The organism is Oceanisphaera sediminis, assembly GCF_039539745.1.
Taxonomy (GTDB): domain Bacteria; phylum Pseudomonadota; class Gammaproteobacteria; order Enterobacterales; family Aeromonadaceae; genus Oceanimonas; species Oceanimonas sediminis.
In genome coordinates, this window is the sequence record NZ_BAABDS010000033.1 from 1 (window position 1) to 54763 (window position 54763).

Annotated in this window: 53 protein-coding genes; 10 read left to right on the plus strand and 43 right to left on the minus strand. The window is 57.9% G+C overall.

The annotated features are described in order from the left end of the window. Window positions 1-177: 177 nt before the first annotated feature. From nqrM to ABD827_RS10740, 10 genes are all read right to left on the minus strand, one after another. Complete coding sequence (gene nqrM, locus ABD827_RS10695) at window positions 178-402, minus strand: (Na+)-NQR maturation NqrM (RefSeq protein WP_204794983.1); 225 nt, start codon at window positions 400-402, stop codon at window positions 178-180. Window position 403: 1 nt separating this feature from the next. Further along, a complete protein-coding gene (locus ABD827_RS10700; protein WP_344964785.1) occupies window positions 404-1438 on the minus strand; it encodes an FAD:protein FMN transferase in 1035 nt (344 codons plus the stop codon). Between the two features lie 6 nt (window positions 1439-1444). Beyond that, on the minus strand, window positions 1445-2668 hold the full coding sequence (gene nqrF / locus ABD827_RS10705; protein ID WP_298719017.1) for an NADH:ubiquinone reductase (Na(+)-transporting) subunit F: 1224 nt from the start codon (window positions 2666-2668) through the stop codon (window positions 1445-1447). 25 nt (window positions 2669-2693) lie between these two features. Then, entirely contained in the window at window positions 2694-3290 is a 597-nt protein-coding gene (nqrE, locus tag ABD827_RS10710; RefSeq protein WP_204794986.1) for an NADH:ubiquinone reductase (Na(+)-transporting) subunit E, read from the minus strand. 3 nt (window positions 3291-3293) lie between these two features. Beyond that, window positions 3294-3926, minus strand: coding sequence for an NADH:ubiquinone reductase (Na(+)-transporting) subunit D (locus ABD827_RS10715; protein WP_344964786.1), 633 nt, complete (start codon window positions 3924-3926; stop codon window positions 3294-3296). Continuing rightward, entirely contained in the window at window positions 3919-4689 is a 771-nt protein-coding gene (locus ABD827_RS10720) for a Na(+)-translocating NADH-quinone reductase subunit C (protein ID WP_344964787.1), read from the minus strand. Before ABD827_RS10720 ends, ABD827_RS10715 begins: the two co-directional genes overlap by 8 nt. Next, window positions 4682-5920 carry an NADH:ubiquinone reductase (Na(+)-transporting) subunit B gene (locus ABD827_RS10725; protein ID WP_344964788.1) on the minus strand — a complete coding sequence of 413 codons (1239 nt, stop codon included), beginning with the start codon at window positions 5918-5920 and terminating at the stop codon, window positions 4682-4684. The genes ABD827_RS10720 and ABD827_RS10725 overlap by 8 nt, the downstream gene beginning before the upstream one ends. A gap of 3 nt (window positions 5921-5923) precedes the next feature. After that, window positions 5924-7267 carry a Na(+)-translocating NADH-quinone reductase subunit A gene (locus ABD827_RS10730; RefSeq protein ID WP_298719008.1) on the minus strand — a complete coding sequence of 448 codons (1344 nt, stop codon included), beginning with the start codon at window positions 7265-7267 and terminating at the stop codon, window positions 5924-5926. Window positions 7268-7630: 363 nt separating this feature from the next. Then, complete coding sequence (locus ABD827_RS10735) at window positions 7631-7948, minus strand: BolA family protein (protein ID WP_298719007.1); 318 nt, start codon at window positions 7946-7948, stop codon at window positions 7631-7633. 100 nt (window positions 7949-8048) lie between these two features. Next, window positions 8049-8633 carry an alpha-ketoglutarate-dependent dioxygenase AlkB family protein gene (locus ABD827_RS10740; protein WP_344964789.1) on the minus strand — a complete coding sequence of 195 codons (585 nt, stop codon included), beginning with the start codon at window positions 8631-8633 and terminating at the stop codon, window positions 8049-8051. A gap of 57 nt (window positions 8634-8690) precedes the next feature. Between ABD827_RS10740 and ABD827_RS10745 the strand changes: the two genes are divergently transcribed. The 4 genes from ABD827_RS10745 to ABD827_RS10760 are packed head-to-tail and all read left to right on the plus strand — an operon-like array spanning window position 8691 to window position 12368. Continuing rightward, complete coding sequence (locus tag ABD827_RS10745) at window positions 8691-9839, plus strand: methyltransferase (protein ID WP_344964790.1); 1149 nt, start codon at window positions 8691-8693, stop codon at window positions 9837-9839. A 10-nt stretch (window positions 9840-9849) separates the two neighbouring features. Next, the gene (locus ABD827_RS10750; RefSeq protein WP_344964791.1) at window positions 9850-10428 is read left to right on the plus strand and encodes a YajG family lipoprotein; all 579 of its coding nucleotides are present in this window, start codon (window positions 9850-9852) and stop codon (window positions 10426-10428) included. Window position 10429: 1 nt separating this feature from the next. After that, entirely contained in the window at window positions 10430-10999 is a 570-nt protein-coding gene (locus ABD827_RS10755; protein ID WP_298718999.1) for a peptidylprolyl isomerase, read from the plus strand. Then, entirely contained in the window at window positions 10995-12368 is a 1374-nt protein-coding gene (locus ABD827_RS10760) for an AmpG family muropeptide MFS transporter (RefSeq protein ID WP_425567989.1), read from the plus strand. The genes ABD827_RS10755 and ABD827_RS10760 overlap by 5 nt, the downstream gene beginning before the upstream one ends. A 197-nt stretch (window positions 12369-12565) precedes the next feature. Here the strand turns inward: ABD827_RS10760 and ABD827_RS10765 are convergent, their stop codons facing one another. Continuing rightward, window positions 12566-13048, minus strand: coding sequence for a YajQ family cyclic di-GMP-binding protein (locus ABD827_RS10765; RefSeq protein WP_298718995.1), 483 nt, complete (start codon window positions 13046-13048; stop codon window positions 12566-12568). Between the two features lie 127 nt (window positions 13049-13175). Here ABD827_RS10765 and ABD827_RS10770 point away from each other — a divergent pair, with 127 nt between their 5' ends. After that, complete coding sequence (locus ABD827_RS10770; protein WP_344964793.1) at window positions 13176-14066, plus strand: ketopantoate reductase family protein; 891 nt, start codon at window positions 13176-13178, stop codon at window positions 14064-14066. 189 nt (window positions 14067-14255) lie between these two features. On the opposite strand, the gene thiI is transcribed toward ABD827_RS10770, so the two are convergent. The 3 genes from thiI to pomA all read right to left on the minus strand — a co-directional run bounded on the left by thiI (window position 14256) and on the right by pomA (window position 17471). Continuing rightward, window positions 14256-15704, minus strand: coding sequence for a tRNA uracil 4-sulfurtransferase ThiI (gene thiI, locus ABD827_RS10775; protein ID WP_344964794.1), 1449 nt, complete (start codon window positions 15702-15704; stop codon window positions 14256-14258). Between the two features lie 118 nt (window positions 15705-15822). After that, complete coding sequence (locus ABD827_RS10780) at window positions 15823-16716, minus strand: flagellar motor protein MotB (RefSeq protein ID WP_344964795.1); 894 nt, start codon at window positions 16714-16716, stop codon at window positions 15823-15825. Then, complete coding sequence (gene pomA / locus ABD827_RS10785) at window positions 16716-17471, minus strand: flagellar motor protein PomA (protein ID WP_298718988.1); 756 nt, start codon at window positions 17469-17471, stop codon at window positions 16716-16718. Before pomA ends, ABD827_RS10780 begins: the two co-directional genes overlap by 1 nt. Before the next feature lie 235 nt (window positions 17472-17706). On the opposite strand from pomA, the gene xseB reads away from it, so the two are divergent. From xseB to dxs, 3 genes are read left to right on the plus strand one after another with little or no spacing between them, the layout of a single operon-like run. Then, the gene (gene xseB, locus ABD827_RS10790; RefSeq protein WP_425567988.1) at window positions 17707-17952 is read left to right on the plus strand and encodes an exodeoxyribonuclease VII small subunit; all 246 of its coding nucleotides are present in this window, start codon (window positions 17707-17709) and stop codon (window positions 17950-17952) included. A gap of 16 nt (window positions 17953-17968) precedes the next feature. Continuing rightward, on the plus strand, window positions 17969-18844 hold the full coding sequence (gene ispA, locus ABD827_RS10795) for a (2E,6E)-farnesyl diphosphate synthase (RefSeq protein ID WP_425567990.1): 876 nt from the start codon (window positions 17969-17971) through the stop codon (window positions 18842-18844). Window positions 18845-18865: 21 nt separating this feature from the next. After that, window positions 18866-20731, plus strand: coding sequence for a 1-deoxy-D-xylulose-5-phosphate synthase (dxs, locus tag ABD827_RS10800; protein WP_344964798.1), 1866 nt, complete (start codon window positions 18866-18868; stop codon window positions 20729-20731). A 49-nt stretch (window positions 20732-20780) separates the two neighbouring features. Here dxs and ABD827_RS10805 read toward each other — a convergent pair whose 3' ends face one another. The 6 genes from ABD827_RS10805 to ABD827_RS10830 form a co-directional block, all read right to left on the minus strand. After that, window positions 20781-22442 (minus strand): electron transfer flavoprotein-ubiquinone oxidoreductase, encoded by a 1662-nt coding sequence (locus ABD827_RS10805; RefSeq protein ID WP_344964799.1) that lies wholly within the window; start codon window positions 22440-22442, stop codon window positions 20781-20783. 68 nt (window positions 22443-22510) lie between these two features. After that, window positions 22511-23857, minus strand: a complete 1347-nt coding sequence (locus tag ABD827_RS10810) for a YjiH family protein (protein ID WP_344964800.1) — start codon at window positions 23855-23857, stop codon at window positions 22511-22513. Window positions 23858-24022: 165 nt separating this feature from the next. Continuing rightward, a complete protein-coding gene (locus tag ABD827_RS10815) occupies window positions 24023-24970 on the minus strand; it encodes an electron transfer flavoprotein subunit alpha/FixB family protein (protein ID WP_344964801.1) in 948 nt (315 codons plus the stop codon). After that, window positions 24970-25719, minus strand: a complete 750-nt coding sequence (locus ABD827_RS10820) for an electron transfer flavoprotein subunit beta/FixA family protein (protein ID WP_344964802.1) — start codon at window positions 25717-25719, stop codon at window positions 24970-24972. The genes ABD827_RS10815 and ABD827_RS10820 overlap by 1 nt, the downstream gene beginning before the upstream one ends. Window positions 25720-25777: 58 nt before the next feature. Beyond that, the gene (locus tag ABD827_RS10825) at window positions 25778-26917 is read right to left on the minus strand and encodes an acyl-CoA dehydrogenase family protein (RefSeq protein WP_344964803.1); all 1140 of its coding nucleotides are present in this window, start codon (window positions 26915-26917) and stop codon (window positions 25778-25780) included. A gap of 156 nt (window positions 26918-27073) precedes the next feature. Continuing rightward, complete coding sequence (locus ABD827_RS10830; protein ID WP_344964804.1) at window positions 27074-28231, minus strand: CaiB/BaiF CoA transferase family protein; 1158 nt, start codon at window positions 28229-28231, stop codon at window positions 27074-27076. A gap of 107 nt (window positions 28232-28338) precedes the next feature. On the opposite strand from ABD827_RS10830, the gene ABD827_RS10835 reads away from it, so the two are divergent. After that, entirely contained in the window at window positions 28339-29256 is a 918-nt protein-coding gene (locus tag ABD827_RS10835; RefSeq protein ID WP_344964805.1) for a LysR family transcriptional regulator, read from the plus strand. A gap of 83 nt (window positions 29257-29339) precedes the next feature. Here ABD827_RS10835 and cobU read toward each other — a convergent pair whose 3' ends face one another. The 11 genes from cobU to ribH form a co-directional block, all read right to left on the minus strand. Continuing rightward, window positions 29340-29855: a bifunctional adenosylcobinamide kinase/adenosylcobinamide-phosphate guanylyltransferase gene (gene cobU, locus ABD827_RS10840; RefSeq protein ID WP_344964806.1), complete on the minus strand. Its 516-nt coding sequence runs from the start codon at window positions 29853-29855 to the stop codon at window positions 29340-29342. A 332-nt stretch (window positions 29856-30187) separates the two neighbouring features. After that, window positions 30188-32281: an elongation factor G gene (gene fusA, locus ABD827_RS10845; RefSeq protein WP_298718976.1), complete on the minus strand. Its 2094-nt coding sequence runs from the start codon at window positions 32279-32281 to the stop codon at window positions 30188-30190. 415 nt (window positions 32282-32696) lie between these two features. Continuing rightward, complete coding sequence (locus ABD827_RS10850) at window positions 32697-34049, minus strand: hypothetical protein (RefSeq protein WP_344964807.1); 1353 nt, start codon at window positions 34047-34049, stop codon at window positions 32697-32699. A 654-nt stretch (window positions 34050-34703) separates the two neighbouring features. Then, complete coding sequence (locus tag ABD827_RS10855) at window positions 34704-35639, minus strand: ABC transporter permease (RefSeq protein ID WP_344964827.1); 936 nt, start codon at window positions 35637-35639, stop codon at window positions 34704-34706. A gap of 5 nt (window positions 35640-35644) precedes the next feature. Further along, on the minus strand, window positions 35645-36619 hold the full coding sequence (locus ABD827_RS10860; protein ID WP_344964808.1) for an ABC transporter permease: 975 nt from the start codon (window positions 36617-36619) through the stop codon (window positions 35645-35647). 165 nt (window positions 36620-36784) lie between these two features. Next, window positions 36785-38338: an ABC transporter substrate-binding protein gene (locus ABD827_RS10865; protein ID WP_344964809.1), complete on the minus strand. Its 1554-nt coding sequence runs from the start codon at window positions 38336-38338 to the stop codon at window positions 36785-36787. A gap of 20 nt (window positions 38339-38358) precedes the next feature. Then, window positions 38359-40098 carry a dipeptide ABC transporter ATP-binding protein gene (locus ABD827_RS10870; protein ID WP_344964811.1) on the minus strand — a complete coding sequence of 580 codons (1740 nt, stop codon included), beginning with the start codon at window positions 40096-40098 and terminating at the stop codon, window positions 38359-38361. A gap of 410 nt (window positions 40099-40508) precedes the next feature. Next, the gene (locus ABD827_RS10875) at window positions 40509-40988 is read right to left on the minus strand and encodes a phosphatidylglycerophosphatase A family protein (RefSeq protein WP_344964813.1); all 480 of its coding nucleotides are present in this window, start codon (window positions 40986-40988) and stop codon (window positions 40509-40511) included. Next, window positions 40985-41956, minus strand: coding sequence for a thiamine-phosphate kinase (gene thiL / locus ABD827_RS10880; protein ID WP_298718968.1), 972 nt, complete (start codon window positions 41954-41956; stop codon window positions 40985-40987). Before thiL ends, ABD827_RS10875 begins: the two co-directional genes overlap by 4 nt. Before the next feature lie 46 nt (window positions 41957-42002). Next, a complete protein-coding gene (gene nusB, locus ABD827_RS10885; RefSeq protein WP_344964814.1) occupies window positions 42003-42413 on the minus strand; it encodes a transcription antitermination factor NusB in 411 nt (136 codons plus the stop codon). 13 nt (window positions 42414-42426) lie between these two features. Further along, the gene (gene ribH / locus ABD827_RS10890; RefSeq protein WP_071471517.1) at window positions 42427-42894 is read right to left on the minus strand and encodes a 6,7-dimethyl-8-ribityllumazine synthase; all 468 of its coding nucleotides are present in this window, start codon (window positions 42892-42894) and stop codon (window positions 42427-42429) included. Between the two features lie 302 nt (window positions 42895-43196). Between ribH and ABD827_RS10895 the strand changes: the two genes are divergently transcribed. Beyond that, the gene (locus ABD827_RS10895) at window positions 43197-44099 is read left to right on the plus strand and encodes a DMT family transporter (RefSeq protein ID WP_344964815.1); all 903 of its coding nucleotides are present in this window, start codon (window positions 43197-43199) and stop codon (window positions 44097-44099) included. Between the two features lie 347 nt (window positions 44100-44446). On the opposite strand, the gene ABD827_RS10900 is transcribed toward ABD827_RS10895, so the two are convergent. From ABD827_RS10900 to nrdR, 12 genes are all read right to left on the minus strand, one after another. Continuing rightward, window positions 44447-45352, minus strand: a complete 906-nt coding sequence (locus tag ABD827_RS10900) for a DUF808 domain-containing protein (RefSeq protein WP_344964816.1) — start codon at window positions 45350-45352, stop codon at window positions 44447-44449. A 15-nt stretch (window positions 45353-45367) separates the two neighbouring features. Beyond that, window positions 45368-45715, minus strand: a complete 348-nt coding sequence (locus ABD827_RS10905; RefSeq protein WP_344964817.1) for a HopJ type III effector protein — start codon at window positions 45713-45715, stop codon at window positions 45368-45370. A 127-nt stretch (window positions 45716-45842) separates the two neighbouring features. Then, window positions 45843-46505, minus strand: a complete 663-nt coding sequence (locus ABD827_RS10910) for an alpha/beta hydrolase (protein ID WP_344964818.1) — start codon at window positions 46503-46505, stop codon at window positions 45843-45845. 1 nt (window position 46506) lies between these two features. Further along, window positions 46507-47064, minus strand: coding sequence for a HutD/Ves family protein (locus ABD827_RS10915; protein WP_344964819.1), 558 nt, complete (start codon window positions 47062-47064; stop codon window positions 46507-46509). Between the two features lie 45 nt (window positions 47065-47109). Continuing rightward, window positions 47110-47892 carry a biofilm regulation diguanylate cyclase SiaD gene (gene siaD, locus ABD827_RS10920; protein WP_344964820.1) on the minus strand — a complete coding sequence of 261 codons (783 nt, stop codon included), beginning with the start codon at window positions 47890-47892 and terminating at the stop codon, window positions 47110-47112. A gap of 8 nt (window positions 47893-47900) precedes the next feature. Then, window positions 47901-48281, minus strand: a complete 381-nt coding sequence (gene siaC, locus ABD827_RS10925) for a biofilm regulation phosphoprotein SiaC (protein ID WP_298718954.1) — start codon at window positions 48279-48281, stop codon at window positions 47901-47903. A gap of 20 nt (window positions 48282-48301) precedes the next feature. Then, window positions 48302-48844, minus strand: a complete 543-nt coding sequence (gene siaB / locus ABD827_RS10930; protein ID WP_344964821.1) for a biofilm regulation protein kinase SiaB — start codon at window positions 48842-48844, stop codon at window positions 48302-48304. Beyond that, window positions 48845-50866: a biofilm regulation protein phosphatase SiaA gene (siaA, locus tag ABD827_RS10935; protein WP_344964822.1), complete on the minus strand. Its 2022-nt coding sequence runs from the start codon at window positions 50864-50866 to the stop codon at window positions 48845-48847. Window positions 50867-51289: 423 nt separating this feature from the next. After that, window positions 51290-52399 (minus strand): bifunctional 3,4-dihydroxy-2-butanone-4-phosphate synthase/GTP cyclohydrolase II, encoded by a 1110-nt coding sequence (ribBA, locus tag ABD827_RS10940; protein WP_344964823.1) that lies wholly within the window; start codon window positions 52397-52399, stop codon window positions 51290-51292. A gap of 14 nt (window positions 52400-52413) precedes the next feature. After that, window positions 52414-53067 (minus strand): riboflavin synthase, encoded by a 654-nt coding sequence (locus ABD827_RS10945; RefSeq protein WP_344964824.1) that lies wholly within the window; start codon window positions 53065-53067, stop codon window positions 52414-52416. Further along, window positions 53067-54182 carry a bifunctional diaminohydroxyphosphoribosylaminopyrimidine deaminase/5-amino-6-(5-phosphoribosylamino)uracil reductase RibD gene (gene ribD / locus ABD827_RS10950; RefSeq protein ID WP_344964826.1) on the minus strand — a complete coding sequence of 372 codons (1116 nt, stop codon included), beginning with the start codon at window positions 54180-54182 and terminating at the stop codon, window positions 53067-53069. The genes ABD827_RS10945 and ribD overlap by 1 nt, the downstream gene beginning before the upstream one ends. Beyond that, a complete protein-coding gene (gene nrdR, locus ABD827_RS10955) occupies window positions 54183-54632 on the minus strand; it encodes a transcriptional regulator NrdR (protein WP_298718942.1) in 450 nt (149 codons plus the stop codon). Window positions 54633-54763: the final 131 nt, after the last annotated feature.

The window sequence follows — 54763 nt, forward strand, 5'->3', positions numbered from 1 at the left end:
ATTCCATAATCTGGCCCACCATATTTCTGTATATAAATACAGTGTAGACACAGTTAACTCATACATAGCCAATCCGATTGGTATAACGAGTTATCACCGCGCGCCAGGATCGAAAAAGCCACAAACCGCAGCTTTCTATCTCTCGATCAGCTGATGGTTTGCGGCTTAAGGCTTTCGTCAGATAATGCGGTTTTCTCCCAGCATCTGCCGGCGAGCTTCTTCCTTGGCCATTTTTTTCTTGCGGCTGGCGCAGGGATCCGGACAGTCACAGGCTTTTTCTATGCCTACACCACCCAGACCGCCACAAGAGCCGGCAATGGTCTTGCGCTGCACGATATAGCCGATGGCCATGGCGAAAATCACCAGGGCAAAGACTGCAAAGGTAATCAAAAAATACAGCATATCAACCTCTTGAATACTTCTTGAAGGCGCTGGTCATGTCCACTCTGAAGCCATCGTCCGTCTTGGTCAGCAGGTACACCGCCAGCCGGTGTTGCTCGGCAAACGCCAGTGCCCGCTCGGGCCCCATGACCGTTAGCGCGGTCGCCAAACCGTCTGCGATCATACAGGATGGATGGATCACTGTCACCGATGCCAGCTGATGGGTAATGGGGTGACCCGTGGCCGGATCTATGGTGTGCGACAGCCGCTCGCCGTCCAGTTCATAGTAGTTGCGATAGTCGCCGGAGGTGGCCACGCTGTTGTTGCCGACCGCGACTACCTGTTGTACCGAACCGGCTCCCGAACCCGGTTTTTCCACCGCTATGGTCCAGGGCTGGCGGTGACGATTAAGACCACTGAGCCGCACCTCGCCACCGATTTCCACCAGGTGATCGGTTATCCCCTCTTCACTCAGGTACTCCGACACCACGTCCACCCCAAAGCCCTTGGCGATGGACGACAGGTCCACGTACAGCTCGGGCAACTGTTTGTACAGATACTCCGACTCACTGTCGATGCCCACCCGCAGGTGCTGCAGTCCGGTACGCGCCCGGGTGTCGGCCAGCAGTGATTCACCGGGTATTCGGCTCGGTCTGGCATCGGGTCCAAAGCCCCACAGGTTGACCAGCGGGCCGACGGTGACGTCCAGCGCCCCTTCGGTCATGCGCCCCAACTGCAGCGCCGCCGTCACCACCCGGGCGGTATCGGACGACACTGGGAAAGGATCCGCCCCCTGATGCCGGTTAAAACGGCTCAACTCCGAGTCTTCCCGATAGGTCGACATCTGATCGTTGAGCCGCTCCAGACGGCGATCGATTTCCGCCTGCAGCGCCTGAGCCCGGGTCTCATCGACATCCACTACCTTGACCGAGTAGTAGGTGCCCATGGTATTGCCGGTCAGGTGCAGCTGCGGATGTTCGACCGCCGCCGGTTTACAGGCGACCAATAAAAAGGCCAGCCCCAGAGGGGCCAGCCATTTAGTTACATGAGATATCATCAGTGTTTAACCACCAAAGTCATCCAGCATGATGTTGTCTTCTTCCACGCCCAGATCCTTGAGCATGTTGATAACGGCGGCGTTCATCACCGGCGGACCACACATGTAGTATTCACAATCTTCGGGCGCGTCGTGATCCCGCAGATAGTTTTCATACAGCACGTTATGGATAAAGCCGGTATGGCCGGTCCAGTTGTCTTCCGGCAGCGCGTCACTCAGTGCCACATGCCACTGGAAGTTATCGCACTGTTCCTGCAGACCGTCGAAATCTTCTACATAGAACATTTCGCGCTTGGAACGGGCACCGTACCAGAAGCTGATCTTGCGCTTGGAGTTCAGGCGCTTGAGCTGGTCGAAGATGTGCGAACGCATCGGCGCCATGCCGGCACCACCACCGATAAACACCATCTCGGCGTCGGTGTCCTTGGCGAAGAATTCACCGAAGGGACCGGAAATGGTGGCCTTGTCACCCGGCTTCAACGACCAGATATAGGAAGACATCTTGCCCGGAGGCGCGCTCCAGTTACGTGGCGGCGGAGTCGCGATGCGCACGTTGAGCATGATAATGCCTTCTTCTTCCGGATAGTTGGCCATGGAGTAGGCGCGGATGGTTTCCTCGTCTACCTTGGACTCCAGATCGAAGATCTTGAACTTGTCCCAGTCTTCACGGTATTCCTCGGGCACATCGAAGTCTTTGTACTGGATGTGGTGAGGCGGAGCTTCAATCTGAATATAACCACCGGCACGGAAAGGCACGCTTTCGCCGTTGGGAATCTGCAGTTTCAGTTCCTTGATGAAGGTGGCCTTGCTGTCGTTGGAGATAACTTCGCAATCCCACTTCTTGATGCCGAATACTTCTTCCGGCAGCTCGATCTTCATGTCCTGCTTGACGTTGACCTGACAGGACAGACGCTCGCCCTCACGCGCTTCGCGCTTGGAGATGTGATCCTGTTCGGTGGGCAGGATTTCACCGCCCCCTTCCAGAATGCGCACTCGGCACTGTCCACAGGTACCACCGCCACCACAGGCAGAAGAGACGAAGATGCCGTTGGCCGCCAGGGCGCCCAGCAGCTTGCCGCTGGCACCGGTGGTGATCGCCTTGTCGGGATCGTCGTTGATGCTGATAGTCACATCCCCTTCCGCGACCAGCTTGGACTTGGCAAACAGGATAATGCTTACCAGGACCAGCACGATCACGGTGAACATGACCACGCCTAGAATGATTTCCATCGATTATTCCTTTTCTATCACCGGGTTACAGGGATATGCCAGAGAAAGACATGAAGCCAAGTGCCATCAGACCGGCGGAGACGAAGGTAATCCCCAGACCGCGCAGACCATCGGGCACATCCGAATACTTCATCTTCTCACGCAAACCGGCCAGCAAAACGATAGCCAGCATCCAGCCAATGCCGGAGCCAAAGCCGTACACGATGGACTCGGAGAAGTTGTAATCCCGCTGTACCATGAACGACACACCACCGAAGATGGCGCAGTTAACGGTGATCAGCGGCAAGAAGATACCCAGCGCGTTGTACAGCGCAGGGAAAAACTTGTCCAGCGTCATCTCCAGGATCTGAACCAGAGCCGCAATTACCCCGATAAAGGTAATGAAGTTCAAAAAGCTCAGGTCCACCCCTTCGGCCAGGGCGCCGTCTTTCAGGATGAAGTTGTAGATCAGGTTGTTAACCGGTACCGAAATGGTCAGTACCACCACCACCGCGACACCCAGACCGAATGAGGTTTTGACCTTCTTGGATACCGCCAGGAAGGTACACATCCCCAGGAAGAAGGCCAACGCCAGGTTTTCGATAAAGACGGCACGAACAAACAAACTCAGATAATGTTCCATCTATTACTCCTTCGCCTCCACCTGTTCCGGACGTGCGGTACGCAGTACCCAGATAATGCCACCGATGATGAAGAAGGCACTTGGCGGCAACAGCAGCAGGCCGTTGGCCTGATACCAGCCACCGTTCTTGATCAGCGGCAGTATTTCAATGCCGAACCAGGTACCGGAGCCCAGCAGCTCACGGATAGTGGCGACGATCAGCAGGATAAGACCATAACCCATGCCGTTACCGATACCGTCCAGGAAAGACATCATGGGCGGGCTCTTCATGGCATACGCCTCGGCGCGGCCCATTACGATACAGTTGGTGATGATCAAGCCAACGAATACCGACAGCTGCTTGGAGATGTCGTAGGCATAGGCCTTGAGGATCTGATCCACCACGATAACCAGAGAGGCGATAATCGCCATCTGGGCGATAATTCGCACCGAGTTGGGGATCTGATTACGCACCAGCGAGATAAACAGGTTAGAGAAGGCCGTTACCGCTATTACCGCCAGTGACATCACGAATGCGGTCTGCATCTGTGAGGTAACCGCCAGTGCGGAACAGATGCCCAGCACCTGCAACGCAATGGGGTTATTGCCGATGATAGGTCCGAACAGAACCTTTTTCATTTCAGCTTTATCAGCCATTGTTCAGCTCTCCTTTACGAACCTTGGCCAGGAACGGACCGAAGCCCTGCTCGCCCAACCAGAATTCAAAGGTTTTTTGCACACCGTTGGAGGTCAGGGTAGCGCCGGACAGGCCATCTACACTGGAAGGAGCACCTTCAGGCGCACCACCTTTCACCACTTTCAGGGCCGGCTTACCGTTGTCGTCAAACAGCTCTTTGCCAACAAACTGGGCACGCCAGTTGGGGTTTTCTACCTCACCGCCGAGGCCGGGCGTTTCACCCTGCTCGTAGTAGGTAATCCCCTTGATGGTGTTGCCATCGGGTGCCACGGCGACGAAGGCGTACATGGTAGACCAGAGGCCCTGACCATGAATGGGCAGTATGATGCTGTCCAGGTTGCCGTCTTCATCTTTGGCCATATATACCGGCACCATGTTGGCGCGGCGGCGAATACCGGCCGGATCCTCTTTCGGACTCAGCTTGATGCTGGTCGAAGGTTCCTTGGCGGCATTGCGCTGGTTATAGCCTTGCACCGTTTGGTCCGAAAACGTGTCGGTGGTCAGATCCAGCAGACGCGCTTCGATGAAGCGCTCATAGGTTTCGGCCACATTGTCACGGCCCAGACCCGCTACTTCAACGATATTGGTCTGCACGTCCAGGGCCTGGTTGCGCTGCTGGGTCGGCTTCAGCAAGACTGCTGCGCCGGATACCACCACAGAACACACCAGACACAGGACGCCGATGACGGCAAAGGTTCTGCCGATAGATTCTTTCTTAGCCACGAGCCAGTCTCCGTTTGATGTTAGCCTGCACCACGAAGTGGTCGAACAAGGGAGCGAACAGGTTGGCGAACAGAATGGCCAGCATCATGCCTTCGGGGAAGGCCGGGTTGACCACTCGGATCAAGACCACCATGATGCCGATCAGGGCGCCGTACCACCATTTACCCTTGTTGGTAAAGGAAGCGGATACCGGGTCGGTTGCCATAAACATCATGCCGAAAGCGAAGCCGCCCAATACCAGGTGCCAGTACCAGGGCATGCTGAACATGGCGTTGGTGTCGGAGCCGAGCATATTGAACAGGGTTGCGGTGGCAATCATGCCGATCATCACGCCTGCCACGATACGCCAGGAGGCAATACCCATGTAGATGATGAACAGGCCGCCCAGCAAAATCGCCAGGGTGGAGACTTCACCAATCGAGCCCTGAATGTTACCGATGAAGGCATCCATCCAGCCGATCATGGAACCGCTGTTGGCATCCATCAACGCCGCCTGACCACCACTGGCCCACTGGCCCAGTGCGGTAGCGCCGGAGAAGCCGTCAACGGCCGTCCAGACGGTGTCACCTGAAATCTCGGCCGGGTAGGCGAAGAACAGGAAGGCACGACCGGCCAGCGCCGGGTTGAGGAAGTTTTTACCGGTGCCGCCGAAGATTTCCTTGGCCATGACCACGCCGAAGGTGATACCCAGCGCTGCCTGCCACAGAGGCAGGGTCGCGGGCACGATCAGCGCGAACAGTACCGAGGTGACGAAGAAACCTTCGTTCACTTCGTGCTTGCGTACGGTGGCAAACAGTACTTCCCAGAAACCACCGACGATGAACACCGTCAGGTAGATAGGCAGGAAGTAGGTCGCGCCCAGCAACATCTTGCTGCCCCAGCCGGCGCCGTCACCCAGGGTTGCTCCCAGGCTTTGTGCCAGGCCATAACGCCAGTTGCCGTCGATAACCGAGGCCAGTTCGGCCGGGCTGTACATGTTCATCAGGGCATTGATGGTCTGCCCGCCAGAGTTGTACATACCGAAGAACATGGCCGGAAAGGTCGCCATCCACACCATGATCATGATGCGTTTCAGATCGATACTGTCGCGCACATGAGAGGCGTTGCGGGTAACCATGCCCGGGGTATAGAGCACGGTGGCAACCGCTTCATACAGGGCGTAAAACTTCTCGTATTTACCGCCCGGCTCGAAATGGTGTTCGAGCTTTTCCAGAGTGTGTTTCAAGCTCATTACTTAGCCCTCTAGCTCAATTGTGGTCAAACACTTGCGCAGAGCCTGGCCATAATCGTATTTACCCGGACACACATAGGTACACAGTGCCAGATCTTCTTCATCCAGCTCCATGCAACCCAGGGTCTGGGCGCTTTCGGTATCGTTGGACAACAAATCGCGCAGCAGCAGGGTCGGCAGGATATCCAGCGGCATGATACGTTCATAGTTACCGATGGGTACCATGGCACGGGCAGAGCCGTTGGTGGTGGTGGTCAGGTCGAACAGCTTACCCTTGGTCAAATGACTCAGGTAGGCGCGGGTCACCGAGAATTTATTGGCACCCGGCGCAAGCCAGCCAAACAGTTCTTTTTCGCGACCTTCGGCCAGGACCGATATCTGCAGGTGATAACGACCCAGATAGGCATGCGGACCATTGGCAATGGTGCCGTACAGCACGGAGCCGGAAATAACACGGTTCTCACCGTCCTGCAGTTCACCGGCGGTCAGCTCGTTGACACAGGCACCGATGCGGGTACGCAGCAGACGAGGCTTCTGTACCACGGGGCCACCCAGGGCAACAACGCGGTCGGTAAACAGCTCACCGGTGGTGAACAGTTTGCCGAAGGCAATCACATCCTGGTAATTGATATACCAGACCACCTTACCGGCCACGACAGGGTCGATAAAGTGAATGTGGGTACCTGGCAGACCGGCCGGGTGCACGCCACTGAACACTTGTTCGGTGATGTTGCCGGCCTGAGCCTGAGGCAAGCTGCCTTCGCCCTTACAGACATGCACCTTACCTTCGGTCAACCGGCTCAGCACCTGCAGACCATCGGTAAAGGCTTGCGCATTTTCCTTGATGATCAGCTCGGCGTTCGCGCTCAATGGATTGGTATCCATGGCGGTGACGAAGATGGAGCGAGGAGTAGAACCGATGGCCGGCACCTTGCTGAAAGGGCGGGTGCGCAGCGCCGTCCACAGGCCGGATTCAACCAGCTGATCGCGAACGGTTTCAGGTTCCAGTTTGGAAAGTTCAGCAGAAGCGTATTTAGAAAAAGTAATCTGATCTTCGCTGTCATCGACCGCAATCACCACAGATTGCAGTACGCGTTTGGCGCCACGGTTGATTTCAACCACGGTACCGCTGGCAGGAGCTGTGAACTTAACGCCCGGATTCTTCTTGTCTTCGAAGATCACCTGACCTTTTTTGACACGATCCTCTACCTTGACGTGCATGGTAGGGCGCATGCCCACAAACTCCTCGCCCAGCGTGGCAACGCGCTTGATGGCAGGACCATCGTAGATTACTTGCTCTGGGGTCCCGGAAATCGGGAGGTCCAGTCCTTTTTTAATTGTAATCATACTCACTTGCACTACTTGTTAGGGGAAGACAGGTACTTGCCATGTCAGACATGACAACATGCTGATGAGTCGCTACCGGTCTGCCTCTATCGTGTTGAAACAGCATGACTACAGTCCGGTAACATCCAGCCCGATATAAAAGGCGCATAATACTAGCACTTTTAGCGCGGCGGCTGCCACGGCAATTACCAAAAATTACCGCCTCTTTCAGCAAATTCAACTTGCTCAAAGTTTAAACAAGCAAGAATAAGGCCATGATATATGGCTACTTATTATCCCTTGGTCGCATAGGCGCCAGCCAATTGCAGGTATTGAGCCAACATCGCGGCATAACAAAAATATCAATCGCGAATAACATTCGGCTCAGGCCGAGGTACCCGCCCGACCACGACAGGCAGGGCTGTCGAGCACGCCTTCGCGCGCCTGCCATTCGGCAGGGGTCAGGGTATGCAGCGCCAGGGCATGAACGCCGCCGGCCAGTTCGTCGGCCAGCAGCGTATTCAGGGCCCTATGCCGGGCCAGCAACCGCTGACCGTTAAACTGCTCGCTCACCACCACCAGCTTGAAGTGGGTTTCCGAGCCCGGCGCCACCCGGTGCATATAGCTTTCGTTGATCACTTCCAGATGCGCGGGCGTCAGTGCCGCCTGCACCTTGCTTTCGATAACACTCTGTACCGACATAAGGAACTCCTGAGTAAATGACACTGAACCAAGACCGAATCATACCCGGCTTGCTTTCAGTAATGGAATAAATCGCATGACACGCGCCCCGGTTACGGCGTTACACCAGATAACGAAAGGTCAGGTTGATGCGGGCCGCATCGACGGCCGCGGCTCTGGGCAAGGCATGTTGCCAGTGATGCTGCATTTCGCCCGCCATCACCAACAGGCTGCCGTGGCTCAGCAGCAACTGGCGGCGCTCGCCGTTTTTATGGCGCAACAGAAAGCGGCGCGTCGCCCCCAGACTGACCGAGGCGATGACCGGATTTGACCCCAGCTCCGGCTCGTTGTCTGCATGCCAGCCCATGCTGTCCCGACCATGACGATACAGGTTGAGCAGGACGCCGTTGAAGGGCTGCGCGCAGATGGTTTGCAGCCGCTGACGGATCTCGTTCACCAGCGGGTGCCAGGGCACGGGTTCCCGACGCTTGCCGGAGTAACGGTAGGCCAGATCCCCCATCCAGCACGACAACCTGGGTTCGTCGTGTTCGCGCCCGAACAAATGCAACCGGTGCTGCTGCCAGGGGATCTCGGCCTGCAGTTGCTCGAGCCAGATGTCCGCCTCGGGCAGAAAGGCATTCGGCCACCACAGCAATCGCCCCTGAGGCAGGGATATCCATTCGGGTGAATCGGTCCACAGCTCCATACTGCTTTCTCCCATTAACTGCTAAAATGGCTCTTTTTTCTGTCGGGCCATCGCATCATGAATCACCACTTTCCCCTGCCTCAGGGGGGCGAGCTGTATCTGCAACGCTACCCTCGCTCTGCCCAGCACAGCCTGCAAGCCTGGGATGCGGCCGATGAATATATCATATCCGAGCTGATGACTCAGGAGTGGGACCAAAGCGCGCCCCTGCTGATCCTCAACGACGGTTTCGGTGCCCTCACCCTGGCACTGCATCACCACAGCCCCTGCAGTTTTACCGACTCGCGCATTGCCGAGCTGGCGCTGGCCGCCAATGCCCGGGACAACGATCTCGAGCCGGGCTGGCAGCCGCTGAACAGCCTGTCCGACGGACTACTTGCCGACGAACCGGCGCCCGGGCTGGTGGTGATGAAGCTGCCCAAGACCAACGCCATGCTGGAATATCAGCTGGCCGCCCTCAGCCGGGTGATGGGACCCGACACCCTGCTGGTCGCCGGGGCCAAGGCCCGGGACATTCACAGCTCGACCCTCAAACTGTTCGAACACTATATCGGCCCCACCCATACCAGCCTGGCCAGGAAAAAGGCCCGGCTGATCTTCTGCCGGCCGGAGCCGAACAAGCGTCCGGCGCCGCTGCCTGCCCCCCTGGCATGGCCCCTGGAAGGCACCGACTTCACCATTCACAACCACGCCAACGTCTTTTCTCGCGCCAGCCTCGATATTGGCGCCCGCTTCATGCTGGAGCACCTGCCCGCCGACGAGCCGGGACGAATCATCGATCTGGGCTGCGGTAACGGGGTGCTGGGACTGATGGCCCTGGCGCAGAACCCGCAGGCACGGGTGACCTTCGTGGACGAGTCTTACATGGCCATGGCCAGTGCCCGCCTCAACGTGAGCGAAAATCTGCCCGAGGCCGAGTCCCGCGCCCGCTTCATGGTCAATAACTGTCTCGATGGCGTCGCCGCCGACAGCGCCGATCTGATACTGTGCAATCCCCCGTTTCACCAGCAACAGGCCATAACCGACCATATTGCCTGGCAAATGTTTGTCGATGCCAAACGGGTACTTCGTCACGGCGGCCACTTGCTGCTGGTAGCCAATCGTCATCTTGATTACCATCAGAAACTGAAGCGTCTGTTCGGCAATCAACGGCTGGTGGCATCCAACCGCAAATTCGTTATTCTCAAAGCCACCAAACTCTCTTAAGGAATTTTTCATGAAATTAATCAAATGGTTAATGACCGGCATCCTGGCACTGAGCCTGACGGCCTGTGCCAGTTACTACCCCATCGCGGTTGACGTCAACCCCACAGTACAAACCAGTGCCGGTGTTTACCGGGGCCAGCCGGTTGCGCTCGGCAGCAAGGACGGCCGCAACAACGACTACATCATTCAGATAGAACAGAAAAACAAGGCCCCGGTGGTGGTGGGCGCCAGCAACAACCTCAAGGTGCAACTGGAACAGGCGCTGGCTCAGGGCCTGAGCACTCAGGGCGCTTTTATCGAGAACGGCGCCCCCACCCAGGTAGAGCTGGAGCTGCAGGAAGTACTGGCGCGGGTGATCCGCGGTCATATCAGCTACGACGTGGTGCAGCAGCTGCGCATACAGCTGACCCTGAAGCGCGACGGCCGCACCATCACCAAGCAGTATCGCCGCAGCGCCCAGGCCGAGTTCCCCGGTCGCCTGCACCCGGAGCTGGACAAGGTAAAAGAAGCCTTGAACCAACAGCTGTCACTGCTGCTGCAGGACATGCTGGCCGACCGCGACGTACAGCAATTTATCGGGGGTAACTGATATGACGCGTTTTTTGCTGCTGGCCGCCGGACTGCTGGCCGCCAGCTCCGCCCTGGCCGGCCCCAGAGTCGAACTGGTGACCAACCTGGGGTCGCTGCAGGTCGAGCTGAATGAGCAAGCCGCCCCCGCCTCGGTGGCCAACTTTCTGCGCTATGTGGATGACGGCAGCTATAACAACAGTATTTTTCACCGGCTGATCCCCGGCTTTGTGGTGCAGGGTGGTGGCTTTGGCACCGACCATGAGCCCTTGCCGACGTATGCCCCCGTGATCAACGAGTCCGGCAATGGCCTGTCGAACCAGACCGGCACCATCGCCATGGCTCGCACCCAGGATCCCGACAGCGCCACCCGCCAGTTTTATATCAACCTCAGCGACAACCATTCACTCGATGGCGGCCGCAAAGCCGGTTACACCGTGTTTGGCAAGGTGACCGGCGGCGAGCAGGTGCTGCAGCAGATGGCGCAGGTCCCTACCGGCATGAACCTCAAGCTGCGGGCAAGAGACGTACCGGAGCAGGACATCATACTGCAACAGGTTCGTCGACTGGATGACGGCGGAGCGGCGCATTAACGTCTTGAGCAAGGCAAGATGGACCCGGCAGCTGGCGCTTTATGCCGAGCGCCGGGTGCTGACCCTGTTTGCGCTGGGCTTTTCTTCCGGCCTGCCGCTGCTGCTGGTGTTCGGCACCCTGTCGTTCTGGCTGCGCGAAGCCGGTGTCAGCCGCACCAGCATCGGTTTTTTCAGCTGGGTGGCCCTGGCTTACGGGGTGAAGTGGCTGTGGTCGCCGCTGGTCGATCGCCTGCCCCTGCCCTGGCTGTCCCGCGTGATGGGACGGCGGCGCAGCTGGATGCTGTTGTCTCAGCTGATCATCATGGCGGCGCTGGCCGGCATGGCCTATTCAGACCCGACCACCCAGATGGTCAGCCTGGCGCTGTTTGCCCTGGCGGTGGCCTTCGCCTCCGCCACCCAGGATATCGTGATCGACGCCTATCGCATCGAATCCGCACCGGAACGACTACAGGGGGCCCTGGCCGCCGCCTACATGACCGGCTATAGGCTGGCGATGATCATGGCCGGTGCCGGCGCCCTGGCCATTGCCGCCTGGGCCGGCTCCGATCTGGGATACGATCCCGCGGGCTGGCGAGCCGCCTATTTGTGCATGATGGCTTTTATGCTGGTGGGGGTGATCACCTGCCTGCTGCTGCACGAGCCCGAGGTCGACTTGCACCAGCAGCAACAAGAGCAGGCCGACCATCGCCAACAACTGATAGACAGGGGGTATCCCCGCTGGCTGGCCGGCCTGGTGGCGTTTTTCGCCAGTGCCGTGGTGGCGCCCTTTGCCGAGTTCTTTCACCGTTTCGGCCGGCAGGCACTGATCATTCTGGCGTTGATCGCCTGTTATCGGGTGTCGGATGTGGTGATGGGGGTCATGGCCAACCCCTTCTACGTAGACATGGGCTTCAGCAAGTCGCAGATCGCCACCGTCACCAAGGTATACGGGGTCATCATGACCCTGGTAGGCGCGGCGGTGGGCGGCATCATGGTCAGCCGTTACGGCACCCTGCGCATCCTGATGCTGGGGGCGGTACTGGCGGCAGGCACCAACCTGATGTTTGCGCTGATGAGTCAGCTGGGCCCGGATGTACGCTTGCTGACGCTGATCATCTCGCTGGACAACCTCAGTGCCGGTATCGCCACCGCCGCCTTTATCACCTATCTGTCCAGCCTGACCAATGTGGCGTTTTCCGCCACCCAGTATGCGCTGTTCAGCTCGGTGATGATGTTGCTGCCCAAGTTTCTGGCCGGCTTTTCGGGGCTGGCGGTAGACGCCTACGGCTACGCGCCCTTCTTTATCGGATCCGCCGCCATCGGCCTGCCGGTGCTGTGGCTGATTAGAAAGGTGGGGAAAACAGCGCCCGGCGCCCAACAAAACCTGTAAGACCAAGATACTGCACGGATGTAGGCGATGCTTCAGCTTCGCAATGTGGCGTAGCCACATCCCTGCTCTATTCATCGTACAGGGATGAACATGTGCATGGGATCCGGCGTTGCCGGATTTCGCGGCTAAAGCACGCGACTACATTCGTGCTATATGCCAGTATTAGTGCTTAGCGCCGAGTGCTCGGCGCTACACAATCAATCGCGGAAGTTATTGAACTGCAGCGGTTGCTCCTGCTCGCCCTGGCGCAACAGCGCCATCACCTGCTGCAGATCGTCACGCTTCTTGCCGGTGACCCGCAACTGCTCGCCCTGAATGGACGCCTGTACCTTGATCTTGCTGTCCTTGATCTGCTTGACCAGCTTCTTGGCGAGGGCGCTGTCGATTCCCTGCATGAAACCCAGCTCCTGAATATGACGCTTGCCCGAGCGCACTATGCTACCCGGATCCAGCACCTTGGTATCGATGCCCCGCTTGATCAAGGCGCCCCGCAGAATATCCCGCATCTGCTGCAGCTGAAACTCCGCATCGGCACCCAGTTTCACCTTCTCGTCTTTCAGCTCGAAACTGGCCTCGACCCCGCGAAAATCGAACCGGGTATCCAGTTCCCGGTTGGCGTTTTCTACCGCGTTACGCACTTCATTCATCTCAACTTCAGACACAATATCAAAAGACGGCATACCGACTCCTTTAAACGGTTTTGTTAACCGGCAGCGACAAAAAAACACACTGGCAACGACGACGCTTCGCGGCTAACTTATTAGGTTCAAACAAAAGTGATAATAACAAAATTCAGGGGATAGAGTGATGACGGAATGGACCATTCTCGGGGCGGGCGCCCTGGGTTGTGTAATGGCAGGCCTGCTGCGCCAGCGAGGCGAGCGGGTCGGCTTCATGTTGTCGGCACGCCACCGCGGCCATTTTCACCCCAGCCTGGATCTGATCACCCTCGGTGGTCGCCATGAACTGATTCAGAGCCGGCCCCGTTTTCCCGAGCAGGCCCGCCAGGTGGAATGTCTGCTGGTATTCACCAAGGCCTACCAGGTAGTGGATGCATTAAAAGGACTGCAAGAGCTGCCGACCAGCACGCCCATCATTCTGTTTCATAATGGCCTGGGCGTGGCAGAGCAGGTGCAGGAGCTGTTTCCCCACAACCCGCTGATTGCCGGCGTCAGCAGCCACGGGGCCATGAAAGAAGGCGACTGGCTGGTGCGCCATACCGGCAAGGGCGATACCTGGCTGGGGCCGATGAATCAGGCTGCCAACGACTGGGCCCACCTGGTCAAGCCGCTGGCGGCGGCACTGGGGCATGCCGAATGGCGTGAGAACATCAAGCTGCACCAGCATCGCAAACTGGCTCTCAATGCGGTGATCAACCCGCTGACCGCCTGCCACAACATCCGCAACGGCCAGTTGCTGGAGCCTCGCTTTGCCGATGTGCTGGAGCAACTGAGTGAAGAGGTGTTTCAGGTAATGGTAAACCTTGGCGAAACCGAAAGCCGGGATGCCTTTCGCCGCCGTCTGCAGCAGGTGATTGAACTCACCGCCGTCAACTACTCGTCCATGCATCAGGATCTGGCCCACGGTCGCAGCACCGAGAACGACTACATTACCGGGTATATTCTGGCCCATGCGGGTGCCCAGCCGGTGCCGGTCAGCAGTCAGCTTTATCGGGAAATAAAACGCAGAGGCGGATGAAACAAAGCGGGAAGCGATAAGCCGATAGCGGAAAGGAAAACCGATAGTGTCTATCCGTAGGGTCGATTTCAATCGACCAAAGGCCATAACTGGCTGATTAAAAAGGTCGAATGAATTCGACCCTACGAAAGATGACAACGGCGTTTTCTGTTTTACTTACCGCTTAAAGCTTACCACTTAAGGCTGCAGTTAAGGCTTGTACACCTTGACGTTATCGAAGCCCTGCTCCTTGAGGTGAATGGCCTGCAAACGGCTCATGACACCGCGGGCGCAATACAACAGATAGGTCGTGTCCGGATCCAGCTCGGAGAACTGGCTCGACAACTTGAAAAACGGCATGGTAATGACGTTATGACCGGGCACGGTCAGCGGCGCCTCTTCTTCTTCTTCCGGCGCGCGAATATCGAGGATCACCTCGGCCATATTTTCTCCCTGGCTGAATTCCACTTCCGGCAGCTCCCACTTTTGCTCCAGCTTGCGCACATCTTCCACAAAGGCGGCCTGAATGGCGGTGTCGAGCACGGCAAAGTCGAAGTTGCTTTCTTCGTGCTCCACCTTGCCCAGCTTGGCCTTGATAGTCGGGCTCTGGGAAATAACACCGCAATATTCCGGCATTTTCTCGGCATAGGCGGCGGTACCGATCTGGCGGGCGACATCGATGATGTCCTGTTTGTCGCTGGCGATCAGCGGTCGCAGTATAAGGGTACCGGTCACCCGGTCGATCACGTTGAGGTTGGTGACGGTCTGGCTGGATACCTGGCCCATGGACTCACCGGTGACCAGGGCGTTGATTGCCAGTTTTTCGGCCACGGCGGCGCCGGCCCGCATCATCATTCGCTTCAGCACCACCCCCATGTGGCCGTTGTCGACCTTGTCCAGAATTTCGCCGACGACCTCTTCGAAAGGCACCGAGATAAACTTGACCCGGTGCGAGGAGCCGAACTTCTTCCACAGGTAGTACACCACTTCGCGTACGCCCGCTTCGTGCTCGGCGCCACCGAGATTGAAGAAACAGTAATGTACCCGGCTGCCGCGTTTGATGAACTGATAGGAAGACACGCCGGAGTCGTAGCCACCGGACATCAGGCTGAGCACGCTTTCCTGGGTGGCGATGGGATAGCCGCCCAGGCCCGCATGCTGCTGGCTGATCAGATAGAGGCGTTCGCCGTCCAGTTCCAGGTTAACCTGCACGTCCGGATTCTTCAGCTTCACACCGGCGGTATCGCAGCGCTGGTTCAAGCCGCCGCCCACATAACGTTCCACATCCAGCGAGCTGAACGACTGCTGACCACGGCGCTTGGCGCGCACGCAGAAGGTCTTGCCGGCCAGCTTGTCACCAAACATCTCCTGGGTCAGAGTCAGGATCTCGTCCAGCGATTCGACCTTGTGCTCTATCACTTCCAGAAACGACTGAATGCCCGGAACACAGGACAGCACCTCGATCATGTTCTGACGATGAGCGTCGGTCAGAATATTGGTGCGGACGATCAGCTTGTCCCAGTCGGACCGGATCTTGATATTTTCATCCAGAGGCTTGAGCACATTACGAATATTGCTCTGCAGAATCTTGCTCATGCGCTGGCGCACCGACTTGCTCTTGATGGTAATTTCTGGATGCAACTTGATAATAAATTTCATAAATTCGGTACGCCTAGGACAACAAAAAATAGAACAACAAAAAATAAAGCCCGGCATTATACACAACAATGCCGGGCCTTTGCTCAAATAATAACAGTCGCTAACCTGTGAGGCAGTGTTACTGCGGCGAAAACAGCTCCAACGGCGGGGTAAATCGGGGCTTGCCCTGAGAAATGGTGATCTCCACCCGCCGGTTACGGCGCCGGTTTTCGGAGGTGTCGTTGGGCTCCAGCGGTCGGGTTCCGGCCATGCCCAGCACCACCATGCGCTTCTCTTCAAAGCCCTCTACCTGCATCAGCTGATCCGCCACCGACAGCGCCCGTTGCGACGACAGCTCCCAGTTGGAGCGAAACAGCTCGTTGCTGGTCTGAATATCGTCGGTATGACCGGCCACCAGAATCTCGCCGGGAATATCCTTGAGCAAGTTGCCAATCTGGCGCACCACCGGCCAGAACTGGGGTTGCAAAAAGGCAGAACCCGCCGAGAAGGAGGCATTTTCCTTGATGCGGATAATCACCTGCTGCCCCAGCGCCTCAACCTCGATCGCATCCTGCTCGATTGACTCACTCAACGCCTCGGCCAGCTCCCGTGCCAGGGTCATGGTTTGCGGATCGGTGGGCGGCACGTCGGACTGCTCTCCCCCGCTTAAAGTACCGTTCTCACGGCTTTCTCCGCCCGACAGATCCTGCTCACCCGGATCAACGTCCAGCTCGGCCTGGGTCGAGTCGGTGGTGTGCTGCATAATCACATCAATCGGCGTTGGTTGCGGCTGACCGGGCCGAAACTCCAGGGCAATGACCGAGGTTCCCTTGGGAATGCCATCGGCTTCAATCAGGTTCTGTACCCCGAAGGCATACTTCATGCTGCCGGCGACTTGCTTGAACTTGAGTACATCCATTTCGGCAAAGGCCAGCAGCAAGACGAAAAAACTCATCAGTATGGTCGCCAGATCGGCAAAGGTCGCCATCCAGGCCGGGGCGCCCGCCGGCGCGGCTTTGCACTTCTTGGCCACTACTCCTCCTTCGACCGTTTGGTATCGGCCAGGTAATTTTCCAGCAAGCCCTGCAGCACCCGCGGGTTTTGTCCATCCTGAATACCCAGCACCGCATCCAGGATCAGGGTGCGGTTAAGCCGCTCTTCTTCTGAGCGCAACTCCAGCTTGTCGGCAATGGGCAGGGCTACCATGTTGGCCAGCATGGCACCGTAGAGGGTGGTCAGCAACGCGATGGCCATGGCCGGGCCTATCGCCTTGGGGTCATCCATGTTGGCCAGCATGGCCACCAGGCCGATCAGGGTACCAATCATGCCCATGGCCGGCGCCACGTCGCCCAGCGCCCGAAAGATTTTTGCCCCCTGCTCTTGCCGCTCGGCGGTAAGATCGATGTCTTTTTCCAGCGCCGCCTTTACCACCCCCTGCTCGTGGCCATCCACCAGCATGTCCACCGCCTTTTGCAGGAAAGGATTGGTAATGTCGGCCTCTTCCAGCGCCAGAAAACCGCCTTTGCGGGCCGAATCCGCCAGCACCACTACCCGCTCGATCAGCTCTTCCGGTTTTTCCAGCTTGAACATGAAGGCCTTGGCCGCCACCTTGGCCGCCCCCAGAAACTGACCCAGGTTGAATTTCATCATCACCACGAAGAGCGAGCCGACAAACACGATGAAAAACGACGGTACATCCACATAAAGACCGAGGCTGCCCCCCAGTATCATGGCCATGCCGATAAAGGCCATTCCACCGATCAATCCGATAATCGTTGCCAGATCCAAAGCAAGGTCCTCATTGGTTATTGCATGGGTTATTGCATATTGTTGCGGTCATAAACGAGGCCAATATTACCTCGTTACCGCCTGACTTGTCGCTGCCGGTGTTATCGGCCGTCTCAATATTTTCTGAACCGGCAACAGCAAAGAGGCCGTCGAACGGGTCTATATGTTTCGCCAAAAGCGTAACGGCAATGTTACTATTGCCCCCCATTTTGCCGCCTAATCACAGAGGATGCCCGTGGCTACCAAAAAACCGGAAAATATGGATTTTGAAAGCGCCCTCGCAGAACTGGAAAATCTGGTCAATCAGCTGGAAGAGGGTGATCTGAGCCTGGAGCAGTCGCTCAAGTCCTTCGAGCGGGGCATTCAACTGGTGCGCGCCGGTCAGTTACGACTGACCCAGGCCGAACAGCAGGTACAAATACTGCTGCAGCAGGATGAAGAGCAACTGGTGGCCTTCACTCCGGGTCAGGAGGAGCGCTAAGGTGGGATTTATCCAGATGCAGCAGCACTACCACGAACGCATCACGCGGGTATTGAGCGATGTTATTGCCGACCAGGATCATCTCGCCCCCGGGCTGAGAGCCGCCATGGAATATGGCCTGTTGCAGGGCGGCAAACGGGTTCGTCCCATGCTGGTGTATGCCAGTGGCGAGCTGCTGGGTCAGGCCAACGCCGCGGCGCTGGATGCGGCGGCGGCGGCGGTAGAATGCATTCACGCCTATTCCTTGATCCACGACGATCTGCCGGCCATGGATAACGACGACCTGCGCCGGGGCAAGCCTACCGTACACAAGGCCTTCGATGAGGCCACCGCCATTCTGGCCGGTGACGCCCTGCAGGCACTGGCTTTCGAGCTGCTCAGCCGACACCACAGCGGCCTGGGTGCCGAGCGTCAGTTGCGCATGGTGCAGGAGCTGGCCCGGGCCAGCGGCTATAACGGCATGTGTGGTGGCCAGGCACTGGATATTCAGTGCGAAGGCCAAACCATAGACAGCGCCACCCTGGAAAGCCTGCACCGCCACAAGACCGGCGCGCTGATCCGTGCCGCCGTTCGCCTGGGCGCGCTGTGCGCCGAGAACATGGACGAAGCGCACCTGACGGCACTCAGCCGTTATGCCGAGGCCATTGGCCTGGCGTTTCAGGTGCAGGACGATATTCTGGATATCACCGCCGACACCCAGACCCTGGGTAAAACTCAGGGCAAGGATCTGGTGCAGCAGAAAAGCACCTATCCGGCCCTGCTCGGCCTCGACGGCGCCCGCAATCTGGCGAACGAGTTACAGCAGCAGGCGTTGTCGGCGCTGGCCGATATCCCCCATCCTACTCAAACACTGGAAGCATTCGCTCATTACATCGTGAAACGCGATTACTAGGGCGAGGACAATAAGAAGCTTATGAGTCTGAATATTGCCGATTACCCGACCCTGGCGCTGGCCAACCTGCCCGATGAGCTGCGCAGTCTGCCCCAGGAGCGACTGCCCGCCCTGTGCGACGAGCTGAGATCCTACCTGCTGCACTCGGTCAGCCGCAGCAGCGGCCACCTGGCCTCCGGCCTGGGGGTGGTAGAGCTGACCGTGGCGCTGCATTACGTCTATAACACCCCCTTCGACCGTCTGGTATGGGACGTGGGCCATCAGGCATACCCGCACAAGATATTGACCGGCCGGCGTGAGCGCATGAACAGCATTCGTCAATATCAGGGGCTGCATCCTTTTCCCTGGCGGGACGAGAGCGAGTACGACACCCTGTGTGTCGGGCACTCCAGTACCAGCATAGGGGCGGCGCTGGGCATGGCCATTGCCGCCGCCGACGAGCAGCAGGGCCGCAAGGTCGCCGCCATTATCGGTGACGGCGCCATTACCGCGGGCATGGCGTTTGAAGCGCTGAACCATGCGGGCGATATTCACAAAGACATGCTGGTGATCCTCAACGACAACGAAATGTCGATTTCGGAAAACGTCGGCGCGCTCAACAACCATCTGGCGCGGATCATGTCCGGCTCGCTGTACAGCAGCCTGCGCGAAGGCGGCAAGAAGGCGCTGGAAATACTGCCACCGCTGAAGGAACTGGCCCGTCGTACCGAAGAACACCTCAAGGGCATGGTGATTCCCGGTACCTTGTTTGAAGAATTCGGCTTCAATTATGTCGGCCCCATCGATGGCCACGACATCCATACCCTGGTCGAGACCCTGCGCAACATGCGCAAGCTCAAGGGGCCGCAGTTTCTGCATATCATGACCCGCAAGGGCAAGGGCTACCTGCCGGCCGAGCAGGATCCCATCGGCTACCATGGCGTACCCAAGTTCGATCCCAGCGACAGCGTGCTGCCGAAGGCACCCTCCTCCGGGCCCAGCTATTCCACCATTTTCGGTAACTGGCTGTGCGACATGGCCAGGACCTGCCCGCAGTTGATGGCCATTACCCCGGCCATGCGCGAGGGCTCCGGCCTGGTGCGTTTTTCACGGGAGTTTCCCAAGCGCTATTTCGATGTCGCCATCGCCGAGCAACATGCGGTGACCCTGGCCGCAGGCATGGCCATCGAGGGCAAGAAACCGGTGGTAGCCATCTACTCCACCTTTCTGCAGCGAGCCTACGATCAGCTGATCCACGATGTGGCGCTGCAGGAACTGGACGTGTTGTTCGCTATCGACCGCGCCGGCATCGTCGGCGCCGACGGTCCCACCCATCAGGGGGCCTTTGACCTGAGCTTTATGCGCACCGTGCCCAATATGGTGATCATGACCCCGGCGGACGAAAACGAATGCCGGCAGATGCTCTACACCGGTTACCAACATCAGGGGCCGGCGGCGGTGCGTTACCCCCGCGGCAACGGCAGCGGTGCCGAGCTTCAGGCGACAATGACGCCGCTGGAGCTGGGCAAGGGCCGAGTCATTCGCACCGGCAGCAAGATCGCCATATTGAACTTCGGTACCCTGCTGGTGGAAGCCGAAGCCGCCGCCGAGCAGCTGGATGCCACCCTGGTGGACATGCGCTTTGTTAAACCGCTGGACGAAGCCCTGCTGCTGTCCTTGCTGGCCGAGCACGAGCTGCTGGTAACGGTGGAAGAAAACGCCATCATGGGCGGCGCCGGCTCGGCGGTAGTTGAGTGTCTGATGCGCCACAAGAAACCGGTACCGGTACTGAACCTGGGCCTGCCCGATATCTTTGTCGAACAGGGCAACCAGCAGCAGATCCTGGCCAAACTGGGCCTGGATGCCGATGGCATGGTGAAGTCCGTTCGGGAATATCAGGTTAAATAGCAGGCAACTCAGGGAATGGAGAGCTACCTCTATTCCCTAAATCTTCAGCTTACATATTCGGGTAATTGGGACCTCCGCCGCCTTCCGGCACCACCCAAACGATATTCTGGGAGGGGTCCTTGATATCGCACGTCTTGCAATGTACGCAGTTCTGGGCGTTGATCTGAAAGCGTTTTTCCTCTTCCTCTTCGATTACTTCGTAGACGCCCGCCGGGCAGTAGCGCTGTGCCGGCTCCGCCCAAACAGGCAGGTTCTTGGCAAGCGGAATGCCGGCATCCCTAAGCTGAAGGTGACTGGGCTGATCCTCTTCATGGTTGGTGTTCGACAGAAATACCGACGACAATTTGTCGAAGCTGAGCTTGCCGTCCGGCTTAGGATACTCGATTTTCTTGTACTCGGACGCCGGCTTCAACTGAGCGTAATCATTGCAAGTATCATGCAATGTCAGCGGGAACTTGCCATTGAAGATATTCTGGTCAACGACATTGAAGGCACCACCCAACAGGGTGCCGAACTTGTGCATCGCCGGGCCAAAGTTGCGGCTGCGGAATAGCTCATCAAAGAGCCAGGAGCCCTTGAATTTGTCGGTGAAGGACGCCAGGTCCTTGCCCCCCTCGTCGCCGGCAGCGAGTGCTTCGAACACCGCCTCGGCAGCCAGCATGCCGGACTTCATCGCGGTGTGAGTCCCCTTGATCTTGGAGAAGTTCAAGGTACCGGCATCGCAGCCTAGCAGCAGCGCCCCGGGCATCGTCATCTTGGGAAGAGAGTTGAAGCCGCCCTTGGCGATGGCGCGGGCACCGTAGGAAACTCGCTTGCCACCGTCGAGATATTGCTTGAGCAGTGGATGGTGCTTCATCCGCTGGAGCTCGTCGTACGGGCTCAGCCAGGGGTTGCTATAGTTGAGATCGATAATCAGCCCCACCACCACCTGGTTGTCCTCGGCGTGATAGAGGAAGAAGCCACCGTTGCTGTTCCCGTGATCTTTCTCCGATAAAGGCCAGCCGATGCCGTGCAACACCAGGCCGGGTTGGTGCTTCTCCGGGTCGATATCCCAGAGTTCCTTGATGCCGAGACCGTAGTGTTGCGGGTCGGCGTCCTTGTCCAGTGCAAAGCGTTCGAGCAGCTGTTTACCCAGATGACCGCGACAGCCTTCGGTGAACAAGGTATATTTGGCGTGCAGCTCCATGCCCGGCATATAGCTGTCCTTCTGCTGGCCATCGTGAGCGATGCCCATGTCGCCAGTAGCGATCCCCTTCACAGATCCATCTTCATGATAAAGCACTTCAGACGCCGCGAAGCCCGGGAAAATCTCGACACCCAACTCTTCGGCGCGTTCGCCCAGCCAGCGGCACAAGTTGCCGAGGCTCGCAACGTAATTGCCGGTGTTGTGCATCGTCTTCGGTGCCAGCGCATTGGGAATGCGACGGGCGTTTTCAGCGTCTTTCAGCAGGTAGATTTGATCTTCGGTGACCTTGGTGTTCAGCGGCGCACCACGCTCAATCCAATCCGGGAAAAGCTCGTTCAGAGCACGCGGCTCGATAACGGCGCCGGAGAGGATATGGGCGCCGACTTCGGAGCCTTTTTCGACCACACAAACCGTCAGTTCCTGCTCGGCGTCCCGGGCCTGCTGCATCAGCCGGCAAGCGGCCGACAGCCCTGCGGGGCCGGCACCGACGATGACGACGTCGAACTCCATGGATTCTCTATTCATCACAATACCCGTATGACAGTAAAACCAGGGGCCGTCATGACGGCCCTTACATTAAGCCTGATTCAGCCTCAGAAAATCAGATGGGTCGCCAGTGCCACCAGAGGAATAGCCAGCACCGTTCTGATAAGGAAGATCACAACCAGATCCTTCACCGTGAGCGGAATATCAGACTCCAGCATGGCATTCGCGCTTTCGGTAAAGAAGATGATCTGAATGGTGGACAGTGTGCAGACAAAGAACACACTCATGGGTGCGACATCGGCTCCAGCGATGATGATGGCCGGCAAGGCTATCTCGGCAATCGAGAGCAGTACCGTCGGGGCTATCTTGTCCGCATCGGGCAAGGCCAGCAGATTGAGCAAGGGCTCAAACACCACTCCCAGGTAGTCGAATACCGGCGTATAGGTACCGACGATCAGCGCTATGGTCGCGATCGACAGGATATAGGCGACAATTTTCTGGGCAAAGGTCGCCGCCTCCCAGAAATATTTATAGAAGACATCGGCCCTCGTCATCGATGCCCGTTCTACGGCAGCACTACAGGCGCGCATCCATATATTGCTATCTGATACGTTGGTACCTTTAGCTGTCTCCTGCACCGGCTGACCATCAAAATAGATATCCTGTTTGTTGCTCAGCGGCGGTATGCGGGTGACCACGGCGGCCAGTACAAAGTTGATGATAAAAGACGAGATGATCATGTGCGGCAAGTAATCCATGATGCCGCCGATCGAGGCCAGCAAGGCAAAGAAGCCCAGACTGCAGATGCTGAAATTGGTCGCAATGCTGGCCGCTTCACGCTGGGTATAATGGCCGCTTTTGTAAAGCTTGTTGGTGATAAAGATGCCGACCGCCGGTGCGGCGACGAAAGAAGCGACGGCATCCACGGCTGAACGTCCCGGCAGCCGGTAAAGCGGACGCATAAGCGGCTCCATAAGAGTACCAACAAACTCGAGAAAACCAAATTCGGTGAGGAACAGCACAAAGAAGCCGGCGATGATGACCGTCAGGAACACACTGCCACCGAGATAGAGCGCCAGGCCGCCGACATCCTTGTGTAGAAACCAGTCGGGTCCTATCCTGAACACCAGCAGGGCAGCAAACACGGCTCCCAGCACGAACAGCAGGCCGGCAATAACATTGTCTTTGCGGTGATAGCGTTTCAATGCGGCATTACTGGTCACCTTGGAGGCAACCCAGGTGATGCACAGCAGTACCGTGAGCCCCAGGGTGATGTACTCCAGATTCGTGCCCAGAAATGCCTTGATAGCGCCGATGATAGTCACCAGCGGCACATTAGATTTATCGGCATCGACCGAGAAAGGAATAAAGAAAATCAGCAAACCAATTACGCTGCCAAACAGCGCCTTCACGGCACCACTGCTCCTTCCCTGTATTATTTCAGCGTTATTCATCCATCTATCTCCATATTTGATTCTGCTAGAAGTCCCCTGCCATGATGGCAGGGGTACACCCTTAACCGGCATCCGTAGCAAACCATTCACTCAGGACTGCATTACCTCAATCAACTCACTCCCCAACTCCCCAGCAAACCTCCCTGATGCTGATTTTTCCGATCCTCATTGCGCCAACTGGGTGGTCAGTTGCGGCAGCACGTCAAACAAATCCGCCACCAGACCGTAATCTGCGACCTGAAAAATCGGAGCCTCTTCATCCTTGTTGATTGCAACTATCACTTTGGAATCCTTGATACCGGCCAGATGCTGGATTGCGCCTGAAATACCGACGGCAATATAGAGATCCGGAGCCACTATCTTGCCGGTCTGGCCAACCTGCATGTCGTTCGGCACGAAACCGGCATCAACAGCAGCACGGGAGGCACCGATGGCGGCACCCAGCCGGTCGGCCAGCTGCTCAATCAAGGCAAAGTTCTCGCCGTTACCCATACCCCGGCCGCCGGAGACAACGATCCGGGCCGAGGTCAGCTCCGGACGATCGGAGACAGATACACTTTCATCGATAAAGCGGGAGAGTCCGGCATCGCAAACAACCTCCACAGTGTCAATCGCAGCCGAACTACCGGTGGCGGCCACGGCATCGAAGGCGGTACTGCGCACCGTGATCACCTTGACAGGATCCAGTGATTGGACGGTGGCGATGGCATTACCGGCATAGATGGGTCGCTTGAAGGTATCAGGGCTTTCGACCGCAACGATGTCGGACAACTGCCCCACATCCAGCAGCGCCGCGACGCGCGGCAGCAGGTTCTTGCCGGTCGTGGTCGCCGGCGTTAGTACATGGTGGTACTCCTTGCCGCTTTCATCCACCAGGTGCGCCACCAGCAAGGCGACGTTTTCGGCCAGCTGATGCATATAGACCTGATTATCCGCCAACAGTACCCGGAATACGCCGGCAACGCTGGCAGCTTCTTCGGCAGCAGCCTGACAGCCGACACCGGCTACCAGAATTTCTATCTCGCCGCCTATCTGGGCTGCCGCCGAGACCGTATTCAAGGTAGCCGGCTTCAGACTGCCGTTATCATGTTCCGCAACAATCAGAATAGCCATCAGATCACCTTCGCTTCATTTTTCAGTTTGTCGACCAGCTCCGCAACCGAAGCCACCTTGCTACCCCCTTGACGCGCGACCGGAGGCTCCACCTTCAGCAGCTGGGCATGAACGCGTAGCTCCACCCCAAGCTCTGCCGGGGTTTTGACCTCCAGCGGCTTTCTCTTCGCCTTCATGATGTTCGGCAAGGAAGCATAACGCGGCTCGTTGAGACGCAAATCCGTGGTGATGATCGCAGGTAGCCTCAGGCCGACAGTCTGCAGACCGCCGTCGACTTCCCGGGTAACCAGGACCTCATCGCCCTCAACTTTTACTGCGGAGGCAAACGTCCCCTGCCCCATGCCAGTGATCGCGGCCAACATCTGGCCGATCTGATTGTTATCGGCATCAATAGCCTGCTTACCCAACAGCACCAGGTCCGGCTTTTCCTCTGCCATCACCTTGGTCAACAGCTTGGCTATTGACAAAGGTTCGGAGCCGATCTCTGTCTCGACATGGATACCTCGATCGGCACCCAGTGCCAGCGACGCACGGATTTGCTCCTGTACGGCTTTCGGGCCGATGGACACAACCACGACTTCGGTGGCCGTGCCGGCTTCCTTCAGTCGAATCGCTTCCTCGACGGCAATTTCGCAGAACGGATTGAGCGCCATCTTGACGTTGCCCAGATCTACATCGCTGTGATCCGCCTTGACGCGAACCTTGACGTTGTAATCAATAACTCTTTTAACGCTGACCAGAATCTTCATTTCAAAAACCTCCGTTTATCAACGAGAGACTGGCTGCCAGCCGACAACCAGTCTGATATCAGTCCTGCAGTACAGTACGGGCGATAATATTGCGCTGGACCTCGGATGAGCCTTCATAGATGCGCATAATGCGCACATCGCGAACATAGCGCTCGAGCGGCATTTCACGGGTGTAACCGTAGCCACCATGGATCTGCAACGCCTTGTCGGTAATGCGCCCGGCCGCTTCGGACGCGTAGAGTTTCGCCATTGCCGACTCCTGCGAAAACCGTTCTCCCTGCTCACGCTTGGTGGCTGCTTTCAAGCCGAACATGCGTGCCGCTTCCAAATCGGTCGCCATATCGGCAATCATCCATTGCAGGCCCTGGAACTCGGCAATGGGATGGTCGTTAACCTCACGGGTCTTGGCCCAGAACAGGGCAGCTTGATAGGCGGCACGAGCGATACCGGTACAGCTGGCGGCGATTTCAACCCGTCCGTTATCCAGCACATGCATGGCGGTACGGAACCCCTTGCCTTCTTCTCCGCCCAGCAGGTTCGCGGCCGGCACCTCGCAGTCCAGCGCGACTTCAAAGACATGGCCGCCCTTCAGGCCCATGGTGCGTTCGGGAGAACTCACCTCGACTCCGGCCGAATGACGATCGACGATAAAGGCGCTGATACCGCGGTGACCGGCACTCTTGTCGGTCTTGGCGTAAACCACCAGGAAGTCCGCCTCGGCGGCATTGGAGATAAAGTGTTTGACGCCGCGGATGCGGTAGCCATTTTCGGTTTTCTCCGCCACTGTACGCATGGCGGCCGGATTCGATCCTGCGCTGGGTTCGGTCAGCGCAAAGCCACCGAGCTTGCGACCTGCCGCAGCGTCGGGCAACCAGGCCTGTTTCTGCTCCTCGGTACCGCCCAGCAGGATCGAATCGGTAGACAGAAAATGTGCTGTGACCATGGAGGCGGTGGAGCCACAGGCCGCTGCCAGGTGTTCAACGGCCAGGTAAAGAGAAACGGCAGATACACCGGTACCGCCATAGGCTTCCGGCAGGTTCATCCCCATGATCCCGATATCGGACAATGCCGGCCGATGGCAGGTTGCCGACAGGCTGTTCTCGTCTACTTCCGCTGCAGCCGGTGCTATCACCTCTTGGCAAAAACGCTGCAGTGCATCGGACAACATCTGATCATCTTCGGTAACGGTAATATTCATATTCATCTCTCCTCGCTGTGCCGATTCCGGTCAAGAAAGTCCGGTCACTCAGGACGTCAGGTGTTTTCAGGACACAACTGTCCTCCACCTGCAGAAATCGGCTGGTGAAATATGGGTGTTATTGGTTTCAGGCCATAGGACTCTGGGCCGCTGGTATTAAGGTTTGGGAACCTGGTCGAACAGCTCGCCGTTATGCTCGCCCAGAGTCGGTGCCGTCTTGGGCACTGATGTTTTCCAGCTACTGGCCCGGACCGGCTGGGCCATCATGGGAATATCCCCGAGGCGTGGATGGTGCTGAGTCGGCAATAATTGACGTTCACCATCGCGAGCGTGCGCCAGAGCTTCATCCATCCCCAGCACAGGTGAGGCTGGAATTCCGGCCCCGGCTAGGGCGGCGATGGCCGACTCCACGCTATGTCCGGCAAGCCAGGTTTCTATCAGATCCCGTAACTCCGGCTCATGGCGGGTACGCTCTTCATCGGAACTAAAACGGGGATCTTCGGCGATGGCCGGCTGATCCATGGCGCCGCAGAGGGCGGCGAATTGGCGGTTGTTCAGCACAGCGATAATCACTTGTCCATTTTGGGCAGAGAAAGAGCCAAAGGGTGTAGACAGCGGGTGCCGGTTGCCGACTCGTCCGGGGGCCTCACCACCGAACATCCACTGGGCTACCGGAGTTGGCATCAACGAGAACAGGCAGTCCAGCATGGCGATATCCAGATGGACACCCTCTCCGCTACGCTGCCGATCGAACAAGGCTGCCAATATGGCCCAGGAGGCATAGAGCCCCGCTACCAGATCGGCAATGGATTCGCCGACCTTGGTCGGTTCACCATCCTTCTCGCCGGTAATCGCCATCATGCCAGACATCGCCTGTACCACCAGATCGTAGGCCGGTAGCTGGCTATGCTCACCGCTCTGACCGAAACCGGAAATACTGGCATAGATGATATCCGGGTTAACTGCCTTGACTGCCTCGTATCCCACACCAAGACGCTCGGCCACACCGGGTTTGAAGTTTTCAACAAAGACATCGGCATCGCTCGCCAGCTCCAGCACCCAGGCCAGGTGACTACTGTTTTTAAGATCCGCTACCACCCCTTTCTTATTGCGATTCATCAGGGTGAACAGAGCGCTTTCCCCTTCTTTGAAGGGACCTACATGGCGATACTCATCTCCCGCCGGCGGCTCTACCTTGATGATGTCGGCGCCCAGGTCCGATAACAAGGCAGTACAGAAAGGACCGGATAAAACCCGGGTCAGATCGACTATCTTGATTCCCTCTAGGGGCAGGCGCTTACTATTCAGTTCCATGATAGGGCACTCTCTCATTCGTCCTTTGATGTTGAGATCGAGTTTGTCAGCACGTTATCATTGTGTAAAATAGTAGTTACAGATATTAACTATGTGATTTTCTGATAGTGATTACACTTCACCAGCTCAAGGTTTTCGTCGCGGTTGCCGAATACGGCGGCACCTCTGCTGCTGCCCGCAGCCTGCACCTGTCACAACCGGCGGTATCGCTTATCGTGCGCAACCTGGAAACAGAACTGGAAGCCGACCTGTTTATCCGCAACCCTCCCAAGGGACTTTCGATCACCCCGTTCGGACGCGGCAAACTGGAAGAGGCTCGCGCCCTGCTATCCAGGGCGGACGCGTTTAGGGAGCCTCAGGATGCAGGCGATCAGCTTCGCGGCCAGATCACCATCGGCTACTTCACCACTCTGGGGCCTTCCTATATCCCCAACCTGATCCGACGCCTGAAAAGCAGGCTGCCCAAAGTCGAGATCCAATTACGCGAAGGCGATCTCAGTTCGGTCAACCGAATGCTCAATACCGGTCAGGTCGAACTGGCCCTGACCTACGATCTGGGCATGACCGGACGACCCCAGGTGTATCTGCTGAAGGAATGCCAGTTCTATGCAGCCCTGCCGCCGGAACACCTGCTGGCAAAACAGGATAGTGTTACCCTCGAAGAGCTGGCGCAAGAAGATCTGATCCAGATTGACCTGCCCTCCAGCCGGGAGTTTCTGATGTCTCCCTTCTGGCAGTATCATTTGCAACCCAATATCACCTACAAAACCACCTCACTGGAGATAGCGCGCGGTATGGTGGCTCACGGCCTCGGTGTGTCCGTGTTGATCACCCGCCCTGCTTCGCGGCTGACCTATGACGGCGCCTCCTTGGTCTGTCGGCCCATTTCAAACGAGCTGCCGTCACAAAAATTAGTAATGGCCCATTCCCACCACTTTTCGCCGACTCAGGTAGCCGAAGCTGTAATGAATGAAATCAAAACAATGTTTTCCGAAGAGGATGAGTCCACAGAGCCTGTTCAGTAATCTGGATTAAGGTGCCCCTGTGATTTTCAACCATAAAAAAACCGCTGCCGAGGCAGCGGTTTTTAGCAAAGAGTAATCATTGTTTATAAACCCGGGCCTTTCATCACCAGTGGCAAGCCAGCGGCGGTAAAAATAACCCGCTCACAGCGCGCGGCTACCGCCTGATGCAGGAAACCGCTTTCATCGACAAAGCGGCGTGACAGCTCCCCCAGCGGCACTATGCCCATGCCGACTTCATTGCTCACTATCACCAGTTCGCCGTTAAAATTTTCCAGGGCCTGTAAAAAATCCTGCCGCTGTTGTGGCCAGCAGTCCTGATGCAGGCAGTTGCTCAGCCACAGGGTGAGGCAGTCGATCATCACCGCATCATAATCCTGCAGCTCAGCCAGCGCCTCGGCCAGTGCAACCGGGGCTTCAATGGTGTGCCAGTGTCCGGACCTTTGTTGCCGATGCCGGGTAATACGCGCCTCCATTTCAGCATCATTCCAGGCTTTGTTGGCGGTCGCGATATAGGCCACCTTGTCACCACAATCGGCGCAGAGTCTTTCTGCCAGGCTGCTCTTGCCCGAGCGTGCTCCACCCAAAACAAACTGTTTCATACTCGTATACCCTGGTTTTCTTTATCCGGATCCTGAAAAAAGCCGATATGATACGTTGGCTTCTGGATGATGTTGTACCGCTGCGAACGGTGTTGGGATTCGTTCCTCGTCCCAACCTAGGAACTGTTGTGCCACTACATACGGCGTGTCGGTGGAGCGGACCCTTTGTCCGGGATTGAAATGACAGACAAAAAGATCGCCGCTGTAATCCGATGGGTATTAGGATTCCTCACCCCAAGGACCCCTCACTCCTCACTCTTTATCTTCACCCATAAAAAAACCGCTGCCGAGGCAGCGGTTTTTGTCAAAGAACCAGCGTCTTTAAAGCAGAATTACTTCTTGGCTTCAGCGGCTTTACGTTCTTTAACCTGAGCAATAACTTTTTCGGATACGTTGGCCGGACAAGCCGCGTAGTGGGAGAACTCCATGGAGAACTGACCACGACCGGAAGACATGGTACGCAGTGAACCGATGTAACCGAACATTTCGGACAGGGGGACGTCGGCCTTGATACGAACACCGGTAACGCCAGCCATCTGATCCTTGATCATGCCACGACGACGGTTAAGGTCACCGATAACATCACCTACGTTGTCTTCCGGGCTGAACACGTCAACCTTCATGATCGGCTCAAGCAGCTGCGGCTTGGCTTTGGCAATGGACTGACGGAAAGCGCCTTTAGCAGCGATTTCAAACGCGATGGCCGAGGAGTCAACGGCGTGGAAAGCACCGTCGATCAGTTCGAATTCAACGTCCAGCACCGGGAAGCCGGCGATGGTACCGGTGTCCATCATGCTGCCGAAACCTTTCTGAACTGCAGGCCAGAATTCTTTCGGTACGTTACCACCCACAACGGATGATTTGAACACGAAGCCGGTGTTGGCTTCACCCGGACGGATGATGTAGTCGATCTTACCGTACTGACCGGAACCACCAGACTGCTTCTTGTGGGTGTAGCTGTCTTCCACTTCGGCGGTGATGGTTTCGCGGTAAGCAACCTGCGGCTCACCCACGATCAGTTCAACACCGTAGGTACGCTTCAGAATGTCGACCTTGATGTCCAGGTGCAGTTCGCCCATGCCTTTCAGGATGGTTTCACCGGAATCTTCATCGGTTTCTACGCGGAAAGACGGATCTTCGGCGATCATCTTGCCGATAGCCACGCCCATCTTCTCGGAACCGTTCTTGTCTTTCGGCGCAACGGCGATAGAGATAACCGGCTCGGGGAACACCATGGCTTCCAGAGTACAGGGGTGCTTGACGTCACACAGGGTGTGGCCAGTCTGTACGTTCTTCATGCCGATGATGGCGATGATGTCACCGGCTTGTGCCGATTCCAGCTCGTTACGTTCGTCGGCGTGCATTTCAACCATGCGGCCAACACGTTCGGTTTTGCCGGTAGCGCTGTTGAGGATGGTATCACCCTTCTTCAGACGGCCCGCATAGATACGAACGAAGGTCAGGGCACCGAAACGGTCATCCATGATCTTGAATGCCAGTGCTTTCAGCGGCAGATCGGCATCAACAATGGCGTGCTCGCCGGTTTCGTTACCTTCTTCGTCGGTCAGCGGCTGGGGCTCAACTTCAACCGGGTTCGGCAGGTAGTCAACAACGGCGTCCAGTACCAGCTGCATGCCCTTGTTCTTGAAGGCAGAACCACAGTAGGTCGGGAACAGGGCCAGGTTACGAGTACCAGTACGGATACAACGCTTGATGTCTTCGATAGAAGGTTCAACACCTTCCATGTAGGATTCCATCAGGTCGTCGTCTTGCTCAACGGCGCTTTCTACCAGCATTTCGCGGTATTCTTCTACCTGATCAACCATGTCGGCCGGCACGTCTTCGACGGTAAAGTTTTCTGGCAGGCCAGACTCGTCCCAGACGTATGCTTTACGGGTCAGCAGGTCAACAACGCCCTTGAACTCGTCTTCACGACCGATCGGCAGCACCATCACGATGGGGTTGGCCGCCAGTACGTCACGGGTCTGCTGAACAACGCGCAGGAAGTCGGCACCGATACGGTCCAGCTTGTTAACGAAGATGATACGCGCAACTTCGGAGTCGTTCGCATAGCGCCAGTTGGTTTCTGACTGGGGCTCAACACCGCCTGAACCACAGAATACACCGATACCGCCATCCAGCACTTTCAGGGAACGGTAAACTTCAACGGTGAAGTCAACGTGTCCGGGGGTGTCGATAACGTTGAAGCGGTGGTCTTTCCAGAAACAGCTTACGGCTGCAGACTGGATGGTAATACCGCGCTCGGCTTCCTGCTCCATGAAGTCGGTAGTAGATTCACCATCGTGAGTCTCGCCCGACTTGTGGATTTTACCGGTCAGCTTGAGGATACGCTCGGTGGTCGTGGTTTTGCCCGCGTCAACGTGAGCGAAGATACCGATGTTTCTGTATTTGGATAATTCGGACATGATGCAACTTTTATGGTTGATTAAAGAAGTAGACGGAGCATGTGAAGAGTACCGACACACCGCACATCAGGTTTTTTAGGCGCGTATTATGCAGTAGAACCTTGTCGGGCGCAAATGGCCGCGGCAATAAAACAGAACACTTTTTGCACAAATCGAATCTTCATTGACAACACGTATCGCCTCTAATCCGATACTCGGCAGTTACGGCCACTTGCCCCTTGAAGCGACAGCGTCACATGCAGTGTATATTACATGCTTCCGCTGGCGACCTTGTAGTAGACCCAGCCAAACAGGCCGGCAAAGATCAATGCGGTCAGTAACACCTTGAGCCAGATGAATTTCACGGGTTTCTCCTGCAACAGGCACCGGCAGATGGCGCCATCGATTCCAATGCCTGAATGTTACACCAGAGTCATTATTGATTCACGCCGAGCGAGGCGGCCAGCACCCAGATGGCCAGCACCACCAGCACCGACATCATGCCCAGATAACTCAGATTCCAGCGCATGATACGAAAGGAGTCGATTCCGTAGCGCCCCTGAAAGGCCAGGTTGATGCCGGACAAGGGGCCGGTAGAGGTTCCTACCGCCCAGGACGACAAAAACACCAGCGCCAGCAGGGTATGATCAGGCGCAAGCGGTGCCAGCACCGAGCCCGCCAGCGCAATACAGATGATGGGATGAATACCAAGCAGGGAAAGCAACACAATCGCCAGATAGGTCAGGCTGGCCTCGGCAGCACCAAAGCCACTCAGCGGCAGGCGCCCGCCCCAACTCGACAGCAGGCTGTCCAGTCCGTAAGCCAGTACCCCGGCGGCGAGAAACAGCGCCAGCTCGTTGCCCATTTGCGGCAGGCGGCCATTCACCAGTTGCCCCAGTCCCGCCAGCGGCGAGCGTCTGGTCGCCATCAGGATCAGCAGGCTGAGCAAGGGCGCCAGCAGGGTAATCACCGCCAGAATAGACAGCGCCGGCCACAGCTGGTGCAACAGCAGCACCGCAACCGCCAGCAGCCCCGGCAACAGCAAACCGGACAGATGCAGGGGATAGCCGGTAAACTCGCTCGCCGCCGCCTGTTCTCCACCCTCCTCCCCATCATGCTGACGACTCAACTGCCACCAGGTCAGTGCCAGCCCCGATAATGCCAACGGCATGCTGACCAGCCAGAGCGAGGCCAGCTTCGCCTGGGGCGCCACGCTCAATGCCACCGCCATGGCGGCAAAAAAGGGTGACCAGAAGGCCGCGGCGGTAAAACCGCGAATCAGCACTATGGCCTGCTCCCGGCTGACACTGCCTGCCCGCGACAGCCGGTCGCCGATGATAAACACCGACGACAGGTTGATCACGGAGCCAAACAGATGCACCGCGCCCAGGGTCGAGGCCACCGCCCGCTGCCCTCGGGGCCAGCCCGTCTCGTCTTCACCACCCGGTCGGCTCACCAGCCCGAGAAAGCTCACCGCCACCAGCATGGACAGCAGACCGCTGTTGCCGGCCACGATGCGCTCGATATTCACTTCGGCGCCCAGCCGCCGACTCAGCACCAGACAGCCGGCCCCCACCAGCAGCAACAGCAGCGCCTGAACACGATTGCGCCGAGCCAGCCCCGGCCACAACAAGGCCGCCGCACACCAGTAGCTGGCCCCGGCCCAGCCCGGCGCCACCGGCAGCCCCAGCAACTCCGCCGCCACCAGTGCCATGGCCGTCATGATCAGTATTCCCGCCAGCCGACTGCGCGAGGCAAGAGGAAAAAGAGAGTAAAGGGTGGCGAGCAAGGGGGTGGGCTCCGTCTTGGAATGAGGACAAGGTATCGATCATACCGCCCCCACCCTGCGGATGCCTATAGCCGTCAACAAAAACGCCATGGTTCACACCATGGCGTCTTATCGGCTCGTCGCTTGCCAGTTATACCAAAGGGATTAAATAATTGATCTATTTGGTTGCTCTGCAAAGGTCGGACAAATGGCCCGCTCCGCCGACACGCCGTGGGACGTGACACTCACTGCTTTAGCCTACTGCGAACATTCACTGGATGTTCGATCAGACTAAAGCACTTCGTCACGGCAGCAAGCTGCCCCCTCTAGGCTCCGCCGCGCCATCCTTGGCGCAGAGGGTCGGCGGAGCAGATCCCTTTATCCTCCCTGATGCCAAGGAGTTGCCTGTTGGCGCCGCCTGCAGACAACTCGGTGCTCGAGAAGAGGCAACAGAGATCGACTGCCACGACCGTGAAATGCCATGGACGGCATTTCCCGAGCCCTCAGGGGGCAGCTTGCTGCCTGCATCAAGTTTGGTGATGGACCAAACATCCAGTGAATGTTTGCAGCCATCGTCAAGCGCAGGTGGCCTTAGCCCATGGCGTGTCGTGGGAGGCGGCGGTGTTACCTCTGAGCTCGGGTTTAAAAATGATCAGATCTTTATTCAAATTGGTATTACCCTTTGTAAATCTTGGGGTTGAACACATCGCGCAGCCAGTCGCCGAGCAGGTTGATCACCAGCACCAGTATCACCAGATAGATACCGGGAAAGGCGGTAATCCACCAGGAGCCGGAGAAAATGTAGCTGAAGCCCATGCTGATCAAGGAGCCCAACGAGGGTTTGTCTACCGGCATGCCCAGGCCCAGAAACGACAGCGCCGCCTCGCTCATGATGGCGTTGGCCACCTGCACCGTCGAGATAACCAGTATCGGCGACAGGCAGTTGGGCAGTATGTGGCGAAACATGATGCGCATCGACTTGAAGCCCATCACCTGCGCCGCCTCCACGTATTCCTTCTTTTTCTCCGCCAGTACGGTGGCGCGAATGGTGCGGGCATACTGGGGCCATTCGGCCAGGCCGATGATCACCACCAGCATCAGCACCGCATACTCGGCATAGAAGTCCGCGCCCAGGGTGGCCTGAAACACCGCCGACACGATAATGGCCACCATCATGGTCGAGAACGACAGTTGCACATCGGCAAAACGCATCAAGAGGTTGTCGATACGGCCGCCGAAGTAACCGGCCGACAGGCCTACTACTATGCCAATCACCAGCTGCAGCGCCACCGCGCCCAGGCCAATGATCAAAGACACCCGTGAGCCATAGAGCATGGTGCTCAGAATATCCCGCCCCTGCACATCGGTACCGAGCAGAAAACGCTCGTCGCCCATCTCCAGCCAGCTCGGCGGCAGCTCCGAGTCCAGAATGTCGATGGTCGCCAGATCGTAAGGATTGTGCGGCGCGATAATCGGCGACAGCAAGGCGGCGGCCAGCAGGGCCACAAACACCGCAAAGCTGAACATGGCCACTCTGTCACGCCGAAAGTGATACAAAAAGTCCGACTGCCTGAAGCGGGCCCAGCGGCTCGAGTTAACGTCTGTCGTCATCATGCTTACCCCTTCGCGGCCAGGTTAACGGTCGGATTGATCAGACCGTAGATCAAATCGACGATGGTATTGGTCACCACAAAGATAAAGCCGACAAAAATCACGTAGGTGGTGATCAGGGGCGTATCCACCCGGTTGATGGCATCGAGAAACAGCAGCCCGATACCCGGCCACTGAAACACGGTTTCGGTCAGTATGGTGTAGGCCACCATGGTGCCGATTTGCACCCCGCCCACGGTGATCAGCGGCAGCAGGGTATTTTTCAGCGCATGGATAAACCAGATACGGTATTTGTCCAGGCCCTTGGCCCAGGAAAACTTGACGTATTCCGCGCTCAGCTGCTCCAGCATTTCGGAACGCACCAGCCGAATGAACAGCGGCAGCATGATCGACGATAGCGCAATGCTCGGCAAAATCAGGTTGCGAAAGCCCTGCCAGTTGAACAGGCCCGACTCCCAGCCCAGCGGACTGGTCAACTCGCCCCGGCCATAGGCGGGCAGCCAGCCCAGCTCGATGGAAAACACATACATCAGCAGAATGGCGGTGAGGAACACCGGCACCGAAATGCCGATAATGCTGATACCCATCACCGCCCGGGACAAGAACGCACGGGGTTTGATGGCGGAATAGACCCCCAGCGGAATGCTGAGCGCAATAATGAGCACGCTGGCACAGAACACCAGTTCCAGGGTGGCCGGCAATTTCTCGAAAATAACCTCCAGGGTCGGCTGCTTGTAAAAGTAGGAGGTGCCAAAATCTCCCTGCAGGGCATGACCGATAAAACGCCCGTATTTGACCAGAAAGGGATCGTTCAGCCCCATCTCGGTTCGCATCTGCTGACGCACCTCTTCCGATACCGACTGGCCGACCAGCTCACGCAGCGGATCGCCCAGATTGTCCTGAATCGAAAACGCCACCAGACTGATGACGAACATCACGATCAGCACCTGGAACAGCCGTTTCAGTAAAAAAGTAAGCATGGTTGTGATATCCAATTACGGGATTGGGGATCGAAAAACAGGGATTTGGGAATAGGGATTGGGGACTGGAAGGGATTGCCCTGCCAGCCCCCGACTCAGGACCTTAGGTGTGAAGCTCTAGTCCCAAGTCCCTAATCCCGAGTCCCGAGTCCCGAGTCCCGGATCTTATTCGATCACCAGATCACCCAGATACGGGAAGTCCATGGCGTTGACGACAGGCTCGGCCGCAACATTGTTGCGGGCGCCCCAGGCCAGATTCTGCCAGTGCAGCGGCACGAAGGCGGCATCGTCATAGAGGATTTTCTCGGCCCGCTGCAGCATGAGTTCGCGCTTGCCACCGTCGGTTTCCAGGTTGGCGGACTCGATAAGTGCGTCCAGCTCGGGGTTGGAGTAATGACCGCAGTTGTACTGGCCGCGACCGGTTTCCTCGTTACGGGTCATGGTCAGGAACTCGGAGAAGTTGGCGGTGTCTTCGGTGTCCGAATGCCAGCCAATCATCAGCATGTCGGCGGCGCACTTGTCAAACTCCGGCCAGTACTGGGCCACCGGCAGGGTCTTGAGATCCACCTCTATGTTGATGCGTGCCAGCATCGCCTTCACCGCCTCGGCAATACGATAGTCATTCACGTAGCGGTTATTGGGCGCAATCATGCTGATCTTGAAGCCATCCTTGTAACCCGCCTCCTCCATCAGTTGCTTCGCCTTGTCCAGATCGTAACGCGGCGTCAGCTCGGGGTTGTGGCCCACATACCCGGCCGGCGCCTGCTGACCGGCGGTGGTGCCGAAGCCGCGCATGATGCGCTTGACGATACCGTCCTGATTGATGGCGTAGTTGACCGCCTGCCGTACCCGTACATCCTGGAACGGCTCGAAGCGTTCCTGATTCAGCTGAAAGGTAATAATGCGGGTACCCGCCTCGGTGACCAGCTTGACGTCATTGGCCGCTTCAACCCGGGCGTGATCGTTGGGCGACACCGGCTTGATGAAGTCCACATCACCGGCCAGCAGCGCCGCTACTCGAGTGGCGTCTTCCTTGATCGGTACCAGCGTCATCTTGTCCACGTTGCCGGGGGAGTTCTGATCCCAGTAATCGGCATTACGCTCGTATTCCACCTTCACACCCTGCTGGCGAAACTTGAGTTTGAAGGGACCGGTGCCCGAGGGATGAGTAGAGGCGAAAGAGCTGCCGTGTTTGACCACCTCACCCTTGTTCTTGCCGTCGTCGGTGGTGCCGCTGTAGAACTTCGAGTCCATCGGAAACAGATAGGTCGCGGTATTCAGCACCAGCGGAAAGGGTCCCTTGGTGACCAGGTCTACCGTATGGTCGTCTACCTTGCTGGCCGCGCTGAAGGGTTCGAAAATGGCCTTGAAGTCGGGCGATTCCTTCAGACGCTGAAAGGTCCAGACCACGTCGTCGGCGGTCAGCTCGTTGCCGCTGTGAAATTTCACGCCCTGGCGCAGGTGAAAACGCAGGGTGTTTTCATCGATGCGCTCCCATTTTTCTGCCAGCCGCGCTTCAAACTGAAAGTCCTTGGTCCACCGCACCAGGGGATCGAACAGCAGGTGAGACATTTCCATGGTGGCACCGGACAACTGCTCGTGGGGGTCCATCGACACCGGATCCGCGTCGTAGGCGATGGTGATATCCGCCGCCTGCACACTGAATGCCAGACCGGCCGCCAGCAGCGCCGCCGTTACTTTGTTGAGTCCTGATTTCATGAAACACTCCGTTGACATCATTAATATTTGCCCGCTTGGGCATTGGAAATGTCCAGGCCTTCCCGTGACATGCCCTTGAACTCGGGCATTAACGCAATCAGCGAGCGGCTGTAGGGATCCGCCGCATCGGTAAACAACTGCTCGGTGGGCGCCACCTCCACCAGGGTGCCTTTTTTCATCACCCCGATGCGATCGCACATCTGGCGGATCACCGGAAGATCGTGACTGATAAACAGCATGGTCAGCTTCAGCTCATCCTGCAAATCCTTGAGCAGATTCAATATTTGCGCCTGTACCGACACATCCAGCGCCGAGGTAGGCTCGTCGCAAATCAGCAGCCGGGGCCGGGTGGCCAGCGCCCGGGCGATGGAAATGCGCTGGCGCTGCCCGCCGGAAAACTCGTGAGGAAACTTCAGTCCCGCCGCCCGCCCCAGGCCGACATAATCGAGCAGATCATCGACGATGCCGCGGATCTGCGCCTCGTTTTGCGCCAACTGGTGAAAACGGATCGGCTCGGCAATGATGTCCGCCACCCGCATGCGCGGATTAAGCGAAGAATAGGGATTCTGAAACACCATCTGCATCTGCCGGCGCAGGGGGCGGCGTTGCTGCTCGCGTTTGATGGCGGTGAGTTCGATGCCCTCGAACCAGATCTTGCCGGTATCGGGCGGATACAGGCCGGTAATGGCCCGCGCTATGGTGGACTTGCCGGAGCCCGACTCCCCCACCAGACCGAAGGTTTCGCCTTCGTTAATCTCGAAGCTCACATCCTTGGTGGCCTGCAGATACTGGCGGCGGGAAGCAAACAGCGAATCCTTGGTGACGAAGCGCAGGTTGCAGTGCTCTACCCGCAACAGCGGCCCGGTATAGTCGCGCTGCTCCTGATTCTGACCCAGCCAGTGATGTTTGAGATCCAGACTGACCTTTTCCTTGGCGTCTTCGATGTAGGACACCAGCGGAAAGCGCCGCAGCTTGACGTCGGAACGCGGCACGGCGGAGATCAGGCTGCGGGTGTAATCGTGGCTGGGCGCGCCCAGCACCTGTCCGGTGGGGCCGATTTCCATCAGCCGGCCGCGATACATCACCGCCACCCGGTCGGTGACGTTGGACACCACCCCCATGTCGTGGGTCACCAGCATGCAGCCCACGTTGCGCTCTTTGCACAGGTTGCGGATCAGGGTCAGGATCTGATCCTGAATCGACACATCCAGCGCCGTGGTCGGCTCGTCGGCAATAATCAGTTCCGGGTCGCAGGACAGGGCAATCGCAATCACCACCCGCTGGCGCATGCCGCCGGAAAACTGATGCGGATACTGCCTGATGCGCAGCTCCGGCTGGGGAATGCCCACGGCGTCGAGCAAAGAAACGGCCTTCTGCCGCGCCTGCTCCCGGCTGATGTCGGTATTGGCCAGCAGGGTCTCGACCATCTGATATTCCACCGTCAGCAGCGGATTGAGCGAGGTCATGGGATCCTGAAAGATAAAGCCGATGCGGCTGCCACGAATGGCCCGCATCTCGGTCGGATTCAGGTCGGAGATCTTCTCGCCGTCCAGGTAAACCTCGCCGCTGGCAATGCTGCCGGGCGGGCTCAACAGGTTGATGACCGCATTGCCGATGGTCGACTTGCCGGCACCGGACTCCCCGACCACGCCGAGAATTTCGCCTTTTTCGATACTGAAGGAAAGGTCATCCACCGCGGCCATCACGCCATGACGGGACGGATATTCGATTCGCAGATGTTTTATTGCTAACAGGGACATGCTCATCCTTAATCGGGCCCGAGCCCTCGCTTGCGCATCCTTCAACCGACCAGGCCTCAATGGCAGCCGGTGCGTCGTTGCCGAGCATGGACAGCCGGCAACAAAAAAGCAACATTAGACCGCCATTGTAAGCCTGTCTTCACACCAAAACAAACCGCAGATATAGGGATGCAGCTCACAAATTCAGCAAGATATTTCGAGCATCAAATTATCAATGGTGTTTATGACTAAAGGCATCGTATAAGCCGAAAGACTGACGATAAAAAGTAGGCTTTTGACTCTAAAAAGGAAATAACGAACGCAAAGCGGCAGACGATGGAGGATAAGCGAGTGTGATGAGGCTGGACGAGATTTGAAAGTTTGGCAGAAAGGAAGAGTGCCGCGCAGCCAGAAAGCGGCGCGGCCACCGATTACAGCAATGCCGCCAGCCCCTGCAGGCAGGCCAGGGCGAACAGCCCGGCGATCACGTCATCGAACATGATGCCGAAACCGCCGTGTATCCGCCGATCGAACCAGCGAATGGGCCAGGGTTTGACGATATCGAAAAAACGGAACAGCACGAACCCCGCCAGTATCCACCAGCCGCCGGCCGGGGCCGCGAACATGGTGATGCCAAAGCCGATGATCTCGTCCCAGACGATGGCACCATGATCGTGACGACCAATGGCCCTGGTGGCCGCATTGCAAATCCAGATACCGGCCACGAAGCCCAATACCAGGATCAGCAGATACCACAGCGGCGACAGCCCCTGGATCAGCAAGTAGAGCGGAATAGCCGCCAGGGTGCCCATGGTGCCCGGCATTACCGGGCTCAGGCCGGTGCCAAAGCCCAGGGCCAGCAGGTGCAAGGGGTTGGACAGCTTCAGCGCCGCCAGCTCGGGTTTTCTCATTCGGTACCACTACGAAAATGATCCCAGCTTTTCGATGCCAGCTGATAAGGACGCCCCTCGGAAGTGAGCTCTACGCCCACTTCACCGGCCAGCATGCGCCCGACCCGGGTGAACTTGACGCCACAGTGCGCCAGCGCGGTTTCGAGCAACCCTCGGTGCAGTTCGGGCACGGTAAAGCACAACTCGTAATCGTCACCGCCGGTCAATGCCAGCTCCCAGCCCTGCTCTCGCGACACCGATGCCAGCATGGCCGCACTCAGCGGCAGTTGCTCCAGCTCCAGCTGTGCCCGCATGCCGGAGGCGCGGGCCACATGGGCCAGATCGCCGGCCAGACCGTCAGACAGGTCCAGGGCGCTGGAGGCGATATCGCGTAGCGCCTGTCCCGCCAGAATGCGCGGATGCGGATGCTCGAACTTGGTGCGAACAAAGTCCCGGTGCGCCTCGGGCACCGTGATATTACCCAGCACCTGTTGCAGGCCCAATGCCGCATCACCCAGGGTACCGGTAACATAAATGCCGTCGCCTACCCGGGCGCCGTTGCGCCGCAGGCCCTTACCTTCCGGCAGGGTGCCATGCACGGTCACGGTAATGGACAGCGGGCCGCGGGTCATGTCACCGCCGACCAGCGCCACGTTATAATATTCCGCCAGTTCGAAGAAGCCGGCACAAAAGCCCTTGATCCAGTTTTCATCGACCTCGGGCAGGGTCAGCGCCAGCGACACCCAGCAAGGATCGGCGCCCATGGCCGCCAGATCCGAGAGATTCACCGCCAGGGCCTTGTGCCCCAGCGCCATCGGATCCATGTCGGCAAAAAAATGCACACCGCTGACCAGGGTATCGGTGCTGACTGCCAGCACCGAATTGGCCGGCAACTGTAACAGGGCACAGTCATCGCCCGGTCCCATCAGCACATCCTTGCGGTGGCTGGCGACGGTAAAATAGTGTTTTATTATGTCAAATTCATTCATATAAATGAAAAGCCAGCGACTGCTGGCTTTTTCCCGTGCTTATTGTTTATTTTTTTAACTGCTTGATGACCTTGTCGAGTACGCCGTTGACGAACCTGTGGCTTTCATCGGCGGCAAACGCCTTGGCCAGTTCAATGGCCTCGTTGATCACCACCCGATAAGGTACATCTTCACGCCGGGTCAGCTCATAGGTGGCCAACCGCAGCACCGCCTTGTCCACCATATCCAGCTCGGCCAGCGGGCGCGACAGATAAGGCGAAAACACCGCATCCAACTCTTTTACATGCACCGAGACCCCAAACAGCAAATCACGGAAATAATCCAGATCCACCCCTTTGGTGTCCTGTTCCAGCGCAAACTGCTGGGCAATATCGGCCACGTTATCCTTGGTCATTTGCCACTGGTAGATAGCCTGGGTGGCGAGACGGCGGGCCTTACGGCGTTCAGACGGTTTCAATGCAGTACTCCTCTTAGTCCAGCGCTTGCAGGACGTTAATCATTTCAAGTGCGCTGAGGGCAGCTTCCGCGCCCTTGTTACCCGCCTTGGTGCCAGCACGCTCGATGGCTTGTTCTATGTTTTCGGTGGTCAGAACTCCAAAGGCAATCGGCACTTCAAAGTCCATCATCACGCTGGCCATGCCCTTGCTGTTTTCATTGGCGACCAGGTCGAAGTGGTAGGTTCCACCGCGGATCACGCAGCCAAGGGCAACAATGGCATCGTAGTTACCGCTCTTGGCGAGCTTTTTGCACACCAGCGGCATTTCGATGGCACCCGGTACACGTACCAGCGTGATGTTGTCATCTTTTACCTGACCCTGACGCTTGAGCACATCCAGCGCTCCGGCCACCAGGCTGTCGTTGATAAAGCTGTTGAAACGGGCGACGACGATCGCCACCTTGGCCTCGGGAGTGGCCATCAGCCCTTCGATTACCTTCATGGGAATCCCTGTTTGGACAAAAGTGCGCATATTCTAACACAACCTGAGGGTGACAAAAGCACAACACCGGGAGGAAGTTGACAAAGGCAGCGGCTCGAGAAGCCCTCATGCGTTGCGCCTGACGGGGCGAATAGTGTCGGCAGCCTCACAGGATTAGATGGCTCGGTGTGCAAATAAAGTGAAATAACATACAGTAGGGCCGCTGCCGGCTGTGCCCACTCTTCCTGCCATGGAACCGCTCACGTCAGTTGTATACCGGCCGACCTTATCCATTTTGCATCAAAAGACTACGAGGGTGATTTATGTTGCCAGAACGGCGCGGCGATCTGTTTATTTTAAGCGCCACCCTGCTGGCGTCCGCCGGCTGGCTGTTTTCCAAAGAAGCCATTTCCGGCCTGCCCCCCGCCGGTTTTGTCGGCTGGCGCTTTCTGCTGGCGGCGCTGCTGCTGCTGCCGTTTTGTTATCGCACGTTGCGCCAAACCCCGACCGGGCTGCTGCTCAAGGCGGCCGCCATCGGCCTGGTGATGACCCTGAACCTGATCTTCTGGATCCAGGCCATTTCCCATAGCGAGGGCATCGGCGAAGGGGCCTTTATCATGAGTCTGGCCATGCTGATGGTGCCGCCGCTGGCCTGGCTTATCTTCCGGGAAAAACCCAACCGGCAGTTCTGGCTGGCCCTGCCCATCGCCATCGCCGGTCTGTTTCTGCTGACCATGGGCTCGGGCCTCAGCCTGTCACTCAGCCAGCTACTGTTTCTGCTGGCCTCGCTGTCATTGGCGATGTATTTCAATCTGAACAGCCGCTTTGCCCGGCGTATCGACCCCATGGCGCTCACCTGCGTGCAGCTGACCGTTACCGGTGTCATGCACCTGATCTATTCCGGCCTGTTCGAGCACTGGCCCGAGGTTATCGAGCCCGAGATCTGGGGCTGGTTTGCCGCCAGCGTGCTGCTGGCCACCTCGCTGCGTTTCGTCTGCCAGAGTACCGGGCAAAAATACAGCAACGTGGCCAATGCCGCGCTGATCATGATGCTGGAGCCGATATGGACGGTGCTGATCAGCGTGTTCTGGTATCAGGAGCCGATGCCGATAGAGAAAGTGTTCGGTTGTGTGCTGATCCTGCTGGCGTTGCTCAGCTATCGCAGCCGCAACCTGCTGGCCTGGTATCGCAGCCGTCAGGCGCTGAATGTGGGTGGTAAGAGATAATACCAATTTGAATAAACATCTGATCATTTTAACCCCGGGATCAGAGGCAACACAGTCGCCTCCCACGACACGCCATAAACTCATCCCTGAGGGCTCGGGAAATGCCGTCCATGGCATTTCACGGTCGTGAGAGTCGATCTCTGTTGCCTCTTCTCGAGCATCGAGTTGTCTGTAGACGGCGCTAACAGGCAACGCCGGTGCATCAAGGAGAGCAAAGGGATCTGCTCAGCCGACCATCCGCGCCACGGATGGCGCGGCTGAGCCTCCAGGGAGGGATTCACGGCGAGTCGGCGGAGCGGGCCCTTTGTTCGGAGTTGATATGACAATCAAACCAAAACAGTATCTCTCTATGATGTGCCGCCCTTCAACAGGCCGGCTCCTTTCACCAGCAGCAGCACCAGGGTGCCCGCCAGCATGCCGACCAGGCCGTTCAGCAGAGTCGGCACCAGCCAGGACAGCGACCCGCCCAGAAGCGGCAGCTTTTGAACCCAGTCGTGGATCAGCGTCTCGGCGCCGGGAATGCCATGCACCAGAATACCACCGCCCACCAGAAACATGGCGGCGGTGCCCACCACCGACAACCCTTTCATCAGATAGGGACAGGCCGACAGCAAGGCTTGGCCGAATCCCCGCAGTAGCCCGCGTTTCTGACTCAGATAAAGTCCCAGATCGTCCAGTTTGACGATACCCGCCACCAGGCCGTAAACCCCGACGGTCATCAGCAGGGCGATGCCGGCCAGCACCATGACCTGCTGACCGAAACCGACGCCGGCCACCGTGCCCAGGGTGATCACAATGATTTCGGCCGACAGAATAAAGTCGGTGCGAATCGCCCCCTTTATCTTGTCCTGCTCCAGCGCCACCAGATCCACCGACTCGTCTATTTCCGCCAGGTGAAGCTGTTCGCCTTCATCCCGATGCAAAAAGGAATGCACCAGTTTTTCCACGCCCTCGAAGCACAGAAAGGCGCCGCCCAGCATCAGCAACGGCACTATGGCCCAGGGGGCCAGGGCGCTGATCAACAGCGCCGCCGGCACCAGAATCAGCTTGTTGCGCAACGAGCCCCTGGCCACCGCCCACACCACCGGCAGCTCGCGTTCGGCCCGCACGCCGGACACCTGCTGGGCATTCAGTGCCAGATCGTCCCCCAGCACCCCCGCGGTTTTCTTGGCCGCGACCTTGGTCATCAGCGACACGTCATCCAGAATGGTGGCGATATCATCTATCAGGGTTAACAGGCTGGCACCGGCCATGGCGGGAGTCCTTTATCAGGCTTTTGGGGTGAGCGGTTGAGTGGCAAACTCGACACCCGACCAGCCGGTGTTGATGAAGTTGCGAATATTCTGATGGTCTTCACCGTCGGGGTTGCCCAGCACATCGTTGCGATAGAAGCTGCCAAAGCAGTCCAGGGTCTGCTGCTCGTTCAATCCCTGCAGTCGGGCAAAGGCAAACAGCTTGCAGGAGCCGCTGTTCTGTCCGGCGTCGTTGCTAACGTCGCCATTGGTAAAGGCGGCGGGAGTAAAGTCGTACAACTGCTCGATGATCGCCATGGTATCGGCAAATTCGATGGTTTCGGGGTTGTTTTGCAGTTTTTGCTGCAGCTCGTTCAGGGTCATCTTGTTTCCTTGATGGTCTTTTGAAAACTCACTAACGGTTCATTTATCGGACAAAGGGTTCACTCCCTTTGCCCTCTTCCGGGCGCCGGAGTCGCCTGCCTGGTCTACAGCCAGTCAGCTAATATCGCTATAGCTGCAGGCACTGGCGCATGAAACGGGAGATATCGGCAATTTCGGCGGCGCACACGCTGTGCTCCATCGGGTAGTGGTGATATTCGGGCACAAAACCCCATTGCTGCAACTGCTGACAGGCGCGCTCGCCCAGCAGCTCGGGCACCACGCCATCGCGGCTGCCGTGCAGTATCTGCACCGGCAGGTACTGATTGGCCTCATGGCGTTGCAGGCTGTCGGCGGTGGCCAGATAGGTCGACATGGCAATCAGTCCGGCCAACGGCCGATGAAAACTCAAGGCTGCCTCATAGGCCACGGCACCGCCCTGGGAAAAACCGGCCAGCAGGATACGGCGACTGTCGATGCCCTGTTCGATCTGCTGTTCAACCAGGGCCTGCACCGCCAGGGCCGAAGCCCGCAGCTGGGGTTCATCCACTTCCCGCTCCAGGCTCATGGCCAGAATGTCATACCAGGCCGGCATCGGCAGGCCACCATTGACGGTGACCGGTATCTGCGGCGCATGGGGGAAGATAAAGCGGATAGCGCTGCCTGCGGGCAGCTTCAGCTCCGGTACTATGGGCTCGAAGTCATGGCCATCGGCGCCCAGACCATGCAGCCAGATCACACAGGCAGTCGGGTTGGGCGCCGTGTCCCGCACAATCGCATTCAAGGTGGTCATCTCAGACTCCGTCAACAGGATAAAGGGTAATATCGACCAGGGTAGCGCCCTGCTCGTCGGCGGCCAGATCCAGACTTTCTCCGGGCTCCAGTACCCACAATTCGGGTTCGGCGTCATGGCCGGAAAGGTGACGATACAGCAACCGTGGCGTGACGCTGTGACAACGATAAACCTGCCCCGGCGCCAGATGATATATCTGAACCTCGGCCTCGCCCCAGCGCCGGTCGGTCATCACATTGAAGTCCAGACATTCACCGGCCAGCAGCCGGCAATTCACCTCCGCTTCACCGGGAAAAGCCAGCGGTGAAAAGGGCGTATCCAGCGTATGCTGGTTGTCGTTCATGGTCAGTTCGAAGCCGGCCCCCTCCATCAGCATCAGGATGCGGTCAATACCGGGGAAAAAAGAGAAGGGGCCGCTTTGTCCCACCCGGGCCATCGACACCCGCAGACCGAAGTCGGCCCCCTGATCGCTCGGCAGCCGGTACAGCTCCCGGGTCACGCCGCCGCCATTTTTCCAGGGCATGTCGATAAAATCGGTCGTTCCCAGTCGTTTTGCCATCAGTTGGTTACCTCGAATCTTATGCTTATCAAGAAGAGGTGGAGACTAGTGCGGCACCACCATCAATCGATCCCGACCATTGTTTTTAGCCTGGATCAGCGCCCCGTCGGCCCGGTTGATGGTGAGATCGACGTCTTCATCGGGCTGGTAGCAGGTCAGTCCGGCACTGACGCTGAGCAGGCTTGCGCTATCGCCGTCCAGCGTCAGCGACCGTACCGCCTGCATGACCCGCTTTACCAGCGCCGAGGCCTGATCCAGTCCGGTCTCCGGCAACAATAACATAAACTCTTCACCGCCCCAGCGGGCACAGAGGTCGTAGCCACGCAGTTGCCGGGATATAGTGTCGGCCAGCATGCACAGCACCCGATCCCCGGTATCATGACCGAAAACGTCGTTGATGCGCTTGAAGTGATCCGCGTCCAGCATCACCAGACTGAAGGGCGCACGGCCCCGCCGACAGCGGTCCAGCTCTTCGCGCACTCGTTCCATCAACAGCCGTCGGTTGGCCAGCCCGGTCAGCGGGTCACGCAGGGCGGCTTTTTTCAGCTCTTCGTTCAGCTCCAGCAAGCTGCGCTGATAACGGTCAGAGATGCGGGTGATTTTTTCCAGCCGGCGCAATTGCCGGTCGTACTGGTGCAGCAGATCATGGGTCTGGGAGCGGGCCATGTCGTAGCTGCAGTCGGAGATACGCAGCAGCCGTTCCAGTCGCTCCCGCTGCTCCCGGTCTCGCTCCAGCAGCTGTTGCAGCACCGGAAGCAGCGGATTGTTTTGCTGTGCCGGATCGGACAGCAGTTGCTCCAGCTCCCGGTCGCTCAGTCTACTCGTCATGGGTCGGTTTACTCGTCATGGGGCAATATATCGAAGGGGAAGGAGCAGTCTTCCTTGAACTCTTCGGCCAGCTCCACCACCCGCTCGTTGTCGGGATCGTAGTACCAGCGCACGCTCACCTCACGGCTCGCGGCAAACGCCGCCTCCATCAGGTCAAAGATATCCATCATCGCCTTGACGCTGCTGGTGTTCATGTAAATCAGGTGTAATTCCAGCTGCAACGGCTGCGATGATCGCTGCAGAAATTGCTCGACCCATTCGATCACCTCGCCAAAAAACTCGAACGAGTTTTCAGGGTAGGAGTCGCCCTGCATGCTCATCACCCCATTATCCGGGTTGCAGAGAATAGTGGGGGTAGACTGACTACCGGTCACGTTTAATGATTTCATCGCCACTTCCGATTGCATGCTCATATTACCGCCAACAGACTTAAAAACCCTCGGCCCGCGCCCGTTTCCACCAGTTTGGCGGTCATCGGCCGGGATGACTTGCGGGCCACATCCAGCAGGCCCAGCCCGGCGCCGGAACTCTCATTACCGTCTCGGGGCCGGCGTAACTGGGTTTTATACGCCGATTTCAGCTCCGCCTTATTCATGCCGGACAACTCGTCGATGCGCCGACACAGCGCCCGACCATCGTCCAGCTCGACCAGATTGCCGGCCAGCACCTGATAATGCCCGTCATCGCTGCGCGCCACCACCACTGTGGCCGAGCCTTCGGCCTCACTGTAGGCCATATGCGCGGCGTAATGACGAATATTCTGGGTCAGTTCGATGTAGACCCCGAACACATCCATGGCCGCGGTGGGCAGCGCTTGTTCCGCCTGCAGGTGATTTTTCAGCGCCTTGCCTATTTCTTCAATCAGGCTGCGTGAAATAGGCCCGTTGAAACACAGCAGAATCTGGTTCTGGTTAAACTGTTCTCTTATCGACAGCAGGTCAATGGATGACATTTAAACGGCCTCTGATGATGAATCTACTTTGAATGCGAGCAGGGTAATATCATCCCGTTGAGGATGATGACCTCGATAATCATCCAGCGCCTGTCTGAGCGCCAGCGCCTGCTCGTTGAGGGGCAAACGGGCATGGGTGCGCAGCAACTCGCGAAACCGGCTGCTGCCCAAGCCAAAGCCCTTGCTTCCCCCGGCCTGATCGGGATAACCGTCGGTGGCCAGGTAGTAAATCGCGTCCGGCTGCAGGGTCAGGGTGATGTCTTCAAAGTGAGCATCACGCCGGTCGAGCAGCGTGCGCCGGCTGCCCTTGATTTCGTCGATGCGGTCACCGTCGCTGTGATACAGCGACATCTTGGCACCGGCAAACACCAGCTGCTCCCGGTCTGGCACCACCGACGCCAGGCCCACGTCCATATTGGTGGCCAGGCCGCGTGGCAAGTCGCAGTCCTGCAGCATGCCCCGCAGCGTGCGATCCGCCAGCTGCAGTATCGCCGCCGGCGACGCTATCCCCTGCTCGCGAATGGCATGATCCAGCGCCGCCCGCGCCAGCATGGTCATCAGGGCGCCGGCCACCCCGTGCCCGGCACAGTCGACCACCCCGACCAGAAAACGGCCCCGCTCACCGGGATGAAAAATATAGAAGTCACCCCCCACCACATCTCTGGGATGCCACAACACAAAGTGATGTTCGCCCAGCACCTCGGTCAGTTGCTGATCCGGCAAAATAGCGCGCTGAATGAGGCTGGCATAATCGATGGAATCGTTGATCTGCTGGTGCGCCTGGCGCATCCTGTGATTGGTTTCTTCCAGCTCACGGGTGCGGCTCTGCACCTTTTGTTCCAGCTCTTCGGTATGGGACTGCACCTTTTTCGCCATCACCCCGAAGGCGGCACTGAGATCGCCGATTTCATCGCCCGATGACGGCGGCAACGACACATCGAAACGCCCCTCGGCCATGGCGGTTGCCGAGCCCTGCAACTGACGCAGCGGCGACAGCATCAGTTTTTCCACCGCATAGGCCAGCGCCAGCAGTAACACCACCAGCATCACCACAAAGACCAGCAGGGCGGTATTGATCCAGGCACCCTCCAGCACCTGCGCCGCGCCCGGGTCGATGGCGGTCACCACATACCAGCCAAGTTCGGGAATAAAACTGAACGCCAGCAACTGGCGGCGCCCCGACAGTTCAAACCAGTCGATGCTGACATCGGAAGAATCTGCCCGCGCCTCGGCCATCAACTGCTGCAGCCGTTGCCGCTGGCTATCCTCGTTCAGTTGAGCCTGCAGGGTACGACGCTCGGCATCGGCACCGGCGGCCGAGCCCAGGGCTATCAGCTCACTGTCCGGGTGGGCCTGAAAGGCGCCCTGCTCGTCGATGATCATCGGCGTTACGCCGACATCATCGGTATTGATAAAGCGATCGATGAAGCTGGTCAAATCGATACCGGTGCCGGCCAGCCCGAGCGGCCGGCCCTGGTTTTCAATCAACACATTCAACCACACCCGGGTAGTACCCAGTCGCGTGTCGCGATTGACGTTGATATTGAGTTTTTCGCCCTGTTCCAGCACGTTGAAGAACCAGCGGTCGTCGGGATTATCGGAAGAAAGGTGATATTGCGGTTCGCCGCCGAGCGCCTGATCACGCTGGCCATAATAATAGGCGCGCGAGTCGGCGCTGATGATAAAAAAGGAATGGCTGCTGAAATCGTCGGTAAAGCCTTTTGCTTCGCGAAACAGCAGAGCCTTGTGCTGCTCGTCGCTTTCATTCTCCAGCCACTGATGCATCAGTACCGAGTCTGCGAACCGCCGGGCCAGCGCCAGATCCCGGGACAGGGGCACCAGAATATTCTGCCGGTTAAGCTGGGTAAAATTGCGGGCATAGGCCTTGCCGAAGTAATCCTGCACGCCGCTCAACACCTGCCAGCCAATGCCACCGGCAGGAACAAACGCCAGCAGACAGGCCAACAGCAGTGCCCATATGGATTTTGCGCGCAGTCCCTTGCCCCAAATGGCCATTGGCATCCTTGCTCTGTGTCGGAATAACTCATACGAAGCCGCCATTGTGCCGCAACCGCGTAAAAACTCAATCAGGGAGTACTCAATAGCGGAAAAACAAATAAAGAAGGTGGAGAATATTAGTGTGGTATGGCCGCTTTATTTGAATCAATTAACAGGCGCATTGAATAATGACCATATCGGAAGTTATATCCGGTAATAAAGCAGGAGGACGTAAAAGGGAATGACAATAAAATGAAAACTGCCGCCAGGGCGGCTAACAACTGTCAGTTAAACGTAAAACGGAATCAATTGACTTCCCACCGACACGCCGTAAACCCATCCCTGGGGGCTCTGCTGCGCCATCCATGGCGCAGAAGGTCGGTTTGAAAGCCAATCGATCCCGTTAACTGCATGGTGTTAGCCAAGGCGGCGGCAGTTGTGTGTTCATCAGTCGATGATGTAATCGACCACTTCCAGGCCGAAGCCGGACAGCGCATGGTAGCGCTTGGGGGAGCTGAGCAGCTTCATCTTGCCCACCCCCATGGCCTGCAGTATCTGCGAGCCGACGCCGACCCGGCGGGACGTACCCTGGCGCTTGGCGCCTTCGAGCCGTTCACCGCGATCCACCGCCTCGAACTGGCGCACCAGCGACAGCAGATGATCCGGCGTTTCTTCCCGGCCGAGGATCACCAGCACGCCGCCTTCGTCGGCGATGCGGGCCATCGACTTGCCCAGCGGCCAGGTGCGTGCCGAATGACGGTCGGTCATCAGCACATCGGTGAACATATCGTGAATATGCACCCGCACCAGCGCCGGCTCGTCGGCCTTGATCTCACCTTTTTTCAGTGCGAAATGCACCTGATTGTCGATGGTGTCACGAAAGGTCACCAGCTCGAAGTCGCCGTATTCGGTGGGCAGGTTACAGCGCGCCACCTGCTCGATGGTGGTTTCGTTCTGGTTACGGTATTCGATGAGATCGGCAATGGTGCCGAGCTTGATGCCGTGCTCCTGGGCGAAGACTTCCAGATCCGGACGTCGGGCCATGGTGCCGTCTTCGTTGAGGATCTCGACGATAACCGACGAGGCTTCCAGACCGGCCAGACGAGCCAGATCACAGCCCGCTTCGGTATGACCGGCACGGGTCAGTACACCGCCATTCTGGGCCTTGAGCGGAAAGATATGCCCCGGCTGTACCAGATCGGCCGGCTTGGCTTCCTTGGCCACGGCGGTTTGTACCGTATGAGCCCGATCGGCGGCAGAAATACCGGTGGTCACGCCCTCGGCAGCTTCGATAGACACGGTGAAGGCGGTGGAGAACTGCTCGGTGTTGCGGCTGACCATCTGGGGAATGTCCAGCTGGCGGCAACGGGCTTCGGTCAGGGTCAGGCAAATCAGCCCCCGGCCGTATTTGGCCATGAAGTTGATGTCTTCCGGGCGTACATGCTCGGAGGCCATGATCAAGTCACCTTCGTTTTCCCGGTCTTCATCATCCATCAGGATGACCATTTTACCCTGACGGATATCGTCGATGATTTCCTGGGTACTGCTTAAAGCCATGGTGTTCTCCCTTCTTATTTCATAAAACCGCTGGCGGCCAGGGTCGCCAGCGTCAGTCCGCCCTGTTGCGGCTCAGACGCAGCGGTCAGCAGACGTTCAAGATAGCGGGCAATAATATCCACCTCAAGATTTACCTGTCGGCCGGGCCGCCAGTCGTCGAGGGTGGTTTCCTGTAAGGTATGCGGAACCAGGGTCAGCTTGAATGCCGCCCCTTCCACATCGTTGACCGTAAGGCTGATGCCATCCACGGTAATGGAGCCTTTTTCGGCGATATAGCGCGCCAGCCCAGCAGGGGCCTCGACCCACAACTCTATGCTGGTGCCAAGCTCGGTGCGGCGGCGGATATGGCCGACACCGTCCACATGACCGGACACCATATGGCCGCCCAGCCGGCTGGTGGCCAGCAGGGCTTTTTCCAGGTTCACCGCCTGCCCGGTACGATAGCCGGCAAAGCCGGTGCGATTTATAGTTTCACCGGACACATCGGCACAGTAGTAATCCGCGCCCAGCTCGGTCACGGTCAGACATACGCCATTGGTGGCGATGGAGTCACCCAGTTTCACATCCGACAAGTCCAGCCTTGGGCAATGAATGCGGATCACCGACTCGTTACCCTGGCGGCGAATATCGGCCAGTATGCCGGTGGCTTCAACAATTCCGGTAAACATCAGCTTTTTACCCTTGCGGTCAGTTTAATATCGTTACCCACTCGGCGGCAGTCGAGCCACTCCAGCTGTGGCACCTGGCTCATGGCAGTCAGCTCTGGCAGATCGAAGAGCCCGCGGCTGGTCGAGCCCATCAGTTTGGGCGCCTGATACAACACCAGTTCATCCACCAATGCGGCAGCGAGCAGGGCGCCGCAAAGACGGCCCCCCGCCTCCACCCACAGGTGATTAATCTGGCGGCGGCCCAGCTCGGCCAGCAACAGCGGCAGATCGAGTTGATCATTGTCTGCCAACGGCAGTACGCATTCTTCTACCTGCTCGCCGAAACCGCCGCTGACCTTGCCGCGCAGCAACAGGATCGGGCCGGGCTGGGCAAACAGTTTCAGTTCCGGGGTCAACCGGTTACGGGTATCGATGATAACCCGAAGCGGCTGGCGCAGTTGATTTTGTTCATATTCGGTTTGTAGCGACGCGGGCAGTTCGCTCCAGCGCACATTGAGGCTGGCGTCGTCGGTCAGCACCGTATCGGCACCGGACAGAATGGCGCAGCTCAGGGCGCGATGGCGCTGTACGTCGCGCCGGGCAGCCGGACCGGTAATCCACTTGCTCTCGCCATTGGCCAGGGCGGTGCGCCCGTCCAGACTCGCCGCCAGCTTGACGGTCACAAACGGCAGGCCGGTGCGCATGCGGTGCATGAAACCGGTATTGACCGCCTCGGCCGCCTCGCTCATCAGTCCGGCGGCGGCGTCAATGCCCGCCGTCTGCAGCATGGCCAGACCGCGCCCCGCCACCTGCGGATTGGGGTCCACCGAGGCCGCCACCACTCTGGCCACACCGGCATCGATCAAGCCCTGGGCACAGGGCGGCGTACGACCGTGATGAGAACAGGGCTCGAGGGTGACATAGGCGGTGGCGCCCCGGGCCTGGCTACCGGCCTGACGCAGGGCAAAGACTTCGGCGTGCGGGCCGCCGGCCTGCTGGTGATAGCCTTCGCCTACCAGGGTGCCGTTATGTACGATGACGCAGCCTACCGAGGGATTGGGACTGGTGGTGAAGCGCCCTCGCCGGGCCAGCTCAAGCGCCCTGGCCATCCAGCGCGCATCGTCGGAATTAAACACTCATTGCTCCAGTCGGGCTATTTCTTCGCCGAATTGGCGCAAGTCTTCAAAACAACGATAAACGGAGGCGAAACGGATATAGGCCACCTTGTCGAGCTGCTTCAGCTCTTCCATCACCAGGTTACCGATGTGTTCGGATTTGATTTCCCGCTCACCGGTGGCGCGCAGCTGAGACATGATGCGGCTAACCGCCTGCTCGATGGCTTCGGTGCTGACCGGGCGTTTTTCCAGTGCCCGTTGCATACCCGCTTCCAGCTTGTCTTCGTTGAAGGGTTCGCGAATGCCGGTGGTCTTGATCACCCGCGGCATCACCAGCTCGGCACTCTCGAAGGTGGTGAAACGCTCTTTGCAGGCGTTGCATTCCCGCCGGCGGCGCACCTGCAATCCTTCCCCGACCAGACGGGAATCGATGACCTTGGTTTCGGTTGCATGACAGAAGGGACAGTGCATGGCGCCTCCGTGGGCTAAATTCGGCGGTTAGTGTAAATAAGCAGGCTACAGATTGCCAGAATGAAACACAGTTGTAAGCGTTAATGTAGGGATTGGGGATTGGGGATTGGGGATTGGGGATTGGGGATTGG

What these genes read in the sequence shown, in the direction of transcription:
- ABD827_RS10870 (WP_344964811.1), bottom strand. Translation starts at nt 40,098, where the DNA reads ATGTCCCTGTTAGCAATAAAACATCTGCGAATCGAATATCCGTCCCGT.
- ABD827_RS10860 (WP_344964808.1), bottom strand. Translation starts at nt 36,619, where the DNA reads ATGCTTACTTTTTTACTGAAACGGCTGTTCCAGGTGCTGATCGTGATG.
- ABD827_RS10765 (WP_298718995.1), bottom strand. Translation starts at nt 13,048, where the DNA reads ATGCCGTCTTTTGATATTGTGTCTGAAGTTGAGATGAATGAAGTGCGT.
- ABD827_RS10815 (WP_344964801.1), bottom strand. Translation starts at nt 24,970, where the DNA reads ATGGCTATTCTGATTGTTGCGGAACATGATAACGGCAGTCTGAAGCCG.
- fusA (WP_298718976.1), bottom strand. Translation starts at nt 32,281, where the DNA reads ATGTCCGAATTATCCAAATACAGAAACATCGGTATCTTCGCTCACGTT.
- ABD827_RS10755 (WP_298718999.1), top strand. Translation starts at nt 10,430, where the DNA reads ATGACGCGTTTTTTGCTGCTGGCCGCCGGACTGCTGGCCGCCAGCTCC.
- ABD827_RS10770 (WP_344964793.1), top strand. Translation starts at nt 13,176, where the DNA reads ATGACGGAATGGACCATTCTCGGGGCGGGCGCCCTGGGTTGTGTAATG.
- ABD827_RS10715 (WP_344964786.1), bottom strand. Translation starts at nt 3,926, where the DNA reads ATGGCTGATAAAGCTGAAATGAAAAAGGTTCTGTTCGGACCTATCATC.
- ABD827_RS10905 (WP_344964817.1), bottom strand. Translation starts at nt 45,715, where the DNA reads ATGACCCTGAACGAGCTGCAGCAAAAACTGCAAAACAACCCCGAAACC.
- ribBA (WP_344964823.1), bottom strand. Translation starts at nt 52,399, where the DNA reads ATGGCTTTAAGCAGTACCCAGGAAATCATCGACGATATCCGTCAGGGT.
- nqrE (WP_204794986.1), bottom strand. Translation starts at nt 3,290, where the DNA reads ATGGAACATTATCTGAGTTTGTTTGTTCGTGCCGTCTTTATCGAAAAC.
- ABD827_RS10820 (WP_344964802.1), bottom strand. Translation starts at nt 25,719, where the DNA reads ATGAAGATTCTGGTCAGCGTTAAAAGAGTTATTGATTACAACGTCAAG.
- ABD827_RS10805 (WP_344964799.1), bottom strand. Translation starts at nt 22,442, where the DNA reads ATGAATAGAGAATCCATGGAGTTCGACGTCGTCATCGTCGGTGCCGGC.
- ABD827_RS10910 (WP_344964818.1), bottom strand. Translation starts at nt 46,505, where the DNA reads ATGACCACCTTGAATGCGATTGTGCGGGACACGGCGCCCAACCCGACT.
- ABD827_RS10865 (WP_344964809.1), bottom strand. Translation starts at nt 38,338, where the DNA reads ATGAAATCAGGACTCAACAAAGTAACGGCGGCGCTGCTGGCGGCCGGT.
- ABD827_RS10875 (WP_344964813.1), bottom strand. Translation starts at nt 40,988, where the DNA reads ATGAGAAAACCCGAGCTGGCGGCGCTGAAGCTGTCCAACCCCTTGCAC.
- ABD827_RS10740 (WP_344964789.1), bottom strand. Translation starts at nt 8,633, where the DNA reads ATGGAGCTGTGGACCGATTCACCCGAATGGATATCCCTGCCTCAGGGG.
- siaB (WP_344964821.1), bottom strand. Translation starts at nt 48,844, where the DNA reads ATGTCATCCATTGACCTGCTGTCGATAAGAGAACAGTTTAACCAGAAC.
- ABD827_RS10825 (WP_344964803.1), bottom strand. Translation starts at nt 26,917, where the DNA reads ATGAATATTACCGTTACCGAAGATGATCAGATGTTGTCCGATGCACTG.
- ABD827_RS10915 (WP_344964819.1), bottom strand. Translation starts at nt 47,064, where the DNA reads ATGGCAAAACGACTGGGAACGACCGATTTTATCGACATGCCCTGGAAA.
- cobU (WP_344964806.1), bottom strand. Translation starts at nt 29,855, where the DNA reads ATGAAACAGTTTGTTTTGGGTGGAGCACGCTCGGGCAAGAGCAGCCTG.
- ABD827_RS10895 (WP_344964815.1), top strand. Translation starts at nt 43,197, where the DNA reads ATGTTGCCAGAACGGCGCGGCGATCTGTTTATTTTAAGCGCCACCCTG.
- ispA (WP_425567990.1), top strand. Translation starts at nt 17,969, where the DNA reads ATGCAGCAGCACTACCACGAACGCATCACGCGGGTATTGAGCGATGTT.
- ABD827_RS10700 (WP_344964785.1), bottom strand. Translation starts at nt 1,438, where the DNA reads ATGATATCTCATGTAACTAAATGGCTGGCCCCTCTGGGGCTGGCCTTT.
- thiI (WP_344964794.1), bottom strand. Translation starts at nt 15,704, where the DNA reads ATGAAATTTATTATCAAGTTGCATCCAGAAATTACCATCAAGAGCAAG.
- ABD827_RS10735 (WP_298719007.1), bottom strand. Translation starts at nt 7,948, where the DNA reads ATGTCGGTACAGAGTGTTATCGAAAGCAAGGTGCAGGCGGCACTGACG.
- siaC (WP_298718954.1), bottom strand. Translation starts at nt 48,281, where the DNA reads ATGAAATCATTAAACGTGACCGGTAGTCAGTCTACCCCCACTATTCTC.
- nqrF (WP_298719017.1), bottom strand. Translation starts at nt 2,668, where the DNA reads ATGGAAATCATTCTAGGCGTGGTCATGTTCACCGTGATCGTGCTGGTC.
- ABD827_RS10725 (WP_344964788.1), bottom strand. Translation starts at nt 5,920, where the DNA reads ATGAGCTTGAAACACACTCTGGAAAAGCTCGAACACCATTTCGAGCCG.
- ABD827_RS10855 (WP_344964827.1), bottom strand. Translation starts at nt 35,639, where the DNA reads ATGACGACAGACGTTAACTCGAGCCGCTGGGCCCGCTTCAGGCAGTCG.
- nqrM (WP_204794983.1), bottom strand. Translation starts at nt 402, where the DNA reads ATGCTGTATTTTTTGATTACCTTTGCAGTCTTTGCCCTGGTGATTTTC.
- ABD827_RS10900 (WP_344964816.1), bottom strand. Translation starts at nt 45,352, where the DNA reads ATGGCCGGTGCCAGCCTGTTAACCCTGATAGATGATATCGCCACCATT.
- ABD827_RS10830 (WP_344964804.1), bottom strand. Translation starts at nt 28,231, where the DNA reads ATGGAACTGAATAGTAAGCGCCTGCCCCTAGAGGGAATCAAGATAGTC.
- ABD827_RS10745 (WP_344964790.1), top strand. Translation starts at nt 8,691, where the DNA reads ATGAATCACCACTTTCCCCTGCCTCAGGGGGGCGAGCTGTATCTGCAA.
- siaA (WP_344964822.1), bottom strand. Translation starts at nt 50,866, where the DNA reads ATGCCAATGGCCATTTGGGGCAAGGGACTGCGCGCAAAATCCATATGG.
- ABD827_RS10730 (WP_298719008.1), bottom strand. Translation starts at nt 7,267, where the DNA reads ATGATTACAATTAAAAAAGGACTGGACCTCCCGATTTCCGGGACCCCA.
- dxs (WP_344964798.1), top strand. Translation starts at nt 18,866, where the DNA reads ATGAGTCTGAATATTGCCGATTACCCGACCCTGGCGCTGGCCAACCTG.
- siaD (WP_344964820.1), bottom strand. Translation starts at nt 47,892, where the DNA reads ATGACGAGTAGACTGAGCGACCGGGAGCTGGAGCAACTGCTGTCCGAT.
- ABD827_RS10750 (WP_344964791.1), top strand. Translation starts at nt 9,850, where the DNA reads ATGAAATTAATCAAATGGTTAATGACCGGCATCCTGGCACTGAGCCTG.
- nrdR (WP_298718942.1), bottom strand. Translation starts at nt 54,632, where the DNA reads ATGCACTGTCCCTTCTGTCATGCAACCGAAACCAAGGTCATCGATTCC.
- thiL (WP_298718968.1), bottom strand. Translation starts at nt 41,956, where the DNA reads ATGAATGAATTTGACATAATAAAACACTATTTTACCGTCGCCAGCCAC.
- ABD827_RS10810 (WP_344964800.1), bottom strand. Translation starts at nt 23,857, where the DNA reads ATGAATAACGCTGAAATAATACAGGGAAGGAGCAGTGGTGCCGTGAAG.
- ribH (WP_071471517.1), bottom strand. Translation starts at nt 42,894, where the DNA reads ATGAAGGTAATCGAAGGGCTGATGGCCACTCCCGAGGCCAAGGTGGCG.
- ABD827_RS10945 (WP_344964824.1), bottom strand. Translation starts at nt 53,067, where the DNA reads ATGTTTACCGGAATTGTTGAAGCCACCGGCATACTGGCCGATATTCGC.